The sequence below is a fragment of the Roseateles sp. P4_D2 genome (assembly GCF_056401875.1).
Map to the genome: position 1 here is coordinate 229,776 of NZ_JBFUIM010000007.1, position 57,671 is coordinate 287,446.

Sequence of the window (57,671 nt, forward strand, 5' to 3'; positions counted from 1 at the left end):
AACATCGGCGGCTGGAACGAGAAGGCCAACATCGACATCGTCAAGACGGTGTGCGCCTTGCTCGACGAACTCAAACCCTCGGCGGACGGCCCCTACGAGCGCCTCATCACCTATGTGAAGGACCGCCCCGGCCACGACCGCCGCTACGCCATCGACGCACGCAAGATCGAGCGCGAGCTGGGCTGGCGCCCGGCAGAAACCTTCGAGACCGGCATCCGCAAGACGGTGCAGTGGTATCTGGACCATCCAGACTGGGCCGCCCGCGTGCAAAGCGGCGCCTACCGGGACTGGGTTGCCAAGCAATACAGCTGAAGCCATGAAGATTCTTCTTCTCGGCAAGGGTGGCCAGGTCGGCTGGGAACTGCAACGCTCACTGGCTGTGGCAGGCGAAGTCATCGCAATGGACCATGACGACGGCGCGGACTTCACCCAGCCCGAAGCGCTGCTTGCCCGCGTCAGAGACATTGCCCCCCACGTCATCGTCAATGCCGCTGCGCATACCGCCGTCGACAAGGCCGAGAGCGAGCCCGAGCTCGCACGCCAGATCAACGCCACCGCCCCTGCCCTGCTGGCCATCGAGGCCAAGCGTACCGGCGCTTTGCTGGTGCACTACTCGACGGACTATGTCTTCGACGGCAGCGGCAGCCATGCTCGCGATGAGGAAGCTCCCGTCGGGGCGCTCAGCGTCTACGGAGCAACCAAGGCCGAAGGCGAGGACGCCATCCGCGCCAGCGGCTGCCAGCATCTGATCCTGCGCACCAGCTGGGTTTATGGCGCCCGCGGCGGCAACTTCGCAAAGACCATGCTGCGCCTCGCCGCCGAACGCGAGCAGCTCAAGGTCATCGCCGACCAGATCGGCGCGCCAACAGGCGCCGACCTGCTGGCCGACCTGACCGTCCACATGCTGCGCGCCGCGCGCGTGAACCCTGCGCTGACCGGCACCTATCACGCGGTCGCTGGCGGCGAGACGAGCTGGCACGAGTACGCCCGCTTTGTCATCGAGTTCGCACGTGCACAGGGCAAGGTCATCAAGGTCGCGCCGGACCAGATCCTCGCCATCCCGACAAGCGACTACCCCACACCGGCGATGCGCCCGCTGAACTCGCGCCTGGCCACGGCCAAGCTGCAGCAGTGCTTCGGCCTCGTCCTGCCGCCCTGGCAGCAAGGAGTGGAACGCATGCTGAACGAAATTCTTTAAGGGCTCCGATGAAAAACCGCAAGGGCATCATCCTCGCTGGCGGCTCCGGCACGCGGCTGCACCCGGCCACGCTGGCCATGAGCAAGCAGCTGCTGCCGGTGTACGACAAGCCCATGGTCTATTACCCGTTGAGCACGCTGATGCTCGCGGGCATCCGCGACATCCTGCTCATCAGCACGCCACAGGACACGCCTCGGTTCGAAGCCCTGCTTGGCGACGGTTCGCGCTGGGGCCTGAACATCAGCTACTGCGTGCAGCCTAGCCCTGACGGCCTGGCACAGGCCTTCATCCTCGGCCGCGATTTCGTCAATGGCTCGCCGAGCGCCCTCGTGCTGGGGGACAACATCTTCTATGGCCATGACTTCGCCGGCCTGCTGGGCAGCGCCACGGATCGCGACGGCGGCGCCAGCGTCTTCGCCTATCACGTGACCGACCCCGAACGCTACGGCGTGGTCGACTTTGATGCCCAGCAACGTGCGCTGTCCATCGAAGAGAAGCCGAAGAGCCCGAAGAGCAATTACGCGGTGACGGGCCTGTATTTCTACGACGAGCAGGTCTGCGACATCGCGGCAGCCATCAAGCCCAGCGCCCGCGGCGAACTCGAGATCACCGACGTCAATGCCCAATACCTGCGCCAGGGCCAGCTCAATGTCGAGATCATGGGCCGTGGCTATGCATGGCTGGACACCGGCACCCACGACAGCCTGCTCGAAGCGGGCCAGTTCATTGCCACGCTGGAAAAGCGCCAGGGGCTGAAGGTGGCCTGCCCGGAAGAGATCGCCTACCGTGCAGGCTGGATCGATGCTGCACAGCTTGAAACCCTCGCCAAGCCCCTTGCCAAGAATGGCTACGGCCAATACCTGCTCAAGCTGCTGACCGACAAGGCCTTCTGAACACGATGCAAGTCACGCCAACCGCCCTTCCCGAAGTCCTGCTCATCCAGCCCAAGGTCTTCGGCGACGCCCGCGGCTTTTTCATGGAGAGCTGGAACGAGGAGCGCTTCAACCAGGCCCTGGGCTACGACGTGCACTTCGTGCAGGACAACCACTCGCGCTCCGCGCGCGGCGTGCTGCGCGGCCTGCACTACCAGCTCGACCCACATGCTCAGGGCAAGCTCGTGCGCTGTGTCTCCGGTGCCGTGTTCGACGTGGCCGTCGACATGCGCCGGTCCAGCCCCAATTTCGGGCGCTGGGTCGGCTTCGAACTGTCGGCCGAGAACCAGCGGCAAGTCTGGATCCCGCCTGGCTTCGCCCATGGCTTCGTCGTCGTCAGCGAAACCGCGGACTTCCTCTACAAGACCAGTGGCCGCTACGCACCCGAGTGCGAGGGCGCAGTGCGCTGGGATGACCCGACCATTGGCATCGAATGGCCGCTGGACGGACTCATACCGCAACTGTCGGCAAAGGACGTCAGCGCACCACTGCTGGTTGAGGCCAAGAACTTCACCTGAGTCGATCGGCCCGCAGCTCAGGCGCGCGCGTCACCCCAACGCAGCGGCGTCACCTCGTCGCCGACATAGCTGGTGTGCCCGGTGCGATCCACGCAGTACTGCGGCGAGATGATCATCTCGCGCACCGTCATGCCTTCACCGATGCGCGTGTGCTCAATGAGCACGGCCCGCTCAACGACCGAACCGGCGCGCAGGTGAGATCCGTGACCGATCCAGGTAGGTCCGATCACCCGAGCACCTGACTCGATACGCACGTTGGAGCCGATATACACCGGGCCCTCGATGTGGACCTTGTCCCAGTCCACCGACGTGTTCAGCCCCACCCACACCTGCGGCCGCACCTCGCGCCCAGGGATGTCCATTTGCGCGACGCCGCCGGCCATGACCTGCTGGGTGACGGCCCAATAGTCGGTCACGCGGCCGATGTCGATCCAGTTGAACGGCCGCTTCTGCGCAAAGAAGGGCAGGCCCTTCTCCACCAGCAGCGGAAACAGCTGGCTGCCGATGTCGAACTCGACGCCCGACGGGATCAGGTCGAGCACTTCGGGCTCGAAGATGTAAATGCCGGTCGACGCCAGGGTGCTCCTCGCCTCCTCGGGCTTGGGCTTTTCCTGGAAGGAAGTCACCCGGCCCTCGGCGTCAGCGACAACAATGCCGTAGTTTTTGGTCTGGTCGCGAGGCACTTCGAGAGTAACGACGCTTGCGATGGCTCCCTTGGCCTTGTGCTCGGCAAGCGCCGCGGCGATGTCCAGATCGATGACGGCGTCGCCGCACAGCACGAGGAAGGTTTCATCGAAGAAACCGCCGAAGTCCTGGATCTTGCGCATGCCTCCTGCCGATCCGACCGGCTTGCAGATCACCTCGCCTTGCTCGCGAACGCCTTCGTAGGAGTAACCGAGCTCAACGCCCCACCGGTGACCCGAGCCGAAGTAGTTCTCGATCTTCCAGTGCATGAAGGCCACGTTGACCATGACCTGCTTGACGCCATGGCGCACCAGATGCTCGACCAGATACTCCATGACCGGCTTGCCCAGGATGGGCACCATCGGCTTGGGCGTGTGCTTCGTCAACGGGCGCACCCGCGTTCCCTGGCCCGCGGCCAGGATCATTGCTTTGGCCATGCCGGCCTCCTAACGTAGTGACGGTTGCACCAAAGCAAGCAAGCGGCGGGCCTGCCGCACACAGTTAGGGGGTCAGCCGCGGCCGATACCTCGATAGTCGATGCCCAGCGCCTTCATCAGCTTGGGGTCGTAGAGGTTGCGGCCGTCGAAGACAACAGGTGCCTTGAGCTTCGACTTGATGGCGTCGAAATCCGGCGTGCGGAATTCCTTCCACTCCGTCACGATCAGCAGTGCGTCCGCGCCCTGCAGCGCCGCCTCGGCGCGCTCGACCAGCGTCACGTCGTCACGCGGGCCAATCACGCGAGCCGTTTCCGGCATCGACACCGGGTCGTAGGCTGCGACGGTTGCACCGCGCCGGGTCAGCTCATCGATGATGACCAACGATGGTGCCTCGCGCATGTCGTCGGTGTTCGGCTTGAATGCCAAGCCCCAGATGGCGAAGCGGCGGCCCTTGAGGTCGTCGCCGAAACGCGCCACGACCTTGTCGACCAGCACGCGCTTCTGGCGTTCATTGGCTTCTTCCACGGCGGTCAACACCTTCAGCGGAATACCGTTGTCGGCGGCGGTCTTCACCAGCGCCTTGACATCCTTCGGGAAGCAGGAACCGCCATAACCGGCGCCGGCGTAAAGGAATTGATAGCCGATGCGCGGATCAGAGCCGATGCCGCGCCGAACCAGCTCGATGTCGGCGCCCACGCGCTCCGCCAGCAGCGCCAGCTCGTTCATGAAACTGATGCGTGTGGCCAGCATCGCATTGGCGGCGTACTTGGTGAACTCGGCGCTCTTCACGTCCATGACCAGCATGCGGTCCTGCGTGCGGTTGAACGGCGCATACAGGGCGCGCATCAACAGCGTGGCCTGCTCGTCGTCGGAGCCAATGACGACGCGATCAGGCTTCATGAAGTCGTCGACCGCCGCACCTTCCTTCAGGAACTCAGGATTGGAGACGACGGCATATGCCATGTCTCCGAGGCCACGCTTTTCGAGTTCTTCCTTGACCGCAGCGCGGACCTTGTCGGCTGTGCCGACCGGCACCGTGCTCTTGTCGACGATGACCTTGTAGTCCGTCATGCGCTGGCCGATGGAGCGGGCCGCGGCCACCACGTACTGAAGGTCGGCCGAGCCGTCTTCGTCAGGCGGCGTGCCCACGCCGATGAAGAGCAGCGTGCCGTGCTGTACGGCCATGTCCACATCGGTGGTGAACTGCAGGCGGCCGGCCGCCACATTGCGGCGCACCACTTCGAGCAGGCCGGGTTCGTGAATAGGGATCTCGCCGTCGTTGAGGACGCGGATCTTTTCGGGATTCACGTCCAGACAAACCACGTGGTTGCCCATTTCGGCCAAGCAGGCTCCGGTGACCAGGCCCACGTAGCCGGTGCCGATGGCGGTGACTTTCATTCTCAATCCTCGTGCAAAAAACGGTTAACCCGTTTGTAACGCAGTCACGTGACGGTCCAGTGCCATTCAGACCTTGTAGTAGTCCCGATACCAGGCGACAAACCGCTGGATTCCTTCAGGTACAGGCATCGCCGGACGGAAACCCGTCCACTCGGCCAGTTCCTCGACATCAGCATGCGTAGCCGGCACATCACCATCCTGCATGGGCATGAAGTTCTTGACAGCCTCGCGGCCCGCGGCCTGCTCGATGGCCTCGATGAAGCTCATCAGCTGGATGGGTGCGTGGTTGCCGATGTTGAAGACGCGGTAGGGGGCGCTGGAGCGCGCCGGATCGGCTTTGTTGGGGTTGTAGTTGGGGTCGGCGGTAGCCGTGCGGTCCAGGACGCGCACGACGCCCTCGGCGATGTCGTCGATGTAGGTGAAGTCGCGGACCATCTTGCCGTGATTGAACACGTTGATGGGCCGCCCTTCGATGATGGCCTTGGTGAACAGGAAGAGCGCCATGTCCGGCCGGCCCCACGGGCCATACACCGTAAAGAAGCGCAGGCCCGTCGTTGGCAGCCCAAAGAGGTGTGAATAGGTGTGGGCCATCAGCTCGTTGGCCTTTTTCGTCGCGGCATAGAGGCTGATGGGGTGGTCGACGCTGTGGTGCTCCGAGAACGGCATCAGCGTGTTGCCACCGTAGACGCTGGAGCTGGACGCATAGGCCAGGTGCTGCACACCACCGTGGCGACAGCCTTCCAGGATGTTGGTGAAGCCAACGATGTTGCTGTCGATGTAGGCGTGGGGGTTTTCGATTGAGTAGCGCACGCCGGCCTGCGCCGCCAGGTGCACCACGCGTTCGAAGCGCTCATCGGCAAACAGCTTGGCCATGCCGGCGCGGTCGGCCACATCCATTTGCACGAAGCTGAAGCCCGGGTTGGGCGTCAGGCGGGCCAGGCGATCGTGCTTGAGCTGCGGGCTGTAGTAGTCGTTGAGGTTGTCCAAGCCCACGACCTGGTCACCACGTGCCAGAAGGATCTGGCAGACATGCATGCCGATGAAGCCGGCAGCGCCGGTGACGAGAACTTTCAAGACCAATCCTCCAAAAAAGCCAACGCCGATTGTCGTGCAGCGCACAGCAGGGCACGATCATCGCCCCACCCCCGAGACAAGGTCGCTCGAGTTGGCCCGGGCCTTGCCAGCGAGCGCCCGCGCGACCGAAGAGGGACGCTCCCGGTTCAGTGGCGCCGGAACAGACCGGCGACTCCCGGCTTGGTGAGCAGCGGTACGCGATAGTTGCTCATGAATGTCTTCAGGCTCTTCAGGTGCATACGCGCCGAGCGGCTGAAGACGTCTACGCTGGCTCGCTGATGATCGTGCACCAGCACCGCGCCGGCGCAGCAAACCACCTGATGACCCGACTTCCAGACGCGGGCACACAGGTCCACGTCCTCCATGTACAGGAAGTAGCTTTCGTCCATGCCACCGATGGAACGGAAAAGATCTGTACGAATGACGAAGCCCGTACCCATCACCCAGTCGGCGTGAAAGGGCGCGCCGCTGGCCCAGGCGTCCATCATCATGTGCGAGGCGACCGACTTGCGAATGAAGGGCAGGTTCCCCAGACGGGATCGCCGGCCGATGATGTCCATCAGGCTGTAGAAGCGCCGCGCGGAAAACTGCCTCGACCGATCGGGGTTCACCAGGTCCAAGCCGATCAGCCCGACCTTGGGCTGCGTGTCCAGGAGCTCCAGCGCCTTCTGGATCGACTGGTCGACGAAATAGGTGTCGGGGTTCAGCACCAGCAGATATTGGGAATCAACCTCGGCCAATCCGGTGTTGATGCCCGCCGAGAACCCGCCATTGCGGTCGGAAGCGATGAAGCGGACACCAGGCGGCAGCTGGGCGCGGAGCACCGACACGGAATCGTCCGGGGACGCGTTGTCCACCACGATCACGTCGGCATCCCGCTCGATGACACCGTATTGCTGCATCGAGGCGACGCACTTCAGCACCAGGCGGGGCGTCGCGTAATTGACGATCAAGGCAGACAACTTCGACAAGGCATCTTCTCCAACTCAGGTTCTGAACTCAACGACGCTGCTTGAGCTGCAGCGTGGCATCGACGTACAGCAAGGCAGACTGCAACGCCTCGGCCGAGCGTTCCCACGTGAACGTCTCGAGGATGGCTGCTGCCGCGCGCTTGCGTGCTGCACCAGCACATGCATCTTTTAGACCCGCAAAGGCCGCCTGCCAGGATGCCGAAGATCCCAGCTGCACGAACTGGGCCGCATCGCCCAGCACCTCGCGAAGCACCGGGATGTCAGCCGCGATGACGTGGGTGCCGCTGGCAAGGGCCTCCAGGGGCGGGATGCCAAATCCCTCCCAAAAGGACGGATAGAGCAAAGCGGCAGCACCTTGATACAGCTGGCGCAGCCGGGCGTCATCCACGTAGTCCAGGAACTCGATGCGGTCCCGCAGGCCGAGGCTTTCGGCCTGAGATTCGAGCGCCTTGCGGTAGTCGCCACCGCAGGACGCCACCACCAGCCTGTACTCGTCGGACCACGCGGCGCACTCGGAGAGCACCTCCTGCACGTTCTTGTGCGGATACCGTGCACCAACCATCAGCAAATACGGCGGGGCAGCAGCTGGCAAGACGTCAGACGATGCTGGCGCGAACCGCGCCGCATCGACTCCGTTGGGCACCACATGGATGCGTTCCAGTGGGAACTTGTAGTGCTCGGCAATGTCGCGGCGGGTGGTCTCGGACACCGTGAACACCGCCGCGCACTGCTTCAAGACCCGCGGCAGCAGGTGCCGGAAGTACCAATACTGCATCCGATGCTGCTGGGGAAAGCGCAGGCAGATGAGGTCGTGAATCGTGATCACTTGGCGCGCCGCCCGAGGCAGTGCGTGGTGCGTCGGCGAGTACAACAGCCGGGCGCCGGGCAACTCCACCGAGCGCGCCCACAGTGCGCGCTTGATGGCCGCCCCGCGGCTTGCGCCGATCGCCACGCTGGCGGGAGCCGAAACCAGCCGCGGCGCATCCGGGACAAAACCATGCCCCGCCACCACCGAGATCTCAAACCGCTCCGACAGCGCCTTCGCACAGCGTTCGGCATAGACACCGAGCCCTGTTGGGCGCGCGCCCAGCATCGACAGATTCACAACCAGCATCTACTCCATCCTTTATAGGGCTCGCATCTCCGAAATCACGAACGCCGTCTTGTCGGTCGCCGTCCCGCCTCCGCCAGCAAAGCCGATCGACATCTGCGCCACCGAACCAGCGGCCAACGCGCTCTTCTTGACTGTCGACCAGTCCGCCAACCGCGCCGTCGCGAACAGCGCCGTGTGCTGGACTACGCCGCTCGCCAGTTTCTCGGTTGCCAGTGGCAGCAACCAGATTGCACCGTCCTTGTCCACGGCCTGCATCATCAGCGGCTTGAGCGGATAGGCCACGCCGGCAAGCGGGGCTGCCTTGAACGAAACCCCGTTCAAGGTGGATGCGACGGTCGCCGGCACATCGGCAATCGGGAACACCCAGCCGTCACCCGCGATGTTCAACGTCGAACGCGAGATGAAACCATCCATGCAGGAGTTGCCGGTCGAGGACTTCGCCTCCAGCGCCATCGAGACAATGGGCGCGGACCGGGTACGCCAGGTCAGGCAAACCGGCGCCGATAACTTCGCGCCCAAGGCCGCTGCGCTGGTGTCGGGCACCGACACCGTGCGCACGACCAGCGCGTCCGTGACGCCGCCGCTGGACACCGAGGCGCGCATGAAGCCGCGCACGCCTGCCGTCGAGCCGGCCTTGAATTCACAGGCAAACGGCGTCGACGTATTGGGCCGCACGCCAACCGCCACCTGCCTCTGCACCGGCACCATGTCGCTGCTGCCCGAGCAATCCACGTTCAGCGTCTGTGCCACTATGGAAGAGTTCGCCAGCACGGCACCGCTGACGCGAACGGTGCTACCTGCCACCGTGGCCGCTTCGAGCGCATGAGCACCCACGACCTCCTTGCCAACGGTCCCCGGCGCCTCGATGTCGCCGACGATACGCAGCGTCGCACGCGCCGCGACTGACGCGGCCGCCGCGGGCAGCTTGGTGATGCCGACCAGGCTGGTTGAAGTCGTGGCGACGAGCACGGGCTCACTGCCGCCCAACTCGCTGCGGTTCAGCGGGCGGCCGAACATGTCCCAGAACTTCGCATCGGCGGGCCACTTGGCCGAGGCCGCCTCGTCACCCCAGGCCACCGCGACGACACCGGAAGTACCGTCACCGAAGAACACGGCGGACGAAGCGGAATTCGCCACGTGGCGATAGCCCGCCAACGGCTTGCCGTTCACGTGCCGCACCAATGCCGCCAGAGCCGCATAGGACGGGCGCGGTGAAAAGTCGGCATTCAACACGCCCCAGTTGGCGCGGCCCTGCTCGACGAGTTCCCGGAAAAAGAAGAAGAAGACGCGCTCGTAGCCCGCAGCGAACCCGGATGCATAGGTCTTCACGAGGAAAGCCGCTTGCGCCCGTTCGGTCGCGGCCGTGATGGGACCCGCGGTGCCCGTCGGACCCTGCACGCCCAGGCCGGTCTCGGTGATCCAGCCCGGCTGACCCGTGGCGCCGCCGGCGGCGTCGATTGGAGCGACGCTGGCCGCAACGAACTCCAGCGTCTGGTCGGGATTGGCGTAGTAATGCTGGTTGCGCAGATCCAGCGACGCCACGCCGCTGTTCTCGTAGGTCGCCTTGAAAAACTCGTCGAGCCCGCGGGACGGCGCTCCACCCAGCACCTTCAATTGCGGCCGAGCCGACTTCACACCTGCATAGAACGCCTTCAACTGCGAGGCATATTGCCAGGGCGTACCGAGGTAGAAATCGGTGTTCTGCTCATTCCAATATTCGACCCCGTCAAAGTACGGACCCATGTCGCGCGCAAACGCCGCGCCGAAAGCCTGCAGCGCCGCAAGGTCGCGTGGCGGCTTGCGGTCGCCCGACGTCACCGTGTCGCTGCTGTAGCGAGTAAAGGCCGGTGAATCGTGGAACGACGTCACTTGCGAGAAACCTGCAAGGGACAGCCTGCGGGCCACGTTGAGGAATCGCCCCCACAACGGCGGGTTCACCGCGGCGGTGAGCTGCACCTGGGACCAGCGCAGTCGGTCACGCACGGAGCCGACACCGGCCGCCGACAAGGCATCGATGGCCTTGCCTATCGACTGATCATCGCCGCCGTACCAGCTCAGACCCGCGTCCATGCCGAAACGCTTGTCCAGCTTTGGGCGAGTGGCCGGGATGACCACAAAGGAGACCGGCTTGACCGCAACCTCTTCGGGCACCTGGACGGTGAGCCTGTAGAAGCCCGGCGTGAGTGCAGGCAGCGTCAGCAGGTTGCTCGACGCATTGAGCACGAAATTGTCGGCGCGGTAGGCGAATTGGCCGTCGACATCGCGGACGGTGACCGATGCGGTGCCTTTTGTCCCCCGCACGATGAGCCATTGGCTTGGCAGCGTATCGACGATGAAACTGCCATTCACGGGCGTCGGATCCGCGGTCGCCGCGGACACGATGACGGAAAAGGCAACTCCGCTGGCGAAGATACCCAAGCGACGCATAAACTTGATGCTAAACATATATTCCCCTTTCAGGGTTTAATTTGCCCCTATTTATGTGGTCTTCTTGGGGTAAAAAATCCATTCCAAAACAGCATATTTTCGAATTGCGAAATCAAGAGCAAGCGGCACTATCAACCCACATGAAAATCCAACCATCGCACCACCGAACCCATCTATGCGAGTGCTAATCCTGCTTTGCACATAGTAGTGAAACAGGAAAATCACCAGCGATCGTTGCCCTATGTACTCCAATGCCGAACCCGCCTTACCGCGGATCAGAACGCATAGTCCTGACACGACCAAGACGCAAACAACAGCGAAGGGCAATGTGCCAACGCCCTCAATGAGGCGATGATTCAAATCGAGAACCATTAAGCCTAGACCTGAAGCGTACCAACCGATGGCAGCCACCAAGGCGGCCAACACTAAGATCCATACGGGGTGATGAGCTGAACTTCCTACGAGATGTAAATAACGTCGCCTAACTGTAATTCCGAACGCAAAAAACGCTAAACCTACGGGCACAAGATCTAAGGACCAAGGGAGTGCCCGATAGGTGACGGTATCACGGTCGATTTCAATACCCGGCATGGCATAACGGGACGTCTGTGCGAAAATTAGCAGAACAAGCAAAATAACAAGTAAACGCGGCGTGCGCATTTCACTTGTGTTGCGAAGCGTCACAAGTTGAGCGACGCCGACCAGGAAGAGACATGGAAGAAACCAAATGTGTGGCTGCGGCATGAGGTCGCCTACGCCTGCAATCACGCCGATCAAGTTCGCAACAAGCGCTCGCCAATCCAATTTCGCAGCTATTAAAGAAAATAATACACCACAAACCAAATATGGGACCAACAATGCCCGAAGACGGCTGCGAAGATACCTTGTGAGCGGAACCTCTTTGTGCACTAGGCCAGCCGCATAAAAGAACAACGGCATGTGGAACAAATAAATCGCAGCGTGGAGCTGATGATTCTTCAGCCACGGATTGTGCCCAAGAACAACCAGGACGATACCGATCCCTCTCAGCCTGTCAATCCAATCAAGACGCTCAGCGGGCATATCTGGGCAAAAGGAATTTACCGGTTTCTTGAGCAGGCAATGTAGCGACGAGCAATACAGCGACCATAAAGGGCTCATAATAAAGCCCAAACACGCTCATCATCAGCCACGCGCAATAGAACGATGCCAGCGGCACAGCCAAAGCACCTCCACCCGCGCCGGCCATTCGATTAATTACCACCCAAATACGCCACGAAAGGTACAGCCAAAAGGACATTCCCGCCAGACCACAACTGACCACTATTCCAAGAAACCCATTGTCAATTGGCACGCCCGCTTTGATGTTCGAGTTGAACACCCAACCCAAACCGAAGAGCCATGCCAATGGGCCCTCGACATTCAAGTAGTGGAGGTAATAGTTGACACCATAGAGTCGAGCGTCGAGCGACTTGGCCGACACCAAATACCTAAAATCCCTGAGTGCATCGACGTTCATGATGAACGCTTCGATCACATACCGCAGGAAGAACACGCCAACTCCAGCCACCATTAAAACAATGGGCAGCCACACCGGAAACAACGATGCACGGTTGACCTTTGACCGCAAGTATCCCCATATTGTGAGAAGCGAAACCGCTACCGCGGTCAGATAGACCGCTCTGGTTAGCGTGGCGATGCAGCCAGCGAGAAGAACGAGCCCGACAAGTCGCCAAGCAAGCCGTTTGGAGAATGCCGGCGCGAGAAGTGATCTGTAAAGACAGATCACCAGGGGAATACACAAAAATATACCCAGGTCGTCTGCATGCGAGAAAAATGCGGAGCCCCTGACGCGCCCTCCCGTCGTCGCATTAATGGAATTGACGGAAGCAGTGATGTAATAGCCGAACGAGAAAAGATTTTTAGTAACTGCCTGCGCCACCCCAATTGCTGCCATAACGACACCAAAAGCGACCAAATACATCGTCAGTGGTCCCGATTTCACCGAGCCCGAAACTATGGGCGAGACCGCGAAAAACATCAGATAGAAGAAATACACGTGAAAGGACAGGAGTATCCCCACCACGGGCAATGACTGCGTGTTTGCGTTCACCATTGCTGCCAGCAATAGAAAAGCGGCGAACAGCCACGTGGCCGCAATAATGTCTGGCGCGCCGATCGCCATCTCGCGACCGCGATTCAGCAGGCGCAGCGAGAACATCGCCAGCACCAGCAGCGTGAGCAGCGTGACGGAGGGCGTCGGTGCATGCAGCCGCTTGAAGAGATAGTCCCAGGCGCCGCCCATCAGTGTCACGGTCCAGATGCCAACGAAGAGGATCCCTCCGACGCTCAGGAAGAGGTTGCCGGTGGACGCTGGCTGACGCGTGGAAGCGCCCGGCGTTTTCAGCGAAGCTGCAATGAAACCCATAGGTCCTTACCCCCGGTGCTGCACGGTTTCGTACAGGTCGATGTACTCGCTGACCACGCGCTCTGGCCTGAAGGTGGCCGCCAGCGCCAGAGCCGTCCTGCTGATCGCCTCGTAGCGGTCAGCGTCGTCGTAGGCGGCCTGGAGCTGAACAGCCAGGCCATCCGCTGCATGGATGTCGAACAACCAGCCCGTTTCTCCGGGCTTGACGAGCTCACCGCTGCCGCCGGTTGCGGAGGCGATGACGGGTACGCCGTGGGCGAAAGCCTCGAACAGAACCCGCGACAAGGGCTCGGCCCACAACGATGGCACCACACAAACATCGACCTGCTTGAAGAACTCAGGCTGCGGCACGACACCCAGGAACTTGACCGGCAAGCCCTCAGCCAAGGCCCTTAGATGAGCGGTGTAGCTCGGTTCTCCTTCTCCGGCAATCACCAGTTCGACGGCATGGCCCTGCCAAGGGCCGCGAACGAGGCCGGCAAAGGTCTTGAGCAGCATCTCGACGCCTTTGTGCGCCGTCAAGGTGCCAATGAAGCCCACCACGAAGGGGCGCCCGTCGCGCCTGGGATGGCGCCGCGCATCGATGGGCTGATCGGTGCGGTAGCCGTTGTAGATGACGGAGTGCCGCGCCTGCGGGAACGCGCCTTCCTCGAGGTGACGGTCCAGCGTGTAGCGGCTGTTGCCCACGACGGCCGTCACCTGCCGGGTCGCGGCAATCTTGTTGGCCGAAAGCAGCTTGCACTGGAAGCAGCGATCAGTGCCGCAGGGTTGGCCGCCGCGAAAGAAGCCGTAGTTGGCGCAAAGGAGGGCGTAGTCCCTCAGCGTGTGCACGATGGGAATGCGCCTGCGTGACGCGGCGCCCCAGACCGATACCGACAGCCAGGCGAGGTTGTTGGTGTGGACGACGTCGGGGCGGAATGCGTCAAGTGCCTCGTCGGCATGGCGCAAGCTGCCCGCGGTGTAGGTGTTGTGGAGGTGGAAGGCGGCTTTGCGCAAGCCCGATGGCAGGCTGGCGGGCAGCCGCCGCGCAATGTTGGCCGAGGGGCGGCGGAAAACGCGCACCTGCCCCACGCGTTCGGTCTCGGCCGCCGGTTCGCCCGTGGCCAGCACGGCCACTTCATGCCCGTCGGCGGTCAAGGCATCCGCCAGGATCTTCAGCGACCGCTCGGCGCCGCCGACCTGGTCAGGGAAGTAAAAGGAATTCACCATCAACACACGCACGTCAGCCCCTCCTACAAATCGGCATAAGTGAGGTCAGCGCACCGTTGCCAGCTGAACTCGCGGGCGCGCGCCACGCAGGCGCCGGCAAGCTGGCCGGCGGCGTTGGCGTCGAGCATGGCGAGCAGCTGTGCTGCGATGTCGGCGGTGTCGCCGGGTTTCGCGAGGAAACCGGTGACGCGGTCCTGAACGACTTCGGGCACCGCATGGGCGGCGGTGCTGACGGTGGGCAGGCCCTGGAACGCCGCCTCCAGAAACACGAGGCCGAAGCCTTCGACGCGCTCTTGATCCGGCTCTGCGGCCAACAGGAAGGCGCGGCTCTCGGCATACGCGGCCCGCACGATGGCGTCGGGCTGCGCGCCCGCGAAGGTCGCGCGAACGCCCAGGCGCTTGGCCTCGGACTGCAGATGCGTCGCGTAAACGGGGTCGACGGGCCGTCCGATGGCCAGGTAGCAGATTGTCTGGCGCTGGCCTGGCGGCAGTTGGGCGATAGCCTGCAGCGCCCGGAGATGGCCCTTGCGCGGGTCGAGCCGCGCCACGGTCAGGACGATGCGGTCTCCCTCGGTCGCCCCGCACAGCCGCCTGACTTGCGCGCGCTCTTCGGCGCTGGCCGGCTCAGCCCAGTACTCCGCCACGCCGAGGGGCGTAACCCGGCGCTCGACGGATGCGGGCGGCGCGAGTTCCCGCTCGACGAGCGAGAGCGTGAACGCACTGTTGGCGCACACGCGGTCCAGGCGATGGACGGCCTGGCGAGCCCTCAACCATCTCGCCGAACGAGACCGCCCGAGGACGATGGCGTCCGTGCCGTGGAAGGTCATGACGGTCTTCACCGCACGGGGCACGCCGCTCCACGGCAACGCCAGCAGCAGGGGCCAGTCGGCGACGTGGACGACGTCATAAGTCCGCTGCCTCAGTTGCCGCCGCAATGCACGAATGACGGTGAGCAGCGTCCGGTTCGAATACACGTCGCCAGGAAATCTGAACACCCCAGCGTCGTCCTGCGACGGCGCTGTAGCACTTCTCGCAAAATCAGGCGCCAGTACATCGACGCGGTGCCCGCGGGCCAATGCGGCGCTTCGCACCTCGGCACAATACCGACCAATACCTCCGGGGTACGGCGGATATTCATGCGTGGCGATCAGGATATTCAACGCGACTCCTTCTGGCGACGGTAAAGGGTGATAACGAGGGCGGCGATGATGACCGCGAGCAACAGTTCGCTCGCCAGGCATGTGAGGGCGGCACCCGGCGCCCTGAATTGCGGTATCACGACCAATGCCGTCGCAAGATAGAAAACGACGACGACAAACTGGGCCACCATCCGGTAGCGCTGGTACCCCGCGCCAGACAAGGCGTCAGACAAGGTGTAGTGAACAGCCTGGATCACAGGCAGCACCGCCAGCCATTTGATCAAGGGGATGGCCTTCGCATAGCCCGCGCCAAAAACAAGAGGCAAATAATCAGCGCCCAGGACCAACACGGCGGCGACTCCCAACGAGTAAGGCAAAGCGAACGTGAGCACCCGCCGCGACAAGGCCAGCGCCTGTGCAATTCCGCCTTGCCCTTGCCGGAAGAACCTGCCCGCCGCCGCGTCGAGCATGGCGCGCACCGGCATGAACGACATCGCCGCGACCCGGTAGGCCGCCGCATAGGTTCCCACGTCGGCGGCGGTGCCGAAACGCGCCAGAACGAGTTTGTCCGCATCGGTGTAGATGGCCTTGGCCAGCGTGCCGAGCGAGAAATCGGTGCCATGCCCGAGGTCTTTGCCGATCGCCTTCCACTCGACGGACAGGCCGCCCGCCGCGCGGGCCATGAACCAGATCAGCGCCGCGGCGAACATGATCGAGAACGCCAGGAACAACGAGGCCCACACCAGTGCCGTGACGCGGTCGGAAACGATGATCGCGACGAGAACGCTGGCCACGCGCGCACAGGATGTCGCCACGTTGATCACGGAGGCGCGCCCCTGCTGCTCCAGGGCACTGAACAATTGAGCCGCTGTGACAGCGGTTCGCATGAAAACCAGTTCGCCCAGCAGGACGATCAGGGCAACGCCGAAGGCGACCGGCGTGGACGAGATCATCACCACCGCAGCAGCCCCAATGGCCGCGCCTGCAGACCCGGTGACCAGTTGGACGCTCAACGCATTGCCGAGCGCAACCGGTGCGTGTTGCGCTTCCCGCGCGACGCGCATCAGCATCACGGAGCCATAACCCAACCCCGCCAGCGGCAACAACAGCGAGGCGGCGGAATTGATGGTGGCCAATGTGCCGTACTCAGCAGCACCCAGGCTGCGCGCCAGCAGCGCGAAGTTGATCGCCTGCAGCACGACCACAGCCAGGCTGCCGCCCAGCATCTTGCTGGCGGCACGTTGGAGGCTGGTTTTGGTGTCGCTCGACATGAGTGGTGATCAAAAGTTTGGCGCAGGGCTACATCAACACCGCCCGAAGCCGGCGAGCAAGATTCAGACCTGTGATTGCCGTTCGACGCCGCTACGCGTTGAACGCGACACTGCCGAGCAACACCGATCGGTGCTGTTTCGGAATGCCTCTCAAGAGGGCGTTGACGAAAATGTCCTGCAGCTGGTACGCCGCGCTCGTGTCGCCTGAAATCATGGACACCCTGAACAGCAGACCGTCGGGGATCTTCCCGTTCAACCCGTAGGCCAGGCGGGCCCGGTTCTGCTCGAACCAGCCCCTGACCACGTCATCCCCGATGCGCATCCAGTAGGTGATGGGTTCGACGCGGCTGCCGAGCTGGCCAATCAGTCGCATCACGGGCAGCGACGAATCCCCCACATGCATGACGTCGGGATGCAATTGGCTGACCCTGAATCCCTGGGCCGCATAACAAACCTCTGGCTTGTGGAGCTGCAATGCGCGCGACTGGTTGGCTCCATAGGCCAGCGACAACATGATCCGTTCGCCAGCACGGTTGACGTAGGTGCGCGAGAGGATCTTGTCGTAGATCGCATTGAGCGTGTTGGCGACGTCCGCCGCCACCTCCAGCGGCACGATGCTTCGATCCAGCGTCCAGCCCTCAAAAGCTTGCGGGATGATCCGGTCAAGATCCGGCATCTGATCGGGCCGCGTGATCGTCGGCTTGGGCTGGAGCAGCTCGCCCGCCACGGCGGCGCCGGTCATGAGCCCCGCCGCCAGCACTGCCCGGCGGCGCAAAGGGAGAGGGGATCGCTGGTTCATGAGCTCAACCCAATTCAGTGCGCGCCCGGGTGGCCGGCACGAATTTCCCGATCAGCTTGTCGACGACCAGCATCAGGAAGAGTGCCACCATGAAGAGGACCATCCCCGCGAAACCGTGGACAAACCCCTGGCCCGCTTCATCCCCGAAATGGTAGGTGATCAACACCAGGATGATGACCCGAACGATATTCGCGCAGAACGACACCGGAATGAGGACCGACGCGAGCAAGACGTTCCGAAGCGGTGACGTGTAGCCCATCAGATTCATGTACAGCAGCCCCAGCGCTTCGAGCGTGAACATGGAATTCAAACCGGCACAGGCATCGGCCACCAGCAGTTGATAAGGGCCGACCGACAAGATCACGCCACTGCGCGCGATCGGGTAGCCGGCCATGTGCATGATGGATTCCGCGACATAGGAAACTGCCGCCTTGAGAGGCGTGGTGACCACCTGCACGAGCACGCTGGGCAAGGGCACCATGAACAGCATGAACAACAGCGGAAACGCCAATACTCGCAGGCCTGCCGACCCTTTCATCAAGTGACAGACCGCGGCGAGCACGAAGATCTGAGACAACACTTCGAAGCTATCGAGCTGCTGCGTGCGGCCGAGCAGGTAGAGCGGCATGCCGACGGCGAACAGCAGGCCGGCGACGAGGAAGCTGCCCTTGTTGTCGGGCAGCGCAGCAACCTGCTCACGCCGCCGCCAAGCCAACCAGAACGATATGGCCAGGATGATCGGGCCGTGGCCTTGTTCCGCCGATGCCCAAACGGTCTGCGAGAGGCCGACATAGGTCGGCACGTACATGAGCGCAAAGGCAACGAGCAGGGGCAACCACACCGTCCAATAGTTGCTCCACGGGACGCCTCGAGCCGTCGGACTAGATACCGAAACCTTCAACATGTCCCGTGGAACCAATTCTCAAACGTTAGACGGATTGCCCAGCACGCTGGCCGGAGTTGCTCAAAATTCGTTGACCACCACACCTGCCACGACGGCCGGCGTTTCCGCCAAGTTGCCGACGAGATCCTGTAGCGCCGAGATACGCCCGTGATCCTTGCGGGCAAGAACCAGCGCCGCGCCACATCGCGCAGCGATCACCACGCTGTCGCTGCCATAGCAAGCGGCCGGGCTGTCCACCACGACATGATCGAACTTCGTGGCCAGCTCGCGCATGAGCAGGCCAAATGCGGGCCGTTCAACCAGTTCCAGCGGGTTCGGGGGCGTGGTGCCCACGGGCAGGACGAACAGGCTTTGCACGTTAGGCACCTGCTGGATGACCTTGGCCTCCGCGCGGCCGCTCAAGATGCCGGAAAGGCCGGCATCGTTACTCACGCCAAACACTTCGTGCTGACGCGGATGCCTCATGTCGGCATCGACCAACAAGGTACGCCCGCCAAGCTGGGCCAGAACCACGGCGAGGTTCGCCGCAAAGTAGGTCTTTCCGTCGCCACTGTCGGGGCTCACCACGGCAATCGCTCTGCGCTGCTGACCCTCGTTGTAGAGCCGCATCATGATCTGGCTGCGCACCGCGCGGAAGCTTTCGGCCTGCACACCGAACGGCTGGTTCAGGGCGACGAGCTCGGGATTGGCCTTGCGCCGCTCATCGTCCGCTGCCAGCGGATAGTGGAACTGTTGGGCCAGGGCGAACATGACGTCGTCATTGCTCGCGAACCCGAGTGCGACCGCTGCCTCGCCAAAGCGCAGGCCCTCACTTCGCTGCTGTTGGACGATTTTTTCGACTTGATCGGCAGACAGCAGCCGCAGGTCCTTGAGGATGCTCCCTATGGAGCGGTCAGCCACGTTTTCGTAAGACGTCATCAAATGCTCCGGCCGGAGTCAGGGGCGCTGAGCGCCGGTGCGCCAGGCGAATGGAGCATCGGACGTGCGGGGTTGAACCGTTTTGCCGTTGGCTTGGGAAGCGTGCCCAGCACCGGAAGACCCAATGCCGTCACCACATCCTCCAGCGCGCGAATGCGGCGGTCGTTCAATTCGAGGATGAGCGCGACGCCCACCGCCAGCAAACCGCCCAGCAAGATACCGACTGCCGTATTCAGCAAGAGTTTCGGGCTGCTGTGTTCCGCGGGCGGCAGCGCGACGGTCAGCATGCTGGCATAGCTCTGCGTGTTCTGCGCCTCGAGTCCGGTCTGGCTCAGGCGGGCGGCCAAACCATCGTAGATGCGCTGCGCATTCTCGACCTCCCGCTGCAGGACGGTGACCTCGTCCCGCGAAGACTTCAGTTCAAGAACCTTCATGCGCTGAGCATCCAGCGAGGCCCGGACCTGCCCCTCACGAGATTTGTTGATCGTGTTGCTGACCGAGACGCCGCCCGAAATCCGCGTCGTTTCGCTGTCGATCTTGCGCTTCAGTTCGGCAATATTGGCCTTCGTTTCGCCCACCTGCGGATTCGCGTCTCCCAGGCGCTGCGACAGTTCCTGCAGCCGTGCTTCCGCGCGACTCAAGTCGAGCTTCAGGCCCCCAATCACCGGGTTGTTGATCACCTCTTGGAGCCGATCAGTCTGGGTGCCCTGGGCCTGGGTCTGGCGGCTCGAGCTTTCCGCGGAGATGGCCTGCAGCTGCGTCAGCTGACTGCTGAGTTCGTTCAATCTCGCGTTCTCGACGTCGAGCCGTTCGTCCGTGGCGATGATTCCCTTTTCACGCTGAAAGGCCGACAGCTTGGCCTGGGCTCTTTCAAGCGCTTCGCGGGCGTCATGGGTTTGCGTATCGAAGAACTTCCTGAAATTCTGCGCAGGGTCCGCGCGCAGTTCCAACGTGGTGGCGATATAAGCCTTTGCGTATGCATTCGCCAGCGCGGCGGCGAAGGTGGGATCCTGGCTCTTGAACGAAATATTGATGACGTTGCTTTCCCGACTCGGCTTGACGTCAAGATAGTTTTGCAGAAAGAGAATCACGTACTGCTCGATGGTTCCCTTCCCTTCACCATCGTCCTGCCACTGCTCCCGAATACCCGGAACTTCCGTCAATTTGAGATCGCGAATGACGCGCAGCGCAACGCGATCGCTCATCAGGATATCCAGCTGCGTCGCCATGAAGCTGGGCATGATCGCCGAAGGATTGACGAACGCGGTGATCGGGTCGGGCTTGACGTCGATCACCACGCTGGCTTCGCCCTTGTACTTCTTGGGCAGCACCAGGCTGATCACGACGATCGCCGTGACAACAAACGCGAAAACACCAAGCGCCGCCCACTTTCTGGCGCGCAAGACAGCGATGAATTGAGCAAAAGTCATTGTTCCCGTCCTGGCTCAGAGCTCTTAGAAGAGGCTTTCACGCACGTAAACGACGTCCCCGTCCTGGACCTTCTCGTCCATCGCGGGCGTGACGACCTGGACGCGCCCATCGGCAGACTTTCGGTGCACACGGACGCCCCGCTCGGTACCGCGCTGGGTCAGGCCACCCCCAACCGCGAGCACCTGCATCAGGGTCATGCCGCGCTCCAGGCGCATCGGCCCGGGGCGCTGCACCTCGCCATAGATATAGACCAGCGGAGCACGGTCCACCCAGAGCACGTCGCCGTTCTGGATCAGCACATCGTTGACTCGGCCCTGCTCCGCGGCGGGACCGAAGACGGTGGGCAGGTCGATTTCCGTGCGGAAGGGCTTGCCGTTGCGCATGCCGGTCAGCACGAGTTGGTCACCGCCCGTCGTCGCAACGCCACCCGCATTGGCCAGCAGGTCGGTCATGCGCATGTCAGCGGTTTCGATCGGGAAGCGGCCGGGGCGGTTGACCTGGCCCAGCACGCTGGCCTGGTTGCCCTTGATCTGCATCAGGACAAGCGTGACCTGTGGCGACTTGACGAAGTTGCCGCTCTTCAAGCCTTCGGCGATGAGCTTTTCGGCGGCGCTGACGCCCAAGCCGCCAATGCGGATGTTGCCGAGCAACGGGTAGCTGATGACGCCTGTTTCTGACACCCGAGTTTCGAGTGTCAGGTCCGGGTTCTGATACACGACCACACGGACGACGTCGCCAGCGCCCAGATGATATTCAGCCATGGCGGGAGCAGCCGCCTTGGCAGGGGCAGGAGCCTGAGCCTGCACGCACGCGGCCGCCAAACCGAAAGTGGCGGCAAGAAGCAGTTGGTGAAAACGAATCTTCATCATTTCAGACCCATACCCTTGGAGATCGAAGCCGAATCAAGACCGCTGGCCGCCGGGGCAGCAGCGGGAGCAGGAGCAGGCGCCTCAGAGGTGACCGGCGCCACGGGCGCAGGCGCAACAGGCGTCACACCGCCAGCCGCCGAAGCCGCCTGCGCGAACTTGCCGACGTATTCGATCTTGGAACTGTCACGCAGCGCCTTGATGTCCCTCTGCACGACTTCGGCCTTGCGCTGGTTCATCAGGAAAGCTTCGATGGCAGGGCGGGCGCGGACTTCATCCACGGGCTGGCTGCGCGAGCCGACGAGGAAGAGCACCGTCATCCCGTTGGGGCTGGGGCTGACCATGGAGTCGCCATCCTTCATCTTGGCAATGGCGTCCAGGCCGGCCAGGGGCAGTTGCTCAGCGGCGCGCACGGCCTGGTTGCCGTTGAAGCGGATGTCGGCGGACTTCAGGTATTCAGCGAACTCGTTGAGGTTCTTGGCCGCCGCGAGCTTGGCGCGGATGGTCTCGAACTGCTCCGGCTTGGCCTCGATCTGCAGTTCCTGCAGGCTGTAGATGCGGCGGTCCTTGAACAGGGCCGGCTTGTCGTTGTAGTACTTGGCGATCTCTTCGTTGTTGGGCTTGGCAACGCTTTCGCCAACGCGCTCGGCGTAAGCCCGGGCGATGATCTCGCGCTTGGCGGCTTCGATCTGCTGCACGACGCGCGGGTCGCGGTCGAGCTTTTGCTCCTGCGCCTTCTGGACCGCCAGTTCCTGGTCGATCAGGCGCTCCAGCACCTGACGGCTGGCGGCCTCGGCCTGCTCCGGCTTGAGGCCCTGCTGGCGCTGCAGCACGAAATTGATCTGGTGGACGGTGATCTCTTCCTTGTTGACCTTGGCCGCCGTCTGGGATGCCTTGTCGCCCTTGTCACCACCGCAGGCCGTCAGCAGCGCCGCAACGGCGACGACTGCCAAGAGCAGGTGGGCACGGTGCTTGTTCTGTCGGTTTGCCATCTGATGAAGGTCCTTGTTATGCAGAGAAAGGGCACCCGCCCCAAAGAGCGAACGAGTGTAGCGGCGCGATATGTCGCTTCTGCGGGGCCCACGAAGCCATAACTGGGTTCGTCGGCGACCGGCAGTTAGAGCAAATACAAGCGGGAAGTTCCCAAGATCCCACGTTCTTGGGGGGTGGTCGCTTGCGATTGAGGATGACGCCTTCCGGCGTCATTCGATACGCAATATTCGGTATTCGACTTTCGGGCCGAGCGACGGGCCGCTCCCTAGCCGGCCCGCTCAGGCGATGCTTGCCGCTCAATGCGGCAAGCATCGCCATCCCCCCGGGGGCTGAGGCCGGACATGGTGAGTCCAGTGGACTCGCCGTGCCTGCCGCAGAGCAGCGGGCTTGACCGCTGCGCGGCCTGCAAGGCCGATCAGGCTGCCCGCGTCCAGCAGGGCAAGACTGAGCGAGGGGTCAACATTTGATCCCGGCGTGCAGGGCGACGATGCCGGCACTGAGGTTGTGCACGTCCACGTGGCCGAATCCGGCCGTCTTCATCATGGCCTTGAGCGTGGCCTGGTCGGGATGCATGCGAATGGACTCGGCCAGGTATTTGTAGCTCTCGGCGTCGCCAGCGAACAGCGAACCCAGCTTGGGCAGGATGTTGAAGGAGTACCAGTCGTACGGCTTCTTCAGCGGCTCGGCGATGCGCGAGAACTCCAGCACCAGCAGCCGCCCGCCCGGCTTGAGCACGCGGCACATCTCGGCCAGGGCCTGCTCCTTGTGCGTCATGTTGCGCAGGCCGAAAGCGACACTGACGAGGTCGAAGCTCTCGCTCTTGAAGGGCAGCTTTTCGGCGTCGGCCAGGCTGGTGGGCAGGATCAGGCCTTCGTCCAGCAAGCGGTTGCGGCCCTGGCGTAGCATGGCCTCGTTGATGTCGGTGTGCACGACGAGCCCGGTCTCGCCGACCTTGCGGGCGAAGGCGCGCGACAGGTCACCGGTGCCGCCGGCAATGTCCAGGGCTCGCTCGCCCGGCTTCAGGTTGGCAACCTGCACGGTGTAGGCCTTCCAGGCCCGGTGCATGCCGGCCGACATGACGTCATTCATCAGGTCGTACTTGGAAGCGACCGAGTCGAAGACGCCACGGACCTTGGTGGCCTTCTCGTTCTCGTCGACCTGCTGGAAACCGAAATGCGTTTGGGTCATGGATTCAGTGCCGGGATTCAATGCGAATGGCAGCTGCCGCCACCTTTGACGGGCATGGCGTCGTCGCGGCTCTTGCCAGCGGCGGCAAGGCGGGCCTCGTAGTCGCGCCAGAGAGCGTCCTGCTGGCTGCCCAGCTTGTAGAGATAGTCCCAGGTGAACAGGCCGCTGGCGTGGCCGTCCGAGAACTCGGGCCGCACGGCGTAGTGGCCGACCGGCTCCAGGCCGGTGATGCCCACGTCGCGCTTGCCCGTCTGCAGCACTTCCTGGCCCGGGCCATGGCCCATGACCTCGGCCGAGGGGCTGTAGACGCGCATCAGCTCGAAGGGGATGCGAAAACGCGCGCCGTCGTCGAAGGCGATCTCCAGGACGCGAGAGTGCTGGTGGACGGTGAGTTCCGTGGGAGCGGCCATCCGCAGAGTTTCGCTCAGAACGACTGGTAGGCCGGCAACTGGCCGTCTTTGGGCCGCACCTGCGTGAAGCGCGCTGCCAGGCGGGACTGCACGCTGATGGGCAGCGGCGCGAAGCCGGTGCCGCGGGTCAGGTCGTCGCCATGCATGAAGCACCAGTAGAGGAACTTCAGCGCGCCCTGTGTCCTGGTGGCCGTGGCGGGTTCGGCATCCACCAGCACGAAGCTGGTCAAGGTGATCGGCCAGGCGTCGTTGCCCGAGCGGTCCAGCAGCGTGGCGAGGTCGTCGCCCTGGCGGTGCATGTCGCTCTCCAGGACGGCGGCACGAAAGCCCTGCTCGGTCGGCAGCACGAAGCGGCCGGCCGCGTTGCGCAGCTTCACGGCGGCCAGCTTGTCGCGCAGCACACGGTCGTAGGAGACATAGGCGATGGCACCCGGCGTGGCGCGCAGCGTCTGCACCATGCCGTCATTGCCCTCGGCCTTCAGCGGGTCGCTCGGCCAGGCGGGCAGTTGGCCGATGCCGACGTCGGTCTTGAACGCGGCCGAAGCGCCCGCGAGATAGCGGCTGAAGCCCTCGGTGGTGCCCGATTTCTCGGCACGCACGACGCGCTTGATCGCCAGGCCCGGCAGGCCGACACCCGGGTTCAGCGCCGCGATGCGGGCATCGTTCCAGACCTTGATGCGGCCCTGGAAGATGTCGGCCAGCACCTCGCCGTCGAGCTGTAGCGGCGCGGCCAGCGGCAGATGGACGACCGGCACGACGCCACCGATCAGCATCGGGATCTGCACCAGCTTCTGCTTGGCCAGCTCGGACGGCGGCAGCGGCGCGTCGGTGCCGCCGAAATCCACCTTGCGGGCACCGATCTGCTTGATGCCGTCGCCCGAGCCCGTGCCCTTGTAAGCAACGGCGCCGCCGCCGGCCTTCTCGAAGGCGCGCGCCCAGGTCTCGTAGACCTTGGATGGAAAGGTGGCGCCCTGCCCTTGCACGGGTTGGGCAAGGGCCGCTGAGGACAGCAGAAGTGAGGCAGCGAGGGCCAGCATCGGGCGCAGGAAAACGGGCATGACCAGGAGCAAGTGACTTGGTGAAAACCCGTAATCATGCCTTGTGTCTTCCGGCCCGCGATGGCGGTGGCCGCTCTAATCTCCCGGTTTCACGGCTTCCAGCTCGTCACCTCCATGCCCCGATTCGCCCGCCATTGCCTGGCCGCTGCCACCGCCCTGCTCGGACTGGCCGCCACCGCCCAGGCCCTCGACCTGAGCGGCCTGTCCAAGGACGTCAGCCCCTGCGACGACTTCTACGCCTTCGTCAATGGCAACTGGGAGGCCGCCACCGAGGTGCCTGCCAGCCGTGGCCGCATTGGCAACTTCGATCAGCTGCGCCAGAACAACGACGCGGTGCTGGACAAGGCACTGAAGGAATTGGCCGACAAGCCGGCGCTGCAGAACACACCGGGCCTGAAGCTCATTGCGGCCTATTTCTCAAGCGGCATGGACGAGGCCGCCGTCGAGGCGCGCGGCATCAGTTCGATCACGCCGCTGCTGAACCGGATTGACGGCCTGCAACGCCGCGAAGACCTGCCCACCCTGCTGGCGCTGCTGAACCGCAGCGGCATCCACGCGCCCCTGAACTTCAGCGTGCAGGCCGACCGCAAGGACACGCGCCGCAACGTGCTGGCGCTTTCGCAGTCGGGCCTGGGCCTGCCGGACCGTGACGACTACTTCCGCAGCGACGAGCGCACCCGCACCGTCAGCGCGGCCTACCGCAGCTTCGCCCAGACCCTGCTCGCCGCCGCCGGCCGCCCGGCCAGCGACGCCGAGCTGGACGCGCTGGTCGGCTTCGAGGCCCAACTGGCCGAGGCCACCCGCGAGCGCGCCAGGCTTCGCGATCCGAACGCCAACTACAACCCGATGAGCCCGGCGGAACTGGCCGCCGCCGCACCGGGGCTGGACTGGAGCGCCTACCTGGCCGTGCTGACCGCGGGCGCCAAACCGCCGCAGCGCTTTCTCCTGGGCCAGCCGGAATTCGCCACCCGCGTGGCCAAGCTGGCCGCCGATGCGCCGCTGGACCTGTGGCGCCGCTACCTGGCGGTGCGCGTGCTGGACACCTTGTCGCCCCGCCTGCCCAAGGCCTACGCCACGGCCTCGTTCGAGTACCGCGGCAAGACCATCACCGGCTTGCAAGCCCCCCCGCCGCGCAGCGAGGACGTCATCTTGCAGATCGGCGGGCGCACCGGCGGCGAGCCGATGGGCCTGGCGCTGGGTGAAGTGTTCGTCACACGCGCCTTCTCGCCCGAGGCGCAAAAGCGCGCGGGGCTGCTCGTGGAAGACGTGCGCGCCAGCATGAAGGAGCGCATCGAGAAGCTCGAATGGATGACGCCTGGCACCAAGGCCAAGGCGCTGGAGAAACTGGCCAATATGCAGGCCAAGATCGGCGCGCCTGAGAAGTGGCCGCAATACGAGGGCCTGCAGCTCGGCGCCAACGACTATGCCGGCAACTGGCTCAGGGTCTCGCTGTGGCACAGCGGCCAGCAGGTCAAGGACCTGGATTCGCCGGTGGAGCGCGGCCGCTGGCGCATGGCGCCGCACATCGTCAATGCGCAGGCGGGCGGCCTCAACGAGATCACCCTTCCGGCCGGCATCCTGCAGCCGCCGTTTTTCGACGCCAAGGCCGACGACGCGACCAATTACGGCGCCATCGGCACGGTCATCGGCCACGAGATCACCCACCATTTCGACGACAGCGGCCGCAACTTCGATGCCATCGGCTCATTGACCGACTGGTGGACAACGGCCGATGCCGCCGGCTACAAGGCCCGCGCCGACAAGGTGGCCGACCGCTACGCGGCGATCTCGCCGCTGCCCGGCTACAACATCAACGGCCGGCTCACGCTGGGCGAGAACATCTCCGACATGTCGGGTTTGCCCATCGCCTACGAAGGCCTGCAGCGCGCGCTCAAGCGCAGCGGTGGCGCGGACCGGAAGATCGAAGGCTACACGCCGGCACAACGCTTCTTCATCAGCAACGCGCTGGTCTGGCGATCCAAGGTGCGCACCGAGTTCCTCATCAACCAGGTGCGAACCGACCCGCACTCGCCGGCCAAGTTCCGCGTGCTGACGCCGATGAGCAATTCGGCTTACTTCGCGCAGGCGTTCTCGTGCAAGGCGGGGAGTGCGATGGTGGCGAGTGATCCGCTGACGGTGTGGTGAGTCGGGTTGTTGATTGAACTGAGACGGGGCTTCGGCCCCGTTTTCTTTTTTGGTCGCTCTTGCCGCGGTCCTCATGACCCGTGTGCAGTGCCGCGGGAATCCGCCCCGCGATGGCGGGTAACTTTTCTCTGACAACGCGCCAGAGAAAAGTCACCAAAAGAGGAGCGCTCAATGCAATCCGCACTCCAGCGGGATCAGGCGCTCGCGTTGCTCGAATCGGGCCGCGCCCCGAAGCGAGCCGCTGCGCTCTCGCCCACCACTTGTGCAGAGCACCAGCTATCGGACCTTCAAGCCGCTTAAGTCGCGGCTGCACGCCGGCGCCCGACAAATACCAAACAGCCGCGTCGCTCGGGCGACGCTGCATTTGGTTTTCTGATGAGCACGGCGTGCAGCCGCGCGTCGGACGGCCCACGGATCCGATGGATGGCGCTCGTGACAAGTCAGACGCGAGAGCGCAGCGGCTCGCTTCTTGTCGCAGCGCCAGTGGATGTTTTCGCGCGCCGCTCATGGCGGCGCCGCGATGGTGTGCGGTTCAGCGCCTCTTCTTTGGTGACCTTCTTCTGGCGCCGCAGAAGAAAGTTACCCGGCCGCCGGGACGGACTCCCGGCAATGCACCGAACAAAGAGAACAACCGCAAATGCCACAAAGAAAAACGGGGCCGAAGCCCCGTTCCCATTCAACCAACCAAACCGCTTACCACTGCAGCTTCAGCGTGTACGAGCCCGTGCCGCTGTAGCGCAGCACCTGCACATACAGCGTCACCGAGCCCGAGCCGCCATTGGCGTAGCTCGCGCTGTCGACCTGCCCCGCCGCCTTCTCGCTGCTGGCCACCGTCGTGCCGGAGCTGTTCTTGACGTAGAGGTCGAAGTCGTTACTGCTGCTGCCCATGGTCAGCGTCGCGGCCAGCGTCTTGCCGGCCGGCAGCGTCACCTTGAAGTAGTCGGTGTCGCTGGTCGAGCCGATGGTGCCGGCCACGTTGGCCGGTGCCGAGACGGTGTTGGCCGCCGAGATCGAGCCGTTGGACTCGGTCTCGTTGACCGTCGGCAGGCCGCCCGTGCCCGTGATGGCCGCCACCGCAGCCGCCGCATCCAGGATGCCGGCGCCGCATTGCGAGCAGCTGCCCGGGAAGGCTCGCGCGCTGCTGATCAGCGCGGCCTTGATCTGGTCGGGCGTGGCGGTCGGCTTGGCGCTCATCATCAGCGCGACGACACCGGCCACATGCGGCGTGGCCATCGACGTGCCCTGGTAGTAGGCATAGCTGTCGGCGCCCGGCGCCTTGGTGCCGGCGTTCAGCGTGCTGAGGATGCCGTTGCTGCTGCTGGAGCGCACATCACCACCGGGCGCCGCCAGCGTCACGATGGAGCCGTAGTTCGAGTAGTAGGCGCGAGCACCATTGCGATCCGTGGCTGCCACGGCAACCACGCCGGAGCAGTTCGCCGGGTTGGAGTTGCTGGCGTTCTGGTTCTCGTTGCCGGCTGCGACGATGACGCTCGTGCCGCGCGAACGGGCGCTGTTGATGGCATTCTGCGACGTGGTGTCGCAGGCACCGCCGCCACCGAGGGACATGTTGATGACCTTGGCCGGCGTGGCGTTGGTGGGCAGGCCCGAGACGCTGCCGCCCGAGGCCCAGACCATGCCGTCGGCGATGTCGGAGGTGTAGCCGCCGCACTTGCCCAGCACGCGCACGGGCTGCACCTTGGYGTTGAAGGCGATGCCCGCCACGCCGGTGGAGTTGTTGGTCTTGGCCGCGATGGTGCCGGCCACATGCGTGCCGTGCCAGCTGGAGTTGCTGGCCGGCTCGCCGGTGCCGCACTCGCCCGCGGCGGTCCAGTCGCCCGGGTCGCTCGGGTCGCTGTCACGGCCGCTGCCGTCGTTGGAGACGGCCGTGTCGTTGATCATGTCGTAGCCGGCGACGATCTGGCCCGACAGGTCGGCATGCGGGCGGTAGCCGGTGTCGATGACGGCCACGACGACGCCCGAGCCGGTGGACAGGTCCCAGGCCGCCGGGGCGCGGATGCCGCCGGTCGTCTCGTACAGGTCCCACTGCGAGCTGTAGCTCGTGTCGTTGGGCGTGAACATCGGGTACATCTTGCGGTCGGGTTCCGCGTAGGCGATGTTGGGGTCGGCCGCCTTGAGCTGGTTGGCCAGGCTCTGCATCTCGCCGTGCGAGAGCGCCTTGTCGAGCTTGTAGATGTGGGCGCCAGTGCCCATCTGGCGCAGCACGCGGGCCTTGGCGCCGCGCAGGGCCAGTGCCGAGTTCACGACATTCAGGCGAGCTTCCAGTGCGTTGGTAGCGATGCCGACGGCGCGCAGTACGGTGGCGTCCTGGGCATCAACCTGGGAGGCGTCGCGGTAGCTGACGATGAGGCGGTCGGTACTGCTCGCACGCACCAGGCTGGCAACGCCCACGTCGACCTGGGTGTTGGATACGCCAGCCTGGCTGGCACCCGCCGTCAGCAGGCCACAGGCCAGTGCGAGCAGGGTTCTCTTGTTGGCAAAAGCAAAACTCATTTGTGGTGGTTCCGGAAAAGTCACCGTGGCGGACGGCGCACCGGCTCGGCCCGCGGGATCTCCACGAGGAGCACCACTGTGTTCAGCTCGCCGGCAGGACTCAACCCAACAACAAAACCGTCCTGGCCGACATGGCGCATCCGAAGCGGGCCGCAGTGTGTCCGTGACACGAAGGCAGCCTTGTCACCAGCCGCAGTGACGGAAGTAACCCTAGCGGGCAATCACGGATGACAGCGCCCGTGACCAATGGCATGCGCACGCTCGAGCGAGCGAAACAAGCCGGCAGCAATTCGGTCGCGGTTTTCAGCGGGTCGTCGCATGGCACCGGCAACTCATCGCTTGCGGCTTGGGGCCGCTCATTCACGCGCCTAGCCTGAATACAGGTCGACGCGTTTTGCGGCGCCCGCCCCCCACCAAGAACCCACAGGAGCTCGTCATGTCCAACCGCTATTCGATTGCCCAGCGCACCCCTTTGCTCAACAGCCTGTTTGCCGGCGTCGCCTGTGCAGTCGCACTGACCCTGACTGCAGGCCCCGCGCTGGCCGCCCCAGGGGATCTGGAGCGCGTCGAAGTCAGCGGCCGTGTCGTCGAGGCGCCCGTGCGCTACGACATTCACGACGCCTGCGCCAGCCTCGACCGCCAACTGCAGGATGCGCTGCAGACCACCTGGGAGAACGAGCGCCGTGTCGGCCAAGTGAAGGTGCAGATCGTCATCGACGGCGGTGAAGTCACTGCTGTCAGGACCGACGGCATCTCCAACCGCATCGAGCGCACCGTGCGCAACGCGGCCAACATGTTGGAGTGCGGCCCGCAGAAGACGGCCGGCGCGCAGATCTATCGTTTCCGCGTCGACTTCATCGATCCCGACGACCGCAACAACCAGCAGGTCGCCGGCGCCGGGCGTGGCTATCGGATCGCGATGGTCAACGAGTGAAGCACGGCGGCGTCGACGCGAGCAAGCGCCAGCGGCAGGCGCTCTACCGCCGGGCCGCCCAGTTCGCGCTGGGGCATGGCCCAGATTGGCGCCGGGAAATGGCTGTCCCAGTCGAAACGCGCGACGACATGCCAGTGCAGATGAGGCACGACATTGCCGAGACTGGCGATGTTGACCTTGGTCGGCGCGAGCAAAGACCTTAAGGTCCGCTCGATCTCGGTGACAGCGTCCATGCAGGCGTGTCTATCCGTGACCGACAGGTCACTGAACTCGGCGACATGGGCGCTCCAGATGAGTCGGTAAAAGGCCGGGAAACGTTGCGCTTCGTCGCCATCGACGACGCGCACGACGCGGAACTGCGGCGTGCGAGCGACGACGAAACCGCCGTCGCCCTCGCACAAGGGGCAGCTCACACCAGCACCCGCTCGATGCCGCCGTTGTTGGCCTTGGCCACGTACTCCGGCATCCAGTTGGGGCCGAGGATCTGGTTGGCCATCTCGACGACGATGTAGTCGGCCTCCAGCAGGCCGTTCTGCAAGTCATCACCGTAGCGGGACAGACCCTGCAGGCAACTCGGGCAGGACGTCAGGATCTTCAGGTTGTCGTTCGCGCCGACCTTGCCGCTGTCGCGCAGCTGCGTCTCGGTCTTGCGCAGTTCCTCTTCCTTGCGAAAGCGCACCTGCGTCGAGATGTCTGGCCGCGTCACGCCCAGCGTGCCGCTCTCGCCGCAGCAGCGCTCGCTCTTCACGACGTTGTCACCCACCAGCGCCTTCACCGTCTTCATCGGCTCCTGCAGCTTCATCGGCGAATGGCAGGGGTCGTGGTACAGGTAGCTGGTCTTGGACCCGAGCGTGATGCCCTTCTCCAGCAGGTACTCGTGGATGTCGATGATGCGGCAGCCCGGGAAGATGTCCTCGAACTTGTAGCCCTGCAGTTGGTCGAAGCAGGTCCCGCACGACACCACCACCGTCTTGATGTCCAAGTAGTTCAGCGTGTTGGCGACGCGGTGGAAGAGCACCCGGTTGTCGGTGATCATCTTCTCGGCCTTGTCGAACTGGCCCGAGCCGCGCTGCGGGTAGCCGCAGCACAGATAGCCGGGCGGCAGCACCGTCTGCACGCCGGCATGCCAGAGCATGGCCTGCGTGGCCAGGCCCACCTGGCTGAACAGCCGCTCCGAGCCGCAGCCGGGGAAATAGAACACCGCCTCGGTCTCGCTCGCCATCGACGGCGGGCGAATGATGGGCACGTAGTCCTTGTCCTCGATGTCCAGCAGCGCCCGCGCCGTCTTCTTGGGCAGGCCACCGGGCAGCTTCTTGTTGATGAAGTGGATGACCTGTTCCTTGATCGGCGCGGCACCCAGCGTGGCCGGCGGCGCGCTGGTCTGCTTGCGCCCCGCGAGCTTGAACAGGTCGACCGCAAAGCGCTGCGCCTTGAAGCCGATGCCCACCATGGCCGTGCGCATGAACTTGATGGTCTCGGGGTTGGTCGCGTTCAGCATGAACATGGCCGCCGCATTGCCCGGCCGCCAGGTCTTCTGGCCCATCTTGCGCAGCAGGTTGCGCATGTTCATCGTCACGTCGCCGAAGTCGATCTTGACCGGGCAGGGCGACAGGCATTTGTGGCAGACCGTGCAGTGGTCGGCCACGTCCTCGAACTCCTGCCAGTGCTTGATCGACACGCCGCGGCGCGTCTGCTCCTCGTACAGGAAGGCTTCGACCAGCAGCGAGGTGGCGAGGATCTTGTTGCGCGGGCTGTAGAGCAGGTTGGCGCGCGGCACGTGCGTGGCGCAGACCGGCTTGCACTTGCCGCAGCGCAGGCAGTCCTTGATCGAGTTGGCGATCTCGCCGATGTCGCTCTGCTGCATGATCAGCGACTCGTGCCCCATCAGGCCGAAGGACGGCGTGTAGGCATTGCGCAGGTCGGCCGGCAGGGAAGCATCCTTCAGCAGCTTGCCCTTGTTGAAGCGGCCTTCGGGGTCGACGCGCTTCTTGTAGGCCGTGAAGTTGGCGATCTCGTCGTCGGTCAGGAACTCGATCTTCGTGATGCCGATGCCGTGCTCGCCGGAGATGACGCCGTCCAGCGAACGCGCCAGCGTCATGATGCGCGCCACGGCCGCATGCGCCGTCTGCAGCATCTCGTAGTTGTCGCTGTTGACGGGGATGTTGGTGTGCACATTGCCGTCGCCGGCGTGCATGTGCAGGGCCACCCAGACACGGCCGCGCAGCACTTCCTTGTGGATGCGCTTGAGCTCGGCAATCAGCGGCTCGAAGGCCGCGCCGTTGAAGATGGCCTGCAGGGGCTTGAGGATCTGCGTCTTCCACGAGGCGCGCAGCTCGTGCGTCTGCAGGCCCTCGAAGAATTGGCTGTCCAGGCCGTCCAGCCACTGCTGCCACTGTCCACCCACTTCGCGCAACAGCGCCAGCGCTTGCTGGACGCGGTCTTCCAGCAGCTCCGCGCTCGGGATGTCGCCGGCGTCGTCGCTCTTGCCCAGCGGCAGCTTGCCCGTCAGGAACAAGGCCTGCAGCGCCGTCACCAGCGCCAGCTTGTTGCGCAAGCTCAACTCGATGTTGATGCGCTCGATACCCAGCGTGTACTCGCCCATGCGGTGCAGCGGGATCACCACGTCCTCGTTCACCTTGAACGCGTTGGTGTGCTTGCTGATGGCCGCGGTGCGCTTGCGGTCGAGCCAGAACTTCTTGTGCGCATCGGCGCTGACGGCAACGAAGCCCTCGCCCGAGCGGCCATTGGCCAGGCGCACGACCTCGCTCGTCGCACGCGCCACGGCATCCGCGTCGTCGCCGACGATGTCGCCCACCAGCACCATCTTGGGCAGGCCACCGCGCTTGCTCTTGGTGGCGTAGCCCACCGCCTTCAGGTAGCGGTCGTCCAGATGCTCCAGGCCCGCCAACAGCACGCCGGTGTCGGCAATCGAGAACATGTAGTCCTTGATGTCGACGATGCTGGGCACGCAGTCTTTCGGGTTGCCGAAGAACTCCAGGCAGACCGTACGGACGTGCGCCGGCATGCGGTGCACGATCCAGCGCGCGCTGGTGATGAGGCCGTCGCAGCCTTCCTTCTGGATACCCGGCAGGCCGGCGAGGAACTTGTCCGTCACGTCCTTGCCCAGGCCCTCCTTGCGGAAGACGCGGCCGGGGATGTCCAGGCGCTCGGTCTTTTCCAGCTTGGTGCCCGACGCGTCGAAGTAACGCAGCTCGAAGCTGGCTAGTTCCACGTCATGGATCTTGCCGAGGTTGTGGTTGAGGCGGATGACCTCCAGCCACTTGGCCTCGGGCGTCACCATCTTCCAGCTGGCCAGGTTGTCCAGCGCCGTGCCCCACAGCACGGCCTTCTTGCCGCCGGCGTTCATGGCCACGTTGCCGCCGATGCAGCTGGCCTCGGCGCTGGTCGGGTCCACCGCAAAGACGAAGCCGTTCGCCTCGGCCATGTCCGCCACACGCTGCGTGACGACACCGGCCTCGCTGAAGATGGTCGGCACCTCGCGGTCCAGGCCGGGCAAACGCAGCATCTCGACGCCGCGCAGCGCTTCCAGCTTTTCGGTGTTGATGACGGCGCTGTTCCACACCAGCGGAATCGCGCCGCCCGTGTAGCCCGTGCCACCGCCTCGCGGAATCACGGTCAGCCCCAGCTCGAAGCAGGCGCCCACGAGGCCGGCCATCTCGGCCTCGGTGTCGGGCGTCAGCACGACGAAGGGGTACTCGACGCGCCAGTCGGTCGCGTCCGTCACGTGGGACACGCGCGACAGGCCGTCGAACTTGATGTTGTCCTTGGCGGTGTGCTTGGCGAGCTTCTTGGCCGAGCGCTTGCGCAGTTCAGCCACGCGCTCGAACATCAATGCGAACTCGGCCACCGCACCGCGCGCCGCCTTCAGCAGCTCACCGACCGACGCGTCGCGTTGCGCATCGGCAGCGGCGTCACGGCGCTTCTCCACCTCGCCCAGGCGATGGTGCAGGGCCTCGATCAGCTGGCCACGGCGGCGAGGGTTGTCCAGCAGGTCGTCCTGCAGATACGGGTTGCGCTGCACCACCCAGATGTCGCCCAGCACCTCGTACAACATGCGCGCGGAGCGGCCCGTGCGACGCTCTAACCGCAACTGGTCCAGCAGCTCCCAGGCCCGGGAGCCCAGCAGGCGGATGACGATCTCGCGGTCGGAGAACGACGTGTAGTTGTAGGGAATCTCGCGCAACCGGGGGGCTGCGCTCTCAGCCGCTTCAGCGGTGGGCATCAGGGGATGCGGAGCGTTCATGGCAACCGGCGTGACCGGAAAAGTAGCCTTCGCAGGCTGGTTCGGGCGGGCAGCGGCTCGGGTCGGCAGCAGGGCGGGCAAGGACTACCCGGCTTGTGGCCACGGCCCCTCGCGGCAAGGGTTGGAATCCTAACCGAGGGGGGTTGCCCCCAGGGCGCCACCGTGTTTGCCCGCCATTCGTCGCTCATCAAGCGGCGCTATGCTGGCCCGCAAAACACCGCATGGAGACACTGCAATGAAGTCGTTCGCCTATGTCATGGCGCTGGGCGCTGCCCTGGGCCTGGCCAGCCCGGCCCAGGCCCAGACCGAGATCCAGTGGTGGCACGCCATGGGCGGCGCGCGCGGTGAATGGGTCAACGACCTGGCCAAAGACTTCAACGCCAGCCAGAAGGACTACAAGGTCATCCCCACCTTCAAGGGCACCTACGACGAGTCCATGCCCGCGGCCATCGCCGCCTTCCGGGCCGGCAATGCACCCCACATCCTGCAGGTCTTCGAGGTCGGCACGGCCACCATGATGGCCAGCAAGGCCGCCATCAAGCCTGCAGCCGATCTCATGAAGGAAGCGGGCATCCCTTTCGACCCCAGCGCCTATGTGCCCGCAGTGGCCAGCTATTACACGGCTCCCAACGGCCAGATGCTGAGCTTCCCCTTCAACAGCTCGACGACCGTTTTCTTCTACAACAAGGATGCGCTGAAGGCCGCCGGCGTCGACAAGCCGCCCACGAGCTGGCCCGAGGTGGCTTCGGCGGCCGCCAAGCTCAAGGCCAACGGCAGCAAGTGCCCCCTCACCACATCGTGGATGAGCTGGACGCAGCTGGAGAGCTTCTCGGCCTGGCACAACGTCGAGTTCGCCACCAAGAACAACGGCTTCGGCGGCCTGGACGCACGCCTGGCCTTCAACACGCCGCTGCACCTGCGCCACATCGAGAACCTGGCCAACATGTCCAAGCAAGGGCTCTTCGTCTACAAAGGCCGCGGCAATACGTCCGACGCCACCTTCGTGTCGGGCGAGTGCGCCATGACCACGGCCTCGTCCAGCATCTACGGCGACATCAAGAAGAACGCCAAGTTCGCCTTCGGCATCACCGCCCTGCCCTACTACCCGGACGTGCCCGGCGCACCGCAGAACACCGTCATCGGCGGCGCCAGCCTCTGGGTGATGGCAGGCAAGAAGCCGGCCGAGTACAAGGGCGTGGCCAAGTTCTTCGAGTACCTGGCGCGGGCCGATGTCGCCTCCGAAAGCCACAAGCGCACCGGCTACCTGCCGGCCACCAAGGCGGCCTTTGTTGCTACCGAGGCCAGCGGCTTCTACAAGGCCAACCCGGGCAGCGACGTGGCCGTCAACCAGATGATCCGTAAGACCACCGACAAGTCGCGTGGCGTGCGCCTGGGCAACCACCCGCAGATCCGCACCATCGTCGATGAGGAATTCGAGCTGATCTGGGCCGGCAAGAAGACCGCGAAGGAAGGTATCGATGCCGCCATTCAGCGCGGCAACGAGCAGCTCGAAAAATTCGCTAGAACGGCCAAGCTCTGAACTGAGATGAGGCCCCCACGCTCGCCATGCTCGCTGCCCCCCGAGGGGGCGCCAGTGCCCTCCGGACGGCCGAGCGGGCACTGACATGGCGCAAGAAAAACGCGTCGTCTTCCGCTCCCGCTGGCTGCCGTGGCTGCTGCTGGCGCCGCAGGCGGCGGTCATCGGCGTGTTCTTCTTCTGGCCGGCGGCCCAGGCGCTGCTGCAATCTCTGCAGCAGCAGGACGCCTTCGGCCTGTCAACCGAATGGGTTGGCCTGGACAACTTCAAGGCGCTGTGGGCCGACGCGAGCTATCTCGACTCGTTCAAGACCACGGCGGTTTTCTCCTTGCTGGTGGCGGTGCTGGGCCTGTCGATCTCGCTGCTGCTGGCTGTCATGGCCAACCGCGTGGTGCGCGGCGCCGGTATCTACAAGACGCTGCTGATCTGGCCCTACGCCGTGGCGCCGGCCATCGCCGGCGTGCTGTGGCTCTTCATGTTCGCGCCGTCCATCGGCATCGTGGCCTATGGGCTGCGGGCCCTGAGCTACGACTGGAACCACCTGCTCAACCCCGACCACGCCATGACGCTGATCGTCATGGCCGCGGTGTGGAAGCAGATCTCCTACAACTTCCTGTTCTTCCTGGCCGGCTTGCAGTCCATCCCGCGCTCGCTCATCGAGGCGGCGGCCATCGACGGCGCCAGCCCCTGGCGGCGCTTCTGGGACGTGACCTTCCCGCTGTTGTCGCCCACCAGCTTCTTCCTGCTGGTGATCAACATCGTCTACGCCTTCTTCGACACCTTCGGCATCGTCGACGCCGCCACGCAAGGCGGCCCCGGCAAGGAGACGGCCATCCTGGTCTACAAGGTCTATCACGACGGCTTCAAGGCCCTGGACTTGGGCGGCTCGGCGGTGCAGAGCGTCGTGCTGATGGTCATCGTCGTCAGCCTGACCATCCTGCAGTTCCGCTTCGTCGAGAAGAAAGTGAACTACTGATGGTCGAAAGAAAACCCTGGCTGGACTGGCTGGCCCACGCCATCCTGCTGCTGGGCGTGGCGGTGGTGGCCTTTCCGCTCTACGTGACCTTCATCGCCGCTTCGCAGACGTCTGAGGCCATCTTGCATGCGCCCATGCCGCTGGTGCCGGGCGGGCATCTGATCGACAACATGGCCACGGCCCTGGGCGGCGGCACCGGTTCGGGCTCCAGCGCGCCGGTGGCCCGCATGATGTGGGTGAGCTTCGTGACGGCCATGGTGATTGCCGTCGGCAAGATCGCCATCTCGCTGCTGTCGGCCTTTGCCATCGTCTACTTCCGCTTCCCGCTGCGCCAGCTGTTCTTCTGGGCCATCTTCGTGACGCTGATGCTGCCGGTGGAAGTGCGCATCGGGCCCACCTACCAGGTGGTGGCCGACCTGCACATGCTCAACAGCTATGCCGGCCTGACCGTGCCGCTGATTGCGTCGGCCACGGCCACCTTTTTGTTCCGCCAGTTTTTCCTGACGGTGCCCGACGAGTTGGTGGAAGCCTCGCGCATCGACGGCGCCTCGCCGCTGCGCTTCTTCAAGGACGTGCTGCTGCCGCTGTCCACCACCAGCATCGCCGCCCTCTTCGTCATCCAGTTCATCTACGGCTGGAACCAGTACCTCTGGCCGCTGCTGGTGACCACCGACGAGTCCATGTACCCCGTGGTCATCGGCATCAAACGCATGATCAGCGGCGGCGAGGCGGCCAACGACTGGAACCTCGTCATGGCCACGGCCCTGCTCGCCATGATCCCGCCCGCGCTGGTCGTGATCCTGATGCAGCGCTGGTTCGTTAAAGGTTTGGTAGATACAGAGAAATAAATGGCTGCCATCTCCATCCGCAAACTCTTCAAACGCTATGGCCACGGCGCCAAGGCGGTGCAGGTCATCCACGGCGTGGACGCCGAGGTCCACGACGGCGAGTTCGTCGTCATCGTCGGCCCCTCGGGCTGCGGCAAGTCCACGCTGCTGCGCATGGTGGCGGGGTTGGAGGAGGTCAGCGAGGGCGAGATCGCCATCGGCTCTCGGGTCGTCAACAACGTCGAGCCGGCGGACCGTGACATCGCCATGGTGTTCCAGAACTACGCCCTCTACCCGCACATGAGCGTCGGCCAGAACATGGCCTACGGCCTCAAGCTGCGCAAGATGCCCAAAGCCGAGATCGACGAGCGCGTGCAGCGTGCCGCCAAGATCCTGGAGCTGAGCCATCTGCTGGAACGCAAGCCGCGCGAACTGTCCGGCGGCCAGCGCCAGCGCGTGGCCATGGGCCGCGCCATCGTGCGCGACCCGCAGGTCTTCTTGTTCGACGAGCCGCTGTCCAACCTCGACGCCAAGCTGCGCGTGCAGACACGGCTGGAGATTCAGAAACTGCACCGCGAGCTGGGCGTCACCTCGCTGTTCGTCACCCACGACCAGGTCGAGGCCATGACGCTGGCGCAGCGCATCATCGTCATGAACGGCGGCCGCATCGAGCAGATGGGCACGCCCGAGGAGGTCTACGGCCAGCCGGCCTCGACCTTCGTCGCCAGCTTCATCGGCTCGCCGGCCATGAACCTGCTGCCGGGCCGACAGCACGGCGGGCAGTTCTACATCGACGGCGCCGAGCTCGACGTGCCGCCGGGCGTGGAAGGCGAACTCACGCTGGGCCTGCGCCCCGAGCATGCGCAGCTGGCCGACCGGGGCTGGCCCCTGCGCGTGGAGATGATCGAGATGCTGGGCGCCGAGCGCCTGGTCTATGGCAAGCTGGGCGCCGGCACGCCCTTCACGCTGCGCCTGGACGCCACCCTGCCCCCACCGCAGCCGGGCGACTGGCTGCACCTGGCCTTCAGCCCCGTGCACCTGCACCGCTTCGACGCCAAGACGGGACAAAGGCTGTGAAGACGCATTGGCCCTATCCGCTGTGGCTGGCCCATCGAGGCGCCGGCAAGCTGGCGCCGGAGAACACGCTGGCGGCCTTCCGCATGGGCGCAGGCTTTGGCTTTCGTGCGTTTGAGTGCGACGTCAAGCTCAGCCAGGACGGCCAGGCCTTTTTGCTGCACGACGACACGCTGGACCGCACGACCAGCGGCCAGGGCTCGCCGGCTTCAGCAGACTGGGCACAGCTGGCCGGGCTCGACGCCGGCAGCTGGCACAGCCCCCCGTTTGCCGCCGAACCGCTGCCGCGCTTCGCCCAGATCGCCGCCTTCTGCCAGGCCAACGGCTGCGCGCTGAATGTCGAGATCAAGCCCTGCCCCGGCGAGGAGGCCCGTACCGGCGCGGCCGTCGCCCGCGAGGCCGCTCGGCTGTGGGCCGGCGCACTGCCACCGCTGTTGAGTAGCTTCAAGCCTGAAGCCATCGCTGCAGCCCGCGACGTCGAGCCCGCCTTGCCACGCGCGTTGCTGCTGGACAAGCTGTGGGACGGCTGGCCCGAGGCCGCCGAGGCGCTGGGCGTCGTCGCCGTCATCACGAACTACCGACTGATGGACCGCGCGCTGATCGACCGCCTGCATGCCAGGGGCTGGCGGGCGCTGGTCTACACGGTCAACGACGCGGCGATAGCCGAGCGGCTCATTGCCGACGGCATTGACGGAATCATCACGGACGCCGTTCGCGAACTCGGACCTCAATGAACTCGCCCCTGCTCAAGACCCTTTGCGCCGCGACCCTCGGGCTGCTCGCAGCAGTGGCCCGCGCCGCCGCACCCAACTGCGAAACCGATCCGCAGCTGCAGCTCGACCGCATCACCGAACGGGTCATCCTGGTCGGCGAGACCCATGGCAACGAGCAATCGCCGGCCTTCGTGGCCCGGCTGGTCTGCGGCCTGCTGGCACTCGATCGCCCCGTCATCGTGGCGGTGGAACGAGTCAGCCTTGAACAGCCGGCGCTGGCCCGCTACCTGGCATCGGCCGGCCGCGCCGATGACGTCCGCGCACTGCTCCGCGAGGAGGACTGGGCAGCGCCCGCGCAGGACGGACGCAGCAGCGTGGCGATGCTCAAGCTGCTGGAGCAGGTGCGGCGCTGGCGCCAGGCGGGGCAACCTGTCGAGCTGATCGCCATGGTGCAGCCCTGGAGTTCCGATGCCGCTGCCTCCGCGCCCGCCAGCGATCCCAAGCTCGTGCAGGCCCGGGAGGACCGCGGCATGGCCGACACCGTCACCGCGGCCCTCGCCCGGCATCCCGCGCACAGCGCCGTCGTGCTGGCCGGCAGCTTCCACACCGTCATCGGGTCCAAGATTCACCAGGACATCATCGGCTCGCCGTCCCTGGGCGACGTGCTCGCGACCCGCACGGCCGTCCATGTCATCGGCTTGAGCAGCGGCGCCGGTTCGTCCTGGACCTGCCGAACCAGCTGCGGCCCGAACCCGGTGCTCGCCGCCCCCTGGGATCTGCCCGATGCCCGCATCGACACCCGCGTCAGCCTCGGCGAGGTCAGCGTTTCGCCGCCGGCAGCGGCGATGCGCTGATCAACTGCGCGATGCGCGAGTAAAAGGCCACGTTGCGCGGATGCCCACAGCAACTCGTCCGTCGCGTCCTTCCGTGCGGTGAGCCCGCCAGTCCCTAACGCCTTAAGCAGCATGACTAGGGATGGGCTTTACGGGCGAAATGCGAGAACGTCTTCCAAGTTTCAGAAAAGGCTCAAAGGAGACCTGTATGAAAAGGATGCTTGCCGTGTGCGGCTTTTTGGCAGCGAGCCTGTCGTGTCAAGCCGATATTCAAGCCACCGCCTCGTTGAGCGGCTTTCACTTCGAGCTGATCGACCTCGATCTGGGTGACGGAATTTCACCTTCCCTCACGTTAAAGACGAGTACATCAGACGCAACGATCTGGACAACCACACCCGAGGGAATAACGGATCAACTGTCCGTGCAAACCGCAGTGCCCCTTACAGGCTTCTCTCGCTCGCTGACTCGCGGGGATCAGACAGGTGAGATCGAGCTGGTGAACACGAGCCTGAACAGCCTTCGCCTGACGACTTTCGTCAATTCATCGCTGGATTCGATGGCGCCACCGCATTCGGGTACCGGCACCTACGCGTACACGGGGTGGTATCCCAGCTTCATGCTCTCAGCCAAAACTCAGCTGACCATCGTTGCAGACGCCAAGCTCGCGGCGTCTTCCACCATTCCGGTCGACCCGAGCCTTGTCAATACGGCGATGGTCAATAGTCTCCTCAGCGCGTCAACGGTTGGCCAATATGACGATGATTCATTTCAGAAATTGATCAGTGGCAATAATGGATTCTCATTCACCGGCGAGAAGACGTTGTCGGTGACCGTTTCGAACGACTCGAACGAAAGCAGAAATGTGAGTGTTTCCGCCTATATCAGCTCGACCCAGGTGCTGAATCCGGTCCCAGAACCGGCAAGCATTTCCCTGTTGATGGCCGGACTTGCGTTGGTGGGCATGATTCTGAAACGGCGCAGAGGCTGACCGCCATCATTGAGCGCAACGGCACGTCGGTCGTGTGACCAGTAAATCAACAACAATGATGCCCTCGCCGCCGAACTAGCAGACAGCCACCTTTTCCCGGCTGCGAGAGACGAAGTTCGTTGTTCCCGCTGCCCCATACCGTCGCCTTGAACCATGCCACGCGCAAACTAGAGCAAAGGCAGCCAAAGTGAATTGAATGACCCCGGCTTCTAAACGCCAACCCGCATCCACTGTGGATGCGTCTAGCAAGTTGTTCAGGCCGATCAGAGTGTCCTTACTCCACAGGACAGCGCGACGGTCTGCGCTACGCCCTACAACATCACCTGCGTTGTTGATGTCAGCGGCGTTGAAGGCACCGAGATCGGTGACGGTGGCGCCGTCCCACAGGGCGGCGTGTGAGCCAGCATCGCCAGCGATATCGCTGTCACCCACCACTTGGCCTCGATCGTTTATCGCTCGAGCAAAGCTGTCAGTACCGCCCAGCGTACGTAAATCCGCAGCGATAGTGCCGTGCCACAAGATGGCATGCCTCGCCGCATTTTTCGTGATATCCCCGCGCCCACTATTTGGCCGGAATTATTAATGCCCAAAGCGAAAGTTTCACCGCCACCCAAAGTGCCGAGAAGGGTTTTGACACCGCCATTCCACAACGTTGCATTGGATTCGGAAAAAGCAGGCAAGTAGTGTTGCCCACCACTTGGTCTGTAAACCGGGAGGGCGGCTGCTGTTTCAGTCATAGAGGGAGTCCGCGGGCGGTCGTCTCGCACCACCGGCGGCGCAGCGACCAAAGACCTACGAACCCGCCGGTGAAGGCCAGCCAACCGCTGGGCTCCGGCACAGGCGACAGCGTCGCGCCGTTGAAGAATCCCGACCCGGTGCTCATGGTCTCTCCCGCGAAATTCTTGATGTCCGTCAGCTCGAAACGCACCGCGAACGGCGTTGACAGCGAAGCGCTGGTCTCAAAGCCGAACGTCGCCGTCACTGGATGGCTGTAATCGGTGTTGATCCAGCTCGCAGAGCCGCCCCCCGGATCCGCCGTCCACTGCAGCGTGATGACCTGGGGCACGCCGAAGTCAAGAGTGACGTCGCCCTTGGCATCCAGCAATGCGGCCCACGCTGCCACCGACCCTGGCCCGCTCGCCACGGGCGTCGCCAAGGCGTTGTCCCAGCTGAGTTGGAAGGTGACCGCGCTCAAATCGACCGCTGGCTTCGAGCCGAAGAAGAAAGTGGTGGTGGCCGTGCCTCCGGGAACAAAGCTGCCAGAGGTCATGTAGAGCATGACCTCATCGAAGTCAGCGACCGCGCGGGCAGACGGGCTGCACGTCAAGGCGGCAGCCACCAAAGCCAGGGTGGCCAGACGTGGCCGGGCAAGAGGGCGCACAGCACAAATGATTGACATGGTGGAACCTTCGGGTGAGGCGGATGAGAGCGCCTGTGCAGCATGCGCCCGCACCCCGTCGTGTCCAATCCCTATGCCGGCACGGTGACACGAGTCGGCTGCTTCGGCGGCGACGAATGCCTCTGCCTGACCTTGTCCCCCGCGCCATCGGCATCTTGCGCGCCGCTCAGACCGCCGCGCCCCCCAAGGTCGTGCTCTGGAGGTCGACGCTGCTAGGGAAGGTCTGGCAAGTTCAGGACACGCGCGCGTAGACGCATGTGTCGCGGGGATGCCCGTCGACACCAAGCGCCTCATTGCGCAGGATGCCTTCCAGCTCGAAGCCGCAACGTTCGGCAACCGCGCGGCTCCTGACGTTGCGCGGATCGCAGCGGATCTCGACACGGCGCGCGGACAGCACATCGAAGGCCAGGCCTGTCAGCAATCGCACGGCCTCGCTGACATGGCCCTGGCCCGCCGCCTCGGGGCGGATCCAGTAGCCGATCTCGAAGCGCCGCACCGTCCAGTCCATGCGGTGCAGGCCGGTGCCGCCCAGCAGCCGACCCGGGCTTCCATCGGCGCGGCGGGCGTAGATGTGGAAGCACAGGTCGCGTCGGGCGATGAAGTCGGCCTGCATGCGGCGCACCACCATCTCCGAGCTCTCCGCTGTCGGCGCCTCCTGGGCCCACGGCATCCAGGGGCGCAGATGCGAGATCGCCTGCGTGATGACGACGGCCAGCTCCGCGCCGACGCCGGCACGCGGCATCAGCAGCACGGTGCGCTCGCCGTCCAGGCGCTCGGGGATGTCGATCAACAGCGGATCAAGACTCATGGGCACCCTTCGCGCTGCGCGCTGTCCCGCCGGGCGGGAGCTGAGCCCCTTCGGGCGGCCGAACGGGGCTCATGCTGTCACCACTTCAACCGGCTTGGGCAGTTCGCGCACGCCGCGGATGACTGGGTGACGCCAGGCCAGGGCCGCCAGCAGGCACGCGCCTACGCCCGAGAAGGCCAGCGCCGAGCGCAGGCCCATGTGCTCGCCCAGCCAGCCACCGATCAGTGCGCCCGGCCCGGCAGGCAGCAGGATGAGCCAGCGCATCGTGCTCGTCATGCGGCCCAGCATGGGCGCCGGCGTGACGGCCTGGCGCAGCGACAGGAAGTTGATGAAGATCAGCACGGCACCGAAGCCGAAGGCGAACAGCATCACGCCAAAGCTGACCACGCCCAGATGACCCGCCGGCGCCAGCGCCAGCTGCAGCCAGCCGACACCGCAGGCCGCATAACCCAGCACCAGGCATGGCCCCGGGCCGATGCGGCGGCTGATACGGTGGCCGAAGATGCTGGCCAGCACGGTACCGGCGCCCAGCGCGACGTAGGACAGGCCGACCGTCTGCGGCGCGAGCTGCAGCTCGCGCGTTGCAAACAGGATCTGCACGACCAGGGCGGCGTTGTGGAAGAGCTGCCAGCCACCGGTGGCGGTGGCCAGGCTGATGAGCAGCTTGTGCGAGCGCACGAAAGCCAGGCCTTCCTTCAACGAGGGCCAGAAAGCGCCGCGCGTGGCCGACAGCTGCTCCTGCACGCGGATGCCACGCAGGATGACTGCCGACGCGAGCAGGGCCACGGCATCCACGGCCAAGGCCAGCGGAGCGCCCAGCAGCTTGATCAGCACGCCGGCCAGGCCCGGCCCGACGACCTCGGCGCCAGAACCGGCCAAGGCGTTCTTGGCATGCGCCTCGACAAGCCGCTCGCGTGGCACCACCTGGGTCAGCACGATCTGCGCGGCGCTGCCAGCCGTCGTGTGCACGGTGCCCAATACGAAACCAACGACATACAGCCAGCCCATGCCCAGCCAACCCATCCACGCGGCCAGCGGCACCGTGGCCACCGCGAAGGCGAGCAGGGTCTCACCCGCCACATAGACCGGCAGCTTGCGCATGCGATCCAGCAGCACGCCCGAGGGCAGCGAGAACAGCACGAAGGGCAGGATCTCCATCGCCTGCAGCAGGCCCATCTGCGTGGGGCTGGCGTTGAGCAGCACGGCGGCCGTCAGTGGCAGGGCCAGCATGGTGACCTGGCCGCCAAGGGAGGATATGAGGATGGACGACCACAGCCGCCGGTAGATCGCATCGCGCAGCAGGTCGCCGGGCGCGAGGGTGAAAAACTTGGAGAACATGACGCTGGAGGCTCCGACAGGACTCGACGGGCGGGTCAGCCCCGCCGGGATGAAACGACGCGCAGGGGCGTCAGTCGAGGTCGAGCAACTTGGTCATGCGCTGCATGCTAGCAGCGCGGCCGCGCGGTGTCGCGTGCCGGCAGTCATGGCTTGCGGACGACAAGCTCGGTGTAGCCCGTGGCCGAATCGAATTCGCGCGACAGCGAGCCGGTGGGCAGCGACTCAATCAGCAACTCGGCCGTCGTGCGCACCTCGCAGCCGGCACACACATGGCCGCCGAACACGCGACCCGCCGCATCGGACACGCTGGCATGCAGATGCGCGCCATCGGGCGTCAGGCTGCCGCTGAGCGTCAGGATTTCGAGCGGCCCGGCGATGGTGGTCGGCTCCGGTTCGCCAGCGAAGCGCAATTGCGCATGAACGAGGCTGCCGATGCCGGCGACGACAAAGCCGGTGCGGCCTTCCAGCGCGCCGCGCAGGTCGTCCCCGGGGTTCAGGCGCAAGACCTCCACTTCAGTAGCCCACGGCCGCGCCATCGCGCCGCGGATCGCTGGCCGCCACATAGCCCTCGACACCCGGATCACCCAGCCGCCAGATGAACTGGCCGGCGCCGAAGTCCTGGTAGCTGTCGTGGATGTCGCCGATCTCATGGCCGCGCGCGCGCAGCGCCTCGATGGTCGCCGCCGGCATGTGCAGCTCGACGTTGATCGACAAACCTTCGTTGAAGCGCCAGCGCGGCGCATCGCAGGCAGCCTGCGGGTTCTGGCCGTAGCAGAGCATGCGCACCAGCGTCTGCAGATGCCCCTGCGGCTGCATGTTGCCGCCCATGACGCCGAAGCTCATCACGGGCGCGCCGTCCTTCGTCAGGAAGGCCGGGATGATGGTGTGGAAGGGCCGCTTGCCCGGTGCGACCTGGTTGGGGTGGCCGGCCTCCAGCGTGAAGCAATGGCCACGGTTCTGCAGGCTGATGCCATAGCCCGGCAGCACCAGGCCAGAGCCGAAGCCCATGTAGTTGCTCTGGATGAAGCTGACCATCATTCCCGATTCATCGGCCGCGGTCAGATAGATGGTGCCGCCCTTGATGGGGTTGCCGGCACCGAAGGCCTGGGCGCGCTGCGGGTCGATGAGCTTGGCGCGCGAAGCAAGGTAGCCGGGATCGAGCAACTGGGCCGCGCTGACCGTCATCGCGCCGGGCTCGGCCACGTAGCGGTAGACGTCGGCAAAGGCCAGCTTCATCGCTTCGATCATCAGATGCTGGGCCTCGGGGCTGTCGACCTCGTGCGCCGTCACATTGCAATGCGCCAGCAGGCCCAGCGCCATCTGTGCGGCGATGCCCTGGCCGTTGGGCGGGATCTCGTGCAACGTATGGCCCGCAAAGTCCTTCGCCAGTGGTGTAACCCACTCAGGCTGATAGCCCGCCAGGTCGGCCTCGGTCAGCGCGCCGCCGGTCTCGCCCGCAAATCGAACGAGCGCCTGCGCAATCTCGCCGCGGTAGAACGCCTCGCCCTTGGACTCCGCAATCAGCTTCAGGCTGCGCGCCGCTTCCTGAAAGCGAAACAGCTCGCCCACCTCGGGCGCTCGCCCTTGCGGCAGAAAAGCCCGAGCAAAGCCGGGCTGCGATGTGAGCTCGCTCAACGCCGCCGCCATGGCCCACTTGCCCTGCACGATCGGCGGCACCGCATAGCCGCGCTCGGCGATCTCGATGGCGGGTTGCATCAGATCGGCGAACGGCAGCTTGCCGAAGCGCTCGCTCAGCGCCATCCAGCCGCCCACGGCGCCAGGCACGGTCACCGAGCCCCAGCCACGCTTGGGCATGACCTGCCCCCCGAAGAATGACGAGGTCCACGCCGCCGGCGCTGGGCCGGATGCGTTCAGGCCATGCAGCCGCTTGCCGTCCCACAGGATGCAGAACGCATCCGAGCCCAGGCCATTGCTGCAGGGTTCGACCAGCGTCATGCAGGCCGCCGTCGCGATCGCCGCATCGACCGCGTTGCCGCCCGCCTGCAGCATGCGCAACCCGGCCTGGGCCGCCAGTGGATGCGAGGTCGAGACGATGTTGCGCGCGAACAGCGGGCTGCGCCGGCTTGAATAGCCAGCGCTCCAGTCGAAGTGGGATGCGGTGTTCATGCGCCCGATTCTGCCGGTGTAAGGCTTTGCAACGTGGTCAACGATGCCGGGCGAGGCGTCGTTGTCACCCCAAGCTTGCGCAAGCCGAACCGAAATCCCCGAACCACCTTGGAGCCCTCAAGATGAACACGCTGAAGACCACGATCGCCACTGCCCTCATCACGCTCGCTTCGGGCGTGGCCCTGGCCCAGACTCCGGCTGCCACGCCGGCCACCGCTGCCACACCCGCCACGGCGGCAACGCCGGCTACCAAGGCCGCACCGGCCACCGCCGCCACGCCTGCAGTCGCCGCCACGCCGGCCGATGCAGCCAGCGCTGCCAAGCACGCCCCCAAGCACCATGCGAAGAAGCACGCTGCCGCCAAGACCGGCGACATGCCTGCCAAGACCGAAACCAAGACGCAGTAAGCGCATCAGCGCTCCGCGCAAGGCCGCAGCCCGCAATGGCTGCGGCCTTTTTGTTGCCCGATCAGCGGATCGGCGCCATCTCTTTCAGTGCCTTCACCGCACCGGCGCCCATGGCCGCGCCAAAACGCTTGGCCAGGCGCTCAGCGACGTTCTCGCGCGGCGTGTAGTCGATGACGTCCTCGGCCTTGACGACCTCGCGGGCCACATAGTCGAGGTTGCCGAAGTGGTCGGCCAGGCCCAGCTTGACGGCCTGCTCACCGTTCCAGAACAGGCCCGAGAAGGTCTCCTGCGTCTCCTTGAGCCGCTTGCCGCGGCCTTCGCGCACGACGGCGATGAACTGCTGATGGATCTGGTCCAGCATGGCTTGCGCGTAGGCGCGCTGCTTGGGGTTCTCCGGACTGAACGGGTCCAGCATGCCCTTGTTCTCGCCGGCAGTCAGCAGGCGGCGCTCGATACCGACCTTCTCCATCAAACCGGTGAAGCCAAAGCCATCCATCAGCACGCCGATGGAGCCGACGACCGAGGCCTTGTCGACATAGATTTCGTCGGCCGCTGCGGCGATGTAGTACGCGCCGGAGGCACACATCTCCTCGACGACGGCATAGACCGGCTTGTCGTACTGCTTCTTCAGCCGCTTGATCTCGTCGTAGACGATGCCGGCCTGCACCGGGCTGCCACCGGGCGAGTTGATGCGCAGCACGACGGCCTGGGCCGCGTCGTCCTTGAAGGCGTCTTTCAGCGCGGCCAGCAACTGCTCGGCGCTGGCCTCGGTGTCGGCGGCGATCTCGCCACGCACCTCGACCAGGGCGGTGTGCGGCGTCGTCGACGGCGTCACGTGCTTGCCCTGCAGCCACAAGCTGTAGACCAGCAGGGCCGCGAGCAGCAACCAGAACAGCCGGAACACCGTGCGCCAGCGCCGCTCCAGCCGGCGCTCACGCAGGAAGTCGCGGGCCAGCTGGGCCAGCAGCGTCTCGTTTTGCGGCGTGAGCTGTACCGGCACGCCGACGGGCTCGGGCATCGGGGGAGGCAGGGAGTCGTCAGAGGTGCTGCTCATATCAATCTTCAAAAGCGGGCTTGGTGTCCCGGGTCGGGTGCCAGTAGACCTCGCCATCGCGCTCGGTCAGGTCGATCTTCGTCAAGCGGCCGCGGTTACAGGGGCCCATGACGCATTGGCCGGTCGATGGTTCGTAGACGGCGCCATGGATGCTGCACATGATGAAGCGCTTGTCGCTGTCCAGGAACTCGCCTTCCTGCCAGTCCATCTCGGTGGGCACATGGGCGCAGCGGTTCAGGTAGGCGACCGCCTTGCCGTCGAAACGCAGCGCGAAGGCTCGCACCGGCTCGCGCCACTGGATGACGTCGAAGCTGACGGCCTTGCCGCGCTCCACCAGTTCGGCCGAAGCGCACAGGCGCTGCAGCGGCGCGGCTTCGGGCTCAGGCATGTGCGATCAGCCAGTCGTGCAGCTCGCGCGTCGAGTGCGCAACGAAGAGCGGCTTGAACTCGGCAAAGGTCTCGTGGTCATGCGCGCCAAAGCTGACCGCGACGCAGGGCACACCGGCATTCATGGCCAGCTGCAGGTCGTGCGTCGTGTCGCCGATCATCAGCGTGCGCTCGGGCTCGGTGCCGAACTCCTTCATCAGCTCCAGCAGCATCTGCGGATGCGGCTTGGAACGCGTCTGGTCGGCTGTGCGCGTGCCGTCGAACAAATGACCCAGTTCGCTTGACGCCAGCACGCGGTCCAGGCCCGCGCGGTTCTTGCCGGTCGCCACGGCCAGCCAGTGGTGCCGCGCCTTCAAGGCCTCCAGCATCTCCAGCGTGCCTTCGAACAGCGAGAGTTCGTGCTCCGAGGCGAGGTAGTGGTGGCGGTAGCGCAGGCCCAGCTCGGGGTAGCGCTCGGCGGCCAGGCCGGGCACGGCATGCTCGAGGGCATCGCGCAGGCCCAGGCCGATGACATAGCGGCAGTTCTCGAACCCGGGCTCAGGCAGACCGATGTCGACGGCGGCGCGCTGGATGCAGCGGGCGATCAGCGCGGTGGAGTCAAACAGGGTGCCGTCCCAGTCGAAGGCGATCAGGTCGAATTGTTGCGGGCGGGAGGTCATGAAGGGATTGTCGATGTTCGGGCTTTCGCCTTGAGACTCAGGGGCGCTCGACTTGGCGCAAGCGAGATGCATAACCGGGGATCGGCTCCAGCCGGCAAGGCTGACGGGCGCCTTCGGCGGCCGGTTCGGTGAACAGCCGGACTGCGGGCGATTCGAGTGTCACGCCGGCCTCAAGCAGGATGTCCCAGATGGCTTCGTAGCGCGCTGCCACATCGGCCGCATTGCCAGTGCAGAAGGCTTCTCTCAGCACTGCGGCGACGGGATTGCAGCTGACGGGAGAACCCTTCGGCTGATATGGCATGGTGGCGCCGCGCGCCCAGCTTGCGAAATGCGGCCTCCACGCCTCGAATTGCTCCTGATCCCCGCCTGCTTCCCAGAAGGCTGCCATGACGAAGCAGCCCTTGGCCGGCCCGGCGGCTTCGATGAGCCGGTCAAAAGCATCGAGCTGGCCTTGCTGGGTCGCCACGCCCAACAGCCAATGCGGCCCAGGCCCGCCCAGGATCATTGGCTGCTCACCGAAGTAGGACATCACCCCGGGTTCGCGCAATCGCTGCTCGATCACCGCCCACGGCAGGCCGCCAGCAGCCAATTCGTGCGCATGGCCGGCTCGCTCTTGGAGCGTCAAAGGCGCAAGGCCCCAGCGCTGCCGAAATCGCTCCACCGCGGCGTCCTCGGCACGCGCCCAGAGCTGAAGCAACCACCAACGCCGAGTTTGCATCGACGCATCCCGCAGGGACTGCTCGGCCAACCAATGGTAGAGCTCCGGATGCCGCGTACAACCGGGCCCTGCGCAAACAGCCGCGACCGCCAGAGGCATTGCGAGGCCCGACCTGCCCTGCTTGGACAAGCGCTGCCAGAAGGCCGGCATCCTCGGCTCGGCGCCCTCGACGTATTGCCCCATTGCCTCGGCCCAGGCGAATGCCTGCGATCCCGCTCGCAGGTCGCACCAAACGTCGTCGGCGGTGCCCACATCCGCCAACAGCGTGTCGCGGTGCCGGGGGCGGGCCTGCCCATTGCGCAACGGCTTCATCTCGACCGCCAGCTTCAGCCCCAACTGCTCCATCCGCTTCTGAACTGTTGCCACGCGGCGCTTGGCCAGCGCCGTCTGCGCTCTCTTGGCCGGCGACAAGTGCAGGGCCAGCTCGTTCGCCGGGCACTGCGCGGCACGCACCGCCAACTCGTTCAGGGCGACAAGGCCGTCGCGTGTCAGTCGATCGGTGCGCGCTTCGAATTGCAGGGGAATGGGCGCAGGCGGCATGATCGTCATGGCGGCCACCCACGAGCCGCCCAGAGAGGTCGCGACGATGAAGGCCGCCCGGCCCAACCGCTCAAGCGCCCGCCACAACTTCATGCGGCACTGTCCACCAGGCTTCGGCAATCGGCAGGCAATGGCGCCTCGCAGGTCACCGTCTCCCCCGTCGCCGGATGCTGGAACTGCAGCTTTCGCGCATGCAAGAACATGCGGTCGAACTTGGCACGCCCACGCGCCAGCTCGCGGTTGCGCTCGAAGTCGCCGTACTTGGGGTCGCCGACGATGGCGTGACCGGCCTGCTGCAGGTGGACGCGGATCTGGTGGGTGCGGCCGGTCTTGATGGTCACGTCCAGCAGGCTGAAATGCGGCGTGCGCTGGACGACCTTCACCAGGCTGATCGACCGCTTGGCGCCTTCCTCATCCGCCTTGCCCGGCCTCACCCAGCGCTCGCCGTCGCCGCCGACGAACTTCACAAGCGGCACGTCGATGACCTTGAGCTTGGCCGGCCACTCGCCCCAGACCAGGGCGGCGTAGGTCTTGCCCGTCTCGCGCTCGCGCAGCTGATCCTGCAGTGCCACCAGCGCGCTGCGCTTCTTGGCGATCATCAAGAGGCCGGAGGTTTCCTTGTCGAGGCGGTGCACCAGCTCCAGGAACTTGGCCGTCGGCCGCGAGCGGCGCAGCGCCTCGATGACGCCGTAGCTGACGCCCGAGCCGCCATGCACCGCCACGCCGGCCGGCTTGTCGATGACAAGCAGGTGCTCATCCTCGAACACCACCGGAAACTCACGCGCCGGCGCCTCGGGCTGAGCCGGGCGCTCGGGCAGGCGTACCGGCGGGATGCGCACCTCGTCACCAATTTCCAGCCGGGTGTCGGCCTGGGCCCGGCCTTTGTTGACCCTCACTTCGCCGGCCCGGATGACGCGGTAGACGTGGGTCTTGGGCACACCCTTGAGTTCGCGCAGCAGGAAGTTGTCCAAGCGCTGCCCGGCGGAGCCTTCGTCCACCGTGACCCGGCGCACGGCTGGCGCCGTGGCAGGGGTTTGCGTGGTGTCGGGTGGCACTTGGCCTACCCCTATAATCCTTTTCACCACGTTGCTGCCGTAAGTATTTGATTTGTTTGATTTTAGCGGCGGTAACGTGTGGCCGACGGGGCACAGCCCTGGCGGCCACAGGCGATGCAACGCGAAAGACGGCCGGCAGGTTTCCTCCCCGAGTGAGTGAACGGCCCGCTGCCCGACGCGGCAGAGCGATGACACAAGAACCCGCGAGCCCCGCTGCCCTTGATTGTTTCAAGGAACCCGGCGCCCGCAGACAACAAGGTTTCCATGGCGACAGAGCACCTGGCCTTCGGGCCGCGCGAGCTGTCACCAGCGTCCAGCAGCCCATGCAGATGAGCATGCCCCTCCCCCCACACGCACCTCTGCGGCCCCGGCTAGATCCCGGTGTGGCCGCCCTGCCCCGGCTTGTTGCCGGGCGGGTGCGCGCGGGAGCCGGCGGCTCGGCTCGCATGACCGCTGCTGCGGCGCACGCGCCAACGCCAACTGCGCGCTGACCCCCACGGTCGGCCGCGCTTTCGGTCCAGGGCGATTCCTTCCTCGGTTCTCGAGTCATTGCCCGTGCATCTTTAGCCGCCAGCGCTTTGGCTTGGCGGCGCGATGAACGTGCGCGTTTCGCGGCGGCTGACAAGCCGCCCGGCGCGAGAGGAGTGATGACATGAAACGCATGCTGATCAATGCGACGCAGCCGGAAGAGCGGCGCCTCGCGATCGTTGATGGCCAGAAGCTGCTGGACTTCGAGACCGAAATCGAAGGCCGCGAGCAGCGCAAGGGCAATATCTACAAGGCCGTCGTGACGCGGGTCGAGCCCTCGCTCGAAGCCTGCTTCGTCGACTACGGCGAGGACCGCCACGGCTTCCTGCCGTTCAAGGAAATCTCGCGCCAGTTCTTCCGCGAGGGCACCGACGTCAAGAACGCGACCATCAAGGACGCGATCAAGGAAGGCCAGGAGCTGCTGGTCCAGGTCGAGAAGGAAGAGCGCGGCAACAAGGGCGCGGCGCTGACCACCTTCGTCAGCCTGGCCGGCCGCTATCTGGTGCTGATGCCCAACAACCCGCGCGGCGGTGGCGTTTCGCGCCGCATCGAGGGCGAGGACCGCGAGGAGCTGAAGGAAAACCTCGACCAGCTCGAGTACCCCAAGGGCATGTCCCTGATCGCACGCACCGCCGGTATCGGCCGCACGGCGCCCGAGCTGCAGTGGGACTTGAACTACATGCTCAAGCTCTGGACCGCGATCGATGACGCGGCCAAGGGCGGCAAGGGCGCCTACCTGATCTACCAGGAATCCAGCCTGGTCATCCGCGCGATCCGCGACTACTTCACGTCGGACATCGGCGAGATTCTGATCGACACGGACGACCTGTACGAGCAGGCCAGCCAGTTCATGAACCACGTGATGCCCGACCAGGGCCATCGCGTGAAGCGCTACCGCGACGACGCACCGCTGTTCAGCCGCTTCCAGATCGAGCACCAGATCGAGACGGCCTTCAGCCGCACGGTGAACCTGCCGTCCGGCGGCGCCATCGTCATCGACCACACCGAAGCCCTCGTGTCGGTCGACGTCAACTCGGCCCGCTCGACCCGCGGCACCGACATCGAAGAGACGGCCACCCGCACCAACCTCGAAGCGGCCGACGAAATCGCCCGCCAGATGCGCCTGCGCGACCTGGGCGGTCTGATCGTCGTCGACTTCATCGACATGGAGGAGAGCAAGAACCGCCGTGACGTGGAACAGCGCCTGCGCGACGCGCTGCGCCAGGACCGCGCCCGCGTGCAGTTCGCCTCCATCAGCAAGTTCGGCCTGCTCGAAATGAGCCGCCAGCGCCTGCGCCCGGCACTCAGCGAAGGCAACCACATCACCTGCCCGCGCTGCAACGGCACGGGCCACATCCGCGACACCGAGTCCTCGGCACTGCAGATCCTGCGCATGGTCCAGGAAGAGGCCATGAAGGACAACACCGCCGCCGTGCACGTGCAGGTGCCGGTGGAAGTGACCTCCTTCCTGCTGAACGAGAAGCGCACCGAGATCACCAAGATCGAACTCAAGCAGCGCGTCACCGTGCTGCTGGTGCCCAACAAGCACCTCGAGACGCCGAACTACAAGCTCGAGCGCCTGCGCCACGACGACCCGCGCCTGGAGAACCTGCAGGCCAGCTACACGATGATCGAGGAGCCGACCGACGAGGTCGGCATCACGCGTCGCGGCGACGTCGAGAAGAAGAACAAGCAGGAGCCGGTCATTAAGGGCATCCTGCCCGAGCAGCCCGCGCCGGTCGCCGCACCGAAGCCCGAGCCCGTCGCGGCCGCGCCCGCACCGGCGCCCGTCGTTGCGCCCCCGCCGCCAGCACCGCAGGCCAAGGGCTTCTTCAGCCGCCTGTTCAGCTTCTTCGGCGGTGGCGATGCCGCGCCGGCCCCGGCACCTGCTGTCCAGGCGCCCGCAGCGGCGCCCGCCGCAACGGACAAGCCCAAGCGCGAAGGTGGCCGTGACGGCCGCCGCGACGGTGGCCGCCGTGGTGAGCGCGGCGAGCGTGGCGAACGCGGTGAGCGCAACGAGCCGCGTGGCCAAGGTGGCCGCCGCGATGGCAAGCCGCAGGAAGCCCGCGGTGAGCGTGCCGAACGCGGTGACCGCAAGCCGCGCGCCGAAGGCGCTGACAAGCCTGAACAGCAGCAACGCCCGGAGCGCGGCGAGCGCACCGAACGTGGTGAGCGTGCTGAACGTGGTGAGCGCACCGAACGCGGTGGTGACCGCCCGGAGCGTGGTGAGCGCCGCCCACGGGGCGAGCGCCAGGAGCGCCCGCCGGTCGAGACCGTGGCCGCCTTGCCGGTTGCCGCGCCGTTGAGCGAAGACTTGGCCGCCGTCCACGACGCGCCGCCGGCCTTTGTCGACAGCCAGGCCGAAGCCGCCCTGCCTCCGACTGGCGACACGCCGGCCGGTGAAGAGCGCCAGGGCCGTGGCCGCCGCCGTCGCCGTGGTGGCCGCGAGCGCGACGATCAGACGGGCACCGAAGGCACGGCAGAAGCCGGCGTCGAAGCACCGGCTGAAGTTGTTGCTGACGCAGGCGCCGAAACCACGCCGCCCGTCGAAGGTGATGACGCCGAGGGCCATGGCCGCGAAAGCCGCCGTCGCGGCGGTCGCAATCGCAACCGAGGCCGCCGTGAGGAAGGTGCCGTCGAAGGCCAGGAAGCCACTGCTGGCGAGGAGGCCGCTTCGGCCGCCGCGCCGATGCAGAGTTCGCTGATCGAAGACGCGATGGCCAATGCCGCCGCACCGGTCCAGGCGCCCGCAGCCGTGGCCGCCGCGCCGGCTCCGGTCGCTGCACCTGCGCCGGCCCCGGCGCCGGTTGTCCAAGCCTTCAAGCTGCCGATGGGCGAGCTTCAATCCATCGCCGAAGGTGCCGGCCTGCAATGGGTCAACTCCGACGCCGACAAGATCGCCGCTGTGCAGGCCGCCATCGCGGCCGAGCCCGCACCGGCCCCGCTGGGCCGCGAGCCGGCAGCGGTCGCCGTTGTCGACGAGGGCCCGCTGGTGCTCGTGGAAACCCGCAAGGATCTCAGCCAGGTGAAGCTGCCTTTCGAGGCATGATTCGGGTCGGCTGATCCCACCCTCCAACGCCGCTCGGCCACAAGCCGGGCGGCGTTTCTCTTTTTCAGAGCCCCAACTCCGAGGCCCCCATGACGACCACTGTCACCGCAGACGCCGCCACCGCGGCAAGCCCCGCGGCCAAGATGCCGCCGCAGATCCCCTACATCATCGGCAATGAGGGATGCGAGCGCTTCAGCTTCTATGGCATGCGCAACATCCTGACGGTCTTCATGATGACCAGCCTGCTGCTGGCCATTCCCGAGGACCTGCGCAAGGCCGAGGCCAAGGAGGTGTTCCACACTTTCGTCATCGGCGTCTACTTCTTCCCGCTGCTGGGCGGTTGGCTGGCCGACCGCTTCTTCGGCAAGTACCCGACCATCTTCTGGTTCAGCGCCGTGTACTGCGCGGGGCATGCCTGCCTGGCCCTGTTCGACGACAACATCCGGGGCTTCTACTTCGGCCTGTTCCTGATCTCGCTCGGCTCGGGCGGCATCAAGCCCTTGGTGAGTTCATTCGTTGGCGACCAGTTTGACAAGAGCAACCGGACGCTGGCGCAGAAGGTCTATGACGCCTTCTACTGGATCATCAACTTCGGCAGCTTCTTCGCGTCGCTGCTGATGCCCCTCATCCTGAAGAACTATGGCGCCAGCGTCGCCTTCGCGCTGCCGGGTCTGCTGATGCTGGCCGCCACCGTCATCCTGTGGAGCGGCCGCAAGAAGTATGTGCACCAGCCGGCGCGCGGCGCCAATCCGCACAGCTTTTTGAAGGTGGTTTGGACGGCCTTGAAGGCCGGCGGCGCTGGCGCCGCCGTGGCATCGCTTGGTCTCGTTGGTGCGGCCTACTCGCTGAGCCGCATCGATGGCCTGGGCCTCGTGCCGGCGGTCTGCCTGGCCCTCGTGCTGGTGATGGGCTTTGGCGGCGTGGGCGCGGCGATGCAGCTGGAGCGCGCGCGCGGCGTGCATCCGGACGAGGCTGTCGACGGTGTGCGTAGCGTGCTGCGCGTGCTGGTGCTGTTCGCGCTGGTCACGCCGTTCTGGTCGCTGTTCGACCAGAAGGCCTCGACCTGGGTGCTGCAGGCCGATCAGATGGCCAAGCCCGCCTGGTTCCAGTCGTCCATGATGCAGGCGCTGAACCCGGCGCTGGTGATGATCCTGATCCCCTTCAACAACCTGGTGCTCTATCCCACGCTGCAACGCATGGGCCTGCAGGTGACGGCACTGCGCCGCATGGGCGCAGGCATCGCGCTGGCGGGTGCGGCCTGGATCGTCGCCGGCGTGTTGCAGCTGTGGCTGGACGAAGGCACGACGGTCAGCATCGTCTGGCAGATGCTGCCCTATGCGCTGCTGACGCTGGGCGAGGTGCTGGTCTCGGCCACCGGGCTGGAGTTCGCCTACAGCCAGGCACCGCTGTCCATGAAGGGCACGATCATGAGCTTCTGGAGCCTGTCGGTGACC

The 57,671-nt window shown here is 65.1% G+C and carries 50 protein-coding genes (2 of these 50 cut by a window edge); 16 read left to right on the plus strand and 34 right to left on the minus strand.

Translation table 11 applies throughout. The features are described from left to right. The 4 genes in view from rfbB to rfbC are tightly spaced (at most 8 nt apart) and all read left to right on the plus strand, a layout consistent with a single transcriptional unit that may run on beyond the window. On the plus strand, positions 1-312 hold the 3' portion of the coding sequence (gene rfbB, locus AC1DW0_RS14750; RefSeq protein ID WP_457323100.1) for a dTDP-glucose 4,6-dehydratase. The gene continues 744 nt to the left of window position 1, outside the view; the window shows 312 of its 1,056 coding nt (coding positions 745-1,056); its start codon lies beyond the left edge, outside the window; the stop codon is at positions 310-312. A 4-nt stretch (positions 313-316) separates the two neighbouring features. Next, the gene (gene rfbD, locus AC1DW0_RS14755; protein WP_457323101.1) at positions 317-1,198 is read left to right on the plus strand and encodes a dTDP-4-dehydrorhamnose reductase; all 882 of its coding nucleotides are present in this window, start codon (positions 317-319) and stop codon (positions 1,196-1,198) included. A gap of 8 nt (positions 1,199-1,206) precedes the next feature. Continuing rightward, the gene (rfbA, locus tag AC1DW0_RS14760; protein WP_477946628.1) at positions 1,207-2,091 is read left to right on the plus strand and encodes a glucose-1-phosphate thymidylyltransferase RfbA; all 885 of its coding nucleotides are present in this window, start codon (positions 1,207-1,209) and stop codon (positions 2,089-2,091) included. A 5-nt stretch (positions 2,092-2,096) separates the two neighbouring features. Beyond that, positions 2,097-2,648, plus strand: a complete 552-nt coding sequence (rfbC, locus tag AC1DW0_RS14765; RefSeq protein WP_477946630.1) for a dTDP-4-dehydrorhamnose 3,5-epimerase — start codon at positions 2,097-2,099, stop codon at positions 2,646-2,648. A gap of 17 nt (positions 2,649-2,665) precedes the next feature. Here rfbC and AC1DW0_RS14770 read toward each other — a convergent pair whose 3' ends face one another. From AC1DW0_RS14770 to pstS, 20 genes are all read right to left on the minus strand, one after another. After that, on the minus strand, positions 2,666-3,769 hold the full coding sequence (locus AC1DW0_RS14770; RefSeq protein WP_477946632.1) for a nucleotidyltransferase family protein: 1,104 nt from the start codon (positions 3,767-3,769) through the stop codon (positions 2,666-2,668). 72 nt (positions 3,770-3,841) lie between these two features. Continuing rightward, positions 3,842-5,167 carry a UDP-glucose dehydrogenase family protein gene (locus AC1DW0_RS14775; protein WP_056204096.1) on the minus strand — a complete coding sequence of 442 codons (1,326 nt, stop codon included), beginning with the start codon at positions 5,165-5,167 and terminating at the stop codon, positions 3,842-3,844. A 66-nt stretch (positions 5,168-5,233) separates the two neighbouring features. Further along, positions 5,234-6,241, minus strand: coding sequence for an NAD-dependent epimerase (locus AC1DW0_RS14780; protein ID WP_056204523.1), 1,008 nt, complete (start codon positions 6,239-6,241; stop codon positions 5,234-5,236). 146 nt (positions 6,242-6,387) lie between these two features. Then, positions 6,388-7,212: a glycosyltransferase family 2 protein gene (locus tag AC1DW0_RS14785; protein ID WP_477946635.1), complete on the minus strand. Its 825-nt coding sequence runs from the start codon at positions 7,210-7,212 to the stop codon at positions 6,388-6,390. Between the two features lie 28 nt (positions 7,213-7,240). Continuing rightward, positions 7,241-8,326 (minus strand): glycosyltransferase family 4 protein, encoded by a 1,086-nt coding sequence (locus tag AC1DW0_RS14790; protein ID WP_056204101.1) that lies wholly within the window; start codon positions 8,324-8,326, stop codon positions 7,241-7,243. A gap of 12 nt (positions 8,327-8,338) precedes the next feature. Further along, a complete protein-coding gene (locus AC1DW0_RS14795) occupies positions 8,339-10,771 on the minus strand; it encodes a hypothetical protein (RefSeq protein WP_477946637.1) in 2,433 nt (810 codons plus the stop codon). A 33-nt stretch (positions 10,772-10,804) separates the two neighbouring features. Next, positions 10,805-11,815, minus strand: coding sequence for an acyltransferase family protein (locus AC1DW0_RS14800; protein WP_477946639.1), 1,011 nt, complete (start codon positions 11,813-11,815; stop codon positions 10,805-10,807). Continuing rightward, a complete protein-coding gene (locus AC1DW0_RS14805) occupies positions 11,805-13,160 on the minus strand; it encodes a hypothetical protein (protein ID WP_056204108.1) in 1,356 nt (451 codons plus the stop codon). The genes AC1DW0_RS14800 and AC1DW0_RS14805 overlap by 11 nt, the downstream gene beginning before the upstream one ends. A 6-nt stretch (positions 13,161-13,166) precedes the next feature. After that, the gene (locus tag AC1DW0_RS14810; protein ID WP_157282113.1) at positions 13,167-14,381 is read right to left on the minus strand and encodes a glycosyltransferase family 4 protein; all 1,215 of its coding nucleotides are present in this window, start codon (positions 14,379-14,381) and stop codon (positions 13,167-13,169) included. 11 nt (positions 14,382-14,392) lie between these two features. After that, positions 14,393-15,529, minus strand: a complete 1,137-nt coding sequence (locus tag AC1DW0_RS14815) for a glycosyltransferase family 4 protein (protein ID WP_162247866.1) — start codon at positions 15,527-15,529, stop codon at positions 14,393-14,395. Next, on the minus strand, positions 15,526-16,779 hold the full coding sequence (locus AC1DW0_RS14820; protein ID WP_457353811.1) for a lipopolysaccharide biosynthesis protein: 1,254 nt from the start codon (positions 16,777-16,779) through the stop codon (positions 15,526-15,528). The genes AC1DW0_RS14815 and AC1DW0_RS14820 overlap by 4 nt, the downstream gene beginning before the upstream one ends. Before the next feature lie 91 nt (positions 16,780-16,870). Next, complete coding sequence (gene epsI, locus AC1DW0_RS14825) at positions 16,871-17,578, minus strand: exosortase-associated protein EpsI, B-type (RefSeq protein WP_082533011.1); 708 nt, start codon at positions 17,576-17,578, stop codon at positions 16,871-16,873. A gap of 4 nt (positions 17,579-17,582) precedes the next feature. Next, positions 17,583-18,419 (minus strand): exosortase B, encoded by an 837-nt coding sequence (gene xrtB / locus AC1DW0_RS14830; RefSeq protein WP_477946734.1) that lies wholly within the window; start codon positions 18,417-18,419, stop codon positions 17,583-17,585. A gap of 123 nt (positions 18,420-18,542) precedes the next feature. Then, complete coding sequence (locus AC1DW0_RS14835; RefSeq protein WP_056204125.1) at positions 18,543-19,400, minus strand: CpsD/CapB family tyrosine-protein kinase; 858 nt, start codon at positions 19,398-19,400, stop codon at positions 18,543-18,545. Next, the gene (epsF, locus tag AC1DW0_RS14840) at positions 19,400-20,830 is read right to left on the minus strand and encodes a chain length determinant protein EpsF (protein ID WP_457325249.1); all 1,431 of its coding nucleotides are present in this window, start codon (positions 20,828-20,830) and stop codon (positions 19,400-19,402) included. Before epsF ends, AC1DW0_RS14835 begins: the two co-directional genes overlap by 1 nt. A gap of 24 nt (positions 20,831-20,854) precedes the next feature. Beyond that, complete coding sequence (gene epsE / locus AC1DW0_RS14845) at positions 20,855-21,592, minus strand: polysaccharide export protein EpsE (protein ID WP_235532104.1); 738 nt, start codon at positions 21,590-21,592, stop codon at positions 20,855-20,857. 104 nt (positions 21,593-21,696) lie between these two features. Beyond that, positions 21,697-22,689: an EpsD family peptidyl-prolyl cis-trans isomerase gene (locus AC1DW0_RS14850; protein WP_056204130.1), complete on the minus strand. Its 993-nt coding sequence runs from the start codon at positions 22,687-22,689 to the stop codon at positions 21,697-21,699. Positions 22,690-23,146: 457 nt separating this feature from the next. Further along, positions 23,147-23,878: a bifunctional demethylmenaquinone methyltransferase/2-methoxy-6-polyprenyl-1,4-benzoquinol methylase UbiE gene (gene ubiE, locus AC1DW0_RS14855; RefSeq protein WP_457353817.1), complete on the minus strand. Its 732-nt coding sequence runs from the start codon at positions 23,876-23,878 to the stop codon at positions 23,147-23,149. A 17-nt stretch (positions 23,879-23,895) separates the two neighbouring features. Beyond that, positions 23,896-24,288, minus strand: a complete 393-nt coding sequence (locus AC1DW0_RS14860) for a gamma-butyrobetaine hydroxylase family protein (protein WP_056204136.1) — start codon at positions 24,286-24,288, stop codon at positions 23,896-23,898. A gap of 14 nt (positions 24,289-24,302) precedes the next feature. Beyond that, positions 24,303-25,346 (minus strand): phosphate ABC transporter substrate-binding protein PstS, encoded by a 1,044-nt coding sequence (pstS, locus tag AC1DW0_RS14865; RefSeq protein ID WP_457353819.1) that lies wholly within the window; start codon positions 25,344-25,346, stop codon positions 24,303-24,305. 114 nt (positions 25,347-25,460) lie between these two features. Between pstS and AC1DW0_RS14870 the strand changes: the two genes are divergently transcribed. Further along, the gene (locus tag AC1DW0_RS14870) at positions 25,461-27,491 is read left to right on the plus strand and encodes a M13 family metallopeptidase (protein WP_457353821.1); all 2,031 of its coding nucleotides are present in this window, start codon (positions 25,461-25,463) and stop codon (positions 27,489-27,491) included. Between the two features lie 693 nt (positions 27,492-28,184). Here AC1DW0_RS14870 and AC1DW0_RS14875 read toward each other — a convergent pair. Next, complete coding sequence (locus tag AC1DW0_RS14875) at positions 28,185-30,002, minus strand: S8 family peptidase (protein WP_477946644.1); 1,818 nt, start codon at positions 30,000-30,002, stop codon at positions 28,185-28,187. A 436-nt stretch (positions 30,003-30,438) separates the two neighbouring features. On the opposite strand from AC1DW0_RS14875, the gene AC1DW0_RS14880 reads away from it, so the two are divergent. Beyond that, positions 30,439-30,936: a hypothetical protein gene (locus AC1DW0_RS14880; RefSeq protein WP_056204144.1), complete on the plus strand. Its 498-nt coding sequence runs from the start codon at positions 30,439-30,441 to the stop codon at positions 30,934-30,936. On the opposite strand, the gene AC1DW0_RS14885 is transcribed toward AC1DW0_RS14880, so the two are convergent. Together AC1DW0_RS14885 and AC1DW0_RS14890 are read right to left on the minus strand one after the other, a co-directional pair. After that, on the minus strand, positions 30,909-31,349 hold the full coding sequence (locus AC1DW0_RS14885; protein WP_056204147.1) for an HIT family protein: 441 nt from the start codon (positions 31,347-31,349) through the stop codon (positions 30,909-30,911). The two genes, AC1DW0_RS14880 and AC1DW0_RS14885, sit on opposite strands and share 28 nt — an antisense overlap. Beyond that, entirely contained in the window at positions 31,346-35,200 is a 3,855-nt protein-coding gene (locus AC1DW0_RS14890) for a DUF3683 domain-containing protein (RefSeq protein ID WP_477946646.1), read from the minus strand. Before AC1DW0_RS14890 ends, AC1DW0_RS14885 begins: the two co-directional genes overlap by 4 nt. A gap of 235 nt (positions 35,201-35,435) precedes the next feature. On the opposite strand from AC1DW0_RS14890, the gene ugpB reads away from it, so the two are divergent. From ugpB to AC1DW0_RS14925, 7 genes are all read left to right on the plus strand, one after another. Beyond that, the gene (gene ugpB / locus AC1DW0_RS14895; protein WP_457355592.1) at positions 35,436-36,740 is read left to right on the plus strand and encodes a sn-glycerol-3-phosphate ABC transporter substrate-binding protein UgpB; all 1,305 of its coding nucleotides are present in this window, start codon (positions 35,436-35,438) and stop codon (positions 36,738-36,740) included. An 85-nt stretch (positions 36,741-36,825) separates the two neighbouring features. Beyond that, a complete protein-coding gene (gene ugpA, locus AC1DW0_RS14900; protein WP_477946649.1) occupies positions 36,826-37,713 on the plus strand; it encodes a sn-glycerol-3-phosphate ABC transporter permease UgpA in 888 nt (295 codons plus the stop codon). After that, positions 37,713-38,561 carry a sn-glycerol-3-phosphate ABC transporter permease UgpE gene (ugpE, locus tag AC1DW0_RS14905; protein ID WP_457355596.1) on the plus strand — a complete coding sequence of 283 codons (849 nt, stop codon included), beginning with the start codon at positions 37,713-37,715 and terminating at the stop codon, positions 38,559-38,561. Before ugpA ends, ugpE begins: the two co-directional genes overlap by 1 nt. Continuing rightward, on the plus strand, positions 38,562-39,617 hold the full coding sequence (locus tag AC1DW0_RS14910; RefSeq protein ID WP_457355598.1) for a sn-glycerol-3-phosphate import ATP-binding protein UgpC: 1,056 nt from the start codon (positions 38,562-38,564) through the stop codon (positions 39,615-39,617). After that, positions 39,614-40,348, plus strand: coding sequence for a glycerophosphodiester phosphodiesterase (ugpQ, locus tag AC1DW0_RS14915; protein ID WP_457355600.1), 735 nt, complete (start codon positions 39,614-39,616; stop codon positions 40,346-40,348). Before AC1DW0_RS14910 ends, ugpQ begins: the two co-directional genes overlap by 4 nt. Further along, entirely contained in the window at positions 40,345-41,181 is an 837-nt protein-coding gene (locus tag AC1DW0_RS14920; protein WP_477946652.1) for a hypothetical protein, read from the plus strand. Before ugpQ ends, AC1DW0_RS14920 begins: the two co-directional genes overlap by 4 nt. Before the next feature lie 187 nt (positions 41,182-41,368). Beyond that, positions 41,369-42,148, plus strand: coding sequence for a PEP-CTERM sorting domain-containing protein (locus AC1DW0_RS14925; RefSeq protein ID WP_457355604.1), 780 nt, complete (start codon positions 41,369-41,371; stop codon positions 42,146-42,148). A 75-nt stretch (positions 42,149-42,223) separates the two neighbouring features. Here the strand turns inward: AC1DW0_RS14925 and AC1DW0_RS14930 are convergent, their stop codons facing one another. The 6 genes from AC1DW0_RS14930 to AC1DW0_RS14955 form a co-directional block, all read right to left on the minus strand. Further along, positions 42,224-42,667, minus strand: a complete 444-nt coding sequence (locus AC1DW0_RS14930) for a hypothetical protein (RefSeq protein WP_477946655.1) — start codon at positions 42,665-42,667, stop codon at positions 42,224-42,226. Positions 42,668-42,881: 214 nt separating this feature from the next. Further along, on the minus strand, positions 42,882-43,427 hold the full coding sequence (locus AC1DW0_RS14935) for a PEP-CTERM sorting domain-containing protein (RefSeq protein ID WP_457355606.1): 546 nt from the start codon (positions 43,425-43,427) through the stop codon (positions 42,882-42,884). A gap of 352 nt (positions 43,428-43,779) precedes the next feature. Then, positions 43,780-44,355 (minus strand): GNAT family N-acetyltransferase, encoded by a 576-nt coding sequence (locus tag AC1DW0_RS14940; RefSeq protein WP_457355608.1) that lies wholly within the window; start codon positions 44,353-44,355, stop codon positions 43,780-43,782. Between the two features lie 69 nt (positions 44,356-44,424). Then, the gene (locus AC1DW0_RS14945; protein WP_457355610.1) at positions 44,425-45,693 is read right to left on the minus strand and encodes an MFS transporter; all 1,269 of its coding nucleotides are present in this window, start codon (positions 45,691-45,693) and stop codon (positions 44,425-44,427) included. 143 nt (positions 45,694-45,836) lie between these two features. Beyond that, a complete protein-coding gene (locus AC1DW0_RS14950; RefSeq protein WP_477946658.1) occupies positions 45,837-46,229 on the minus strand; it encodes a PPC domain-containing DNA-binding protein in 393 nt (130 codons plus the stop codon). Continuing rightward, a complete protein-coding gene (locus tag AC1DW0_RS14955; protein ID WP_477946660.1) occupies positions 46,207-47,820 on the minus strand; it encodes a gamma-glutamyltransferase family protein in 1,614 nt (537 codons plus the stop codon). The genes AC1DW0_RS14950 and AC1DW0_RS14955 overlap by 23 nt, the downstream gene beginning before the upstream one ends. A 122-nt stretch (positions 47,821-47,942) precedes the next feature. Here AC1DW0_RS14955 and AC1DW0_RS14960 point away from each other — a divergent pair, with 122 nt between their 5' ends. Then, the gene (locus AC1DW0_RS14960) at positions 47,943-48,227 is read left to right on the plus strand and encodes a hypothetical protein (RefSeq protein ID WP_082533018.1); all 285 of its coding nucleotides are present in this window, start codon (positions 47,943-47,945) and stop codon (positions 48,225-48,227) included. Between the two features lie 61 nt (positions 48,228-48,288). Here the strand turns inward: AC1DW0_RS14960 and sppA are convergent, their stop codons facing one another. Genes sppA through AC1DW0_RS14985 form a run of 5 tightly spaced genes read right to left on the minus strand, consistent with a single transcriptional unit; the run spans position 48,289 to position 52,667 of the window. Beyond that, positions 48,289-49,281 carry a signal peptide peptidase SppA gene (sppA, locus tag AC1DW0_RS14965; RefSeq protein ID WP_457390599.1) on the minus strand — a complete coding sequence of 331 codons (993 nt, stop codon included), beginning with the start codon at positions 49,279-49,281 and terminating at the stop codon, positions 48,289-48,291. A gap of 1 nt (position 49,282) precedes the next feature. Beyond that, entirely contained in the window at positions 49,283-49,669 is a 387-nt protein-coding gene (locus AC1DW0_RS14970; protein WP_457390598.1) for a Rieske (2Fe-2S) protein, read from the minus strand. Further along, positions 49,662-50,327 carry an HAD family hydrolase gene (locus tag AC1DW0_RS14975; RefSeq protein ID WP_477946663.1) on the minus strand — a complete coding sequence of 222 codons (666 nt, stop codon included), beginning with the start codon at positions 50,325-50,327 and terminating at the stop codon, positions 49,662-49,664. The genes AC1DW0_RS14970 and AC1DW0_RS14975 overlap by 8 nt, the downstream gene beginning before the upstream one ends. 37 nt (positions 50,328-50,364) lie before the next feature. Then, complete coding sequence (locus AC1DW0_RS14980; RefSeq protein ID WP_477946665.1) at positions 50,365-51,678, minus strand: hypothetical protein; 1,314 nt, start codon at positions 51,676-51,678, stop codon at positions 50,365-50,367. Then, positions 51,675-52,667: an RluA family pseudouridine synthase gene (locus tag AC1DW0_RS14985; RefSeq protein WP_477946736.1), complete on the minus strand. Its 993-nt coding sequence runs from the start codon at positions 52,665-52,667 to the stop codon at positions 51,675-51,677. The genes AC1DW0_RS14980 and AC1DW0_RS14985 overlap by 4 nt, the downstream gene beginning before the upstream one ends. A 625-nt stretch (positions 52,668-53,292) precedes the next feature. On the opposite strand from AC1DW0_RS14985, the gene AC1DW0_RS14990 reads away from it, so the two are divergent. Both AC1DW0_RS14990 and AC1DW0_RS14995 read left to right on the plus strand, forming a co-directional pair. Beyond that, a complete protein-coding gene (locus tag AC1DW0_RS14990; protein ID WP_477946667.1) occupies positions 53,293-56,217 on the plus strand; it encodes an Rne/Rng family ribonuclease in 2,925 nt (974 codons plus the stop codon). A gap of 89 nt (positions 56,218-56,306) precedes the next feature. Then, on the plus strand, positions 56,307-57,671 hold the 5' portion of the coding sequence (locus AC1DW0_RS14995) for a POT-type proton-dependent oligopeptide transporter (protein ID WP_457355626.1). The gene runs 192 nt beyond the window's last position; 1,365 of the gene's 1,557 nt are visible here — the first part of the coding sequence; its start codon is at positions 56,307-56,309; its stop codon lies off the right edge, out of view.

Excerpts from the sequence above, each read along its gene's own strand:
- rfbA (WP_477946628.1), top strand. The coding sequence starts at position 1,207 with ATGAAAAACCGCAAGGGCATCATCCTCGCTGGCGGCTCCGGCACGCGG.
- AC1DW0_RS14820 (WP_457353811.1), bottom strand. The coding sequence starts at position 16,779 with ATGTCGAGCGACACCAAAACCAGCCTCCAACGTGCCGCCAGCAAGATG.
- AC1DW0_RS14795 (WP_477946637.1), bottom strand. The coding sequence starts at position 10,771 with ATGTTTAGCATCAAGTTTATGCGTCGCTTGGGTATCTTCGCCAGCGGA.
- AC1DW0_RS14955 (WP_477946660.1), bottom strand. The coding sequence starts at position 47,820 with ATGAACACCGCATCCCACTTCGACTGGAGCGCTGGCTATTCAAGCCGG.
- ubiE (WP_457353817.1), bottom strand. The coding sequence starts at position 23,878 with ATGACCCAAACGCATTTCGGTTTCCAGCAGGTCGACGAGAACGAGAAG.
- ugpA (WP_477946649.1), top strand. The coding sequence starts at position 36,826 with ATGGCGCAAGAAAAACGCGTCGTCTTCCGCTCCCGCTGGCTGCCGTGG.
- AC1DW0_RS14850 (WP_056204130.1), bottom strand. The coding sequence starts at position 22,689 with ATGGCAAACCGACAGAACAAGCACCGTGCCCACCTGCTCTTGGCAGTC.
- rfbC (WP_477946630.1), top strand. The coding sequence starts at position 2,097 with ATGCAAGTCACGCCAACCGCCCTTCCCGAAGTCCTGCTCATCCAGCCC.
- AC1DW0_RS14945 (WP_457355610.1), bottom strand. The coding sequence starts at position 45,693 with ATGTTCTCCAAGTTTTTCACCCTCGCGCCCGGCGACCTGCTGCGCGAT.
- AC1DW0_RS14880 (WP_056204144.1), top strand. The coding sequence starts at position 30,439 with ATGTCCAACCGCTATTCGATTGCCCAGCGCACCCCTTTGCTCAACAGC.
- epsI (WP_082533011.1), bottom strand. The coding sequence starts at position 17,578 with ATGAACCAGCGATCCCCTCTCCCTTTGCGCCGCCGGGCAGTGCTGGCG.
- AC1DW0_RS14910 (WP_457355598.1), top strand. The coding sequence starts at position 38,562 with ATGGCTGCCATCTCCATCCGCAAACTCTTCAAACGCTATGGCCACGGC.
- AC1DW0_RS14980 (WP_477946665.1), bottom strand. The coding sequence starts at position 51,678 with ATGAAGTTGTGGCGGGCGCTTGAGCGGTTGGGCCGGGCGGCCTTCATC.
- rfbD (WP_457323101.1), top strand. The coding sequence starts at position 317 with ATGAAGATTCTTCTTCTCGGCAAGGGTGGCCAGGTCGGCTGGGAACTG.
- AC1DW0_RS14950 (WP_477946658.1), bottom strand. The coding sequence starts at position 46,229 with ATGGCGCGGCCGTGGGCTACTGAAGTGGAGGTCTTGCGCCTGAACCCC.
- AC1DW0_RS14935 (WP_457355606.1), bottom strand. The coding sequence starts at position 43,427 with ATGCTCTACATGACCTCTGGCAGCTTTGTTCCCGGAGGCACGGCCACC.
- epsF (WP_457325249.1), bottom strand. The coding sequence starts at position 20,830 with ATGACTTTTGCTCAATTCATCGCTGTCTTGCGCGCCAGAAAGTGGGCG.
- AC1DW0_RS14800 (WP_477946639.1), bottom strand. The coding sequence starts at position 11,815 with ATGCCCGCTGAGCGTCTTGATTGGATTGACAGGCTGAGAGGGATCGGT.
- epsE (WP_235532104.1), bottom strand. The coding sequence starts at position 21,592 with ATGGCTGAATATCATCTGGGCGCTGGCGACGTCGTCCGTGTGGTCGTG.
- AC1DW0_RS14990 (WP_477946667.1), top strand. The coding sequence starts at position 53,293 with ATGAAACGCATGCTGATCAATGCGACGCAGCCGGAAGAGCGGCGCCTC.
- ugpB (WP_457355592.1), top strand. The coding sequence starts at position 35,436 with ATGAAGTCGTTCGCCTATGTCATGGCGCTGGGCGCTGCCCTGGGCCTG.
- AC1DW0_RS14960 (WP_082533018.1), top strand. The coding sequence starts at position 47,943 with ATGAACACGCTGAAGACCACGATCGCCACTGCCCTCATCACGCTCGCT.
- ugpE (WP_457355596.1), top strand. The coding sequence starts at position 37,713 with ATGGTCGAAAGAAAACCCTGGCTGGACTGGCTGGCCCACGCCATCCTG.
- AC1DW0_RS14975 (WP_477946663.1), bottom strand. The coding sequence starts at position 50,327 with ATGACCTCCCGCCCGCAACAATTCGACCTGATCGCCTTCGACTGGGAC.
- AC1DW0_RS14970 (WP_457390598.1), bottom strand. The coding sequence starts at position 49,669 with ATGCCTGAGCCCGAAGCCGCGCCGCTGCAGCGCCTGTGCGCTTCGGCC.
- sppA (WP_457390599.1), bottom strand. The coding sequence starts at position 49,281 with ATGAGCAGCACCTCTGACGACTCCCTGCCTCCCCCGATGCCCGAGCCC.
- AC1DW0_RS14890 (WP_477946646.1), bottom strand. The coding sequence starts at position 35,200 with ATGAACGCTCCGCATCCCCTGATGCCCACCGCTGAAGCGGCTGAGAGC.
- AC1DW0_RS14770 (WP_477946632.1), bottom strand. The coding sequence starts at position 3,769 with ATGGCCAAAGCAATGATCCTGGCCGCGGGCCAGGGAACGCGGGTGCGC.
- AC1DW0_RS14775 (WP_056204096.1), bottom strand. The coding sequence starts at position 5,167 with ATGAAAGTCACCGCCATCGGCACCGGCTACGTGGGCCTGGTCACCGGA.
- AC1DW0_RS14925 (WP_457355604.1), top strand. The coding sequence starts at position 41,369 with ATGAAAAGGATGCTTGCCGTGTGCGGCTTTTTGGCAGCGAGCCTGTCG.
- AC1DW0_RS14805 (WP_056204108.1), bottom strand. The coding sequence starts at position 13,160 with ATGGGTTTCATTGCAGCTTCGCTGAAAACGCCGGGCGCTTCCACGCGT.
- AC1DW0_RS14790 (WP_056204101.1), bottom strand. The coding sequence starts at position 8,326 with ATGCTGGTTGTGAATCTGTCGATGCTGGGCGCGCGCCCAACAGGGCTC.
- pstS (WP_457353819.1), bottom strand. The coding sequence starts at position 25,346 with ATGCCCGTTTTCCTGCGCCCGATGCTGGCCCTCGCTGCCTCACTTCTG.
- AC1DW0_RS14920 (WP_477946652.1), top strand. The coding sequence starts at position 40,345 with ATGAACTCGCCCCTGCTCAAGACCCTTTGCGCCGCGACCCTCGGGCTG.
- AC1DW0_RS14860 (WP_056204136.1), bottom strand. The coding sequence starts at position 24,288 with ATGGCCGCTCCCACGGAACTCACCGTCCACCAGCACTCTCGCGTCCTG.
- AC1DW0_RS14940 (WP_457355608.1), bottom strand. The coding sequence starts at position 44,355 with ATGAGTCTTGATCCGCTGTTGATCGACATCCCCGAGCGCCTGGACGGC.
- AC1DW0_RS14835 (WP_056204125.1), bottom strand. The coding sequence starts at position 19,400 with ATGACGTCTTACGAAAACGTGGCTGACCGCTCCATAGGGAGCATCCTC.
- AC1DW0_RS14870 (WP_457353821.1), top strand. The coding sequence starts at position 25,461 with ATGCCCCGATTCGCCCGCCATTGCCTGGCCGCTGCCACCGCCCTGCTC.